A 57,671-nucleotide genomic window follows, 5' to 3' on the forward strand; every position below is an offset into this window, starting at 1 on the left:
TAGTACTTGCACTCGTCTGCCTTGTACCACTTTTAATATTGATTGACTATATCAAGGCAGGTATAAGAATAGATATCAAGGATGATAATCGAAAAATCCTCCGCCAAATCGTCATGCAAAAATCATATATTTACAGACGTAGCCCCTGTTAACTTAAGACTAAATGCAACTCAAAGCGATCTACTATTATCAGCGATAACATAGCCAAACTTAATACTTATTATAAATAATCACGTAAAGGAATAACTACTATAATGTCAAAACTAATTTATACAAAAACGGATGAAGCCCCAGCACTGGCCACCCTCTCCTTTTTACCTATTGTCAAAGCTTTTGCTAGTACCGCAGGCATCGACGTAGAAACTGCTGACATCTCGTTGGCCGGACGCATCATCGCCTTGTTTCCCGACTTTTTGACCGCAGAGCAGCGCATTCCTAGCGCCTTTCAAGAGCTGCGTGAACTGGTCAAAACGCCCGGCGCTAACGTCATCAAGCTGCCTAATATCAGCGCTTCTATCCCGCAGCTCAAGGCTGCGATCCAAGAGCTACAAGACAAAGGTTATGCCTTGCCTGATTATCCCGATCATCCAGAAACGGACGAAGAAAAAGACGTGCGTATTCGTTATGACAAGGTAAAAGGCAGTGCAGTCAACCCGATTTTGCGCGAAGGTAACTCCGATCGCCGCGCGCCAAAAGCCGTCAAGGCCTATGCTCGACGTCATCCGCACTCTATGGGCGCATGGAGCCCAGACTCTAAGTCGCACGTGGCTACTATGGATCATGGCGACTTTGCTGATACCGAGACCTCGGTAACGGTCGAGCAAGCCACAGACTATCGCATTGAATTCACAAGCAACAAGGGAGAGGTCACTGAGCTAAAAGCGCCAGCGCCGCTACTCGCAGGCGAGGTGATTGATGCAGCAGTGTTAAGACATGACGCTTTAGTGGCGTTTTTGGACGAGCAAGTTAAGGACGCAAAAGCCAAAGAGGTACTGTTCTCTTTGCATCTAAAAGCCACCATGATGAAAGTCTCCGACCCTATTATCTTCGGTGAAGCAGTAAGAGTTTACTTTAAAGATCTATTCAAAAAGTATGGCGATACGTTCAAAGCGCTAGACGTCAATGTCAATAATGGCTTTAGTAACCTGCTTACCAAAATACAAGAGCTACCGGATGATAAGCGTCAAGCTATCGAAGCGGATATTGCCAATATTTATAAGCGCAACCCTGATCTGGCGATGGTGAATTCAGAAAAAGGTATCACCAACTTACATGTGCCTAGCGATGTCATTGTCGATGCCTCCATGGCGGCGATGATTCGCAATTCAGGCAAAATGTGGGGCGCTGATCATGAGCTGCACGATACCAAAGCCGTCATTCCTGATAGTAGCTACGCTTGTGTCTATGATGAGACCATCAAGTTCTGCAAAGAGCACGGCGCTTTTGATCCAGCAACGATGGGCTCCGTGCCGAATGTCGGGTTAATGGCGCAAAAGGCGGAGGAATATGGCTCACATGACAAGACCTTTTTGATTCCATCTGCAGGTAATGTGCAAGTATTAGATGCTGCTGGCAACGTACTCACTGAGCATCAAGTCGAAACAGACGATATCTGGCGGATGAATCAGGTTAAAGACGCACCGATTCAGGACTGGGTGAAGCTCGCCGTCACGCGCGCCCGTGCTAGCAACGTTCCTACGATATTCTGGTTAGATAAAAAACGCCCGCATCATGCTGCCCTTATCAAAAAAGTAGAGCGCTATCTAAAAGACCATGACATTGAGGGCTTAGACATTCGTATCATGCCGGTACGCGAAGCCACGCGCTTTACCTTAGAGCGCCTAAAAGCAGGTAAAGATACCATCTCAGTCACCGGTAACGTGCTGCGCGATTATCTTACCGATCTATTCCCAATTTTGGAGCTAGGCACCAGTGCAAAAATGCTCTCTATCGTACCGCTGATGAATGGCGGCGGTCTGTTTGAGACCGGAGCTGGCGGTTCAGCGCCTAAGCATGTGCAGCAGTTGGTTGAAGAGAACCATCTGCGCTGGGATTCATTAGGCGAGTTTTTAGCGTTGGCGGAATCATTAGAGCACTTAGCGATTCATGAGGACAATGATAAAGCGCAGGTGTTATCCGATACCCTAGATGGCGCAACAGAGAAGCTACTGATGAATAATAAGTCGCCCTCACGCAAAGTCGGTGAGCTTGACAACCGTGGTAGCCACTTTTACTTGGCTCTGTACTGGGCGCAAGAGCTCGCCGCGCAAGATGACAATAGCGAGTTAAAACAGACCTTTACGCCACTTGCCAAAGCTCTTGCTGAGAATGAAGACGCCATCGTCAAAGAGCTCAATGAGGTGCAAGGACACGCTGTTGATATCGGTGGTTATTATCTACTAGACAAAGAACAGGCTAAAAATGTCATGCGCCCAAGCAAACTGCTAAACGACACTATCGCTTCGATACAATAAGGCTAAAATAGGGTTAAGCTTATAACGATGAGCTTAGCCCTAGTCCTTGATGCTCATACTTTCAGCTATTTACGCAAATATTTGCTGATATGGGCTTAAGACGTTTTATTTTAGTCGCATTATGGTAATAAACAGTCGTGTCGCTGTTGTTCTTTGCAGGCTAATGTTAAAATTAGCCTTAAGCTATTCAAAACGAGACTATGTTTAAACTTTGTTTAAACTTCAAACGTTTATCTTGGAACGTTTAAAAGGGACGAACAACTACCGTAGACGACTATTAACTATCTCGTGGCTATCATTTACAAGATTTAAGTACTCCCTTCGATGGTTAGCTTACCCATATTATCACTAGTATCACTTTGATAAATGAACCACTTACCGCGCTACCCGTTTGCAGCTGTCTTTATTTCAATTTGCAAACACCTTTTATTTTTATAAGAATCAAACGCTTAATGACAACCAAAAGGAATAAGAGATTACAATGTCAAAAATTATATATACAAAAACCGATGAAGCCCCAGCGCTAGCCACCCTATCATTTTTGCCTATCGTTGAAGCCTTTACCAAAACCGCAGGCGTCGAAGTAGAGACGAGTGACATCTCCGTTGCTGCGCGTATCTTAGCTGAGTTTCCTGACTATCTTGAAGAGGAGCAGCGTGTTCCTGATAATCTTGCGGAGCTAGGCCGTCTCACGCAAGATCCAAATGCTAATATCATTAAGCTACCAAATATCAGTGCTTCTGTTGGTCAGCTAAAAGGCGCTATCAAAGAGCTACAAGGTAAAGGCTACGCGTTACCTGATTTTCCAGATGAGGCAGAGACAGAGGAGGAAGAAGAGATTCGCCGCCGCTATGGCAAAGCTTTAGGTAGCTCAGTCAACCCTGTACTGCGTGAAGGTAACTCCGATCGCCGCGCGCCAAAAGCGGTCAAAAACTACGCGCGTAAACACCCGCACTCGATGGGCGAATGGAAGCAGTGGTCACAGACGCACGTCTCACACATGCATGGTGGTGATTTCTACGCCGGTGAGCAATCGATGACTTTAGACAAAGCGCGCACTGTACGTATGGAGCGTGTTACTGATGATGGTACGGTTCATGTCTTCAAAAAAGGTCTCGCTTTGCAAGATAAAGAAGTCATTGACCTTATGTTTATGAGTAAAAAGTCTTTGCTTGAGTTTTATGAGCGTGAAATGGAAGACTGCCGCGAAGCTGGTATCTTATTTTCGTTACACGTCAAAGCGACAATGATGAAAGTCTCACATCCAATCGTCTTCGGTCATGCGGTCAGAACGTATTATAAAGACGCTTTTCAAAAACACGGCGCGCTTTTCGATGAGTTAGGCATCAATGTCAATAACGGTATGGCATCACTTTACGAAAAAATCAAAGAGCTGCCAACCTCTCTACAAGAAGAGATTGAGCGTGATTTACATGCCTGCCAAGTGCATCGTCCTCGTCTGGCGATGGTCGACTCTAATAAAGGTATCACTAACTTTCACTCACCTAGCGATGTGATTGTTGACGCGTCTATGCCAGCGATGATCCGCTCAGGCGGTAAGATGTGGGGCGCGGATGGCAAAATGTATGATTGTAAAGCCGTGATGCCTGAATCTACTTTTGCGCGTATCTACCAAGAAATGATCAACTTCTGCAAATGGCATGGCAACTTTGATCCGACCACGATGGGCACCGTTCCTAACGTCGGTCTTATGGCGCAAAAAGCAGAAGAGTACGGCTCGCACGACAAAACCTTTGAAGCCGCCGATTCAGGTACCGCTCGTATTGTTGACGAAGAAACTGATGAGGTGCTCATGGAGCAGTATGTTGAGAAGGGTGATATTTGGCGTATGTGTCAGACCAAAGATGAGCCAATCCAAGACTGGGTTAAGCTTGCCGTGCGCCGCGCACGTGAGTCAAATACACCGGTTGTCTTCTGGTTAGACCCATACCGCCCGCACGAAAACGAGCTGATCAAAAAGGTCAATATGTACCTAAAAGACCATGACACCGATGGTCTACATATCGAGATTATGTCGCAGGTCCGCGCCATGCGTTATACCTTAGAGCGCGTCGCTCGCGGCCTTGATACCATCTCAGCCACTGGTAATATCCTACGCGATTATCTAACTGACTTGTTCCCTATTCTTGAGCTTGGAACGAGTGCTAAGATGCTCTCAGTTGTACCACTCATGAAAGGCGGCGGCTTGTTTGAGACCGGCGCAGGGGGTTCTGCTCCTAAGCACGTGCAGCAGCTGGTTGAAGAAAACCATCTACGCTGGGACTCTTTAGGCGAGTTCTTGGCCTTGACCGAATCCTTGGAGCATTTAGCCAAGAGCGATGATAATGCTAAGGCTCAAGTCCTTGCAGACTCACTAGATAGGGCCACTGAGAAGCTACTAATCAACGACAAATCGCCATCACGCAAAACTGGTGAGCTTGATAACCGTGGTAGCCACTTCTACTTAGCTAAGTACTGGGCTGAGGAGCTTGCAGCGCAAGATCAAGATGCCGACCTCAAAGCTCAGTTTGCACCTCTAGCTGAGCAGCTTGAAAATAATGAGCAAGCGATTGTTGAAGAGATGAATGAAGCGCAAGGCAAACCTGTAGATATCAAAGGCTATTACTTAGCTGATGAAAAACTAGCTGAAGCAGCCATGCGTCCGAGTAAAATCTTTAACGAAGCTATCGCTTCATTATAAATAGTGATTAACAAGTCGCTATAACGCTAGTTGAGCAATATAGAACGCTCAAATGATAGCCGCACCTCAATGGTATAATACTGTTGAGGTGTTTTTTATGGCAAAGATTGATAGTATGACTATCTCTGATCTTTAATTAGGAACGCTCTTCTCATGGCCACCTCAAGCTTAGTGCTCTTTAATAAACCTTATGGCGTTCAAAGTCAGTTTCGTGATGACAGTAATAATAAACATATCAATCTATCGCAGTATTTCACCGATAAGTCATTACGCGTCGCCGGCCGCTTAGATGCCACTTCAGAGGGCTTACTTATTTTGACTCGTGACGGCCGTGTTAATAAAGCCATTACCCAGCCGCCTAGTCAAAAAACTTTTCATCAGAATAAATACAAGCAAGGTAAAACCTATCTGGTGCAAGTTGAAGGGGCTGCAAGCCAAGAGCAGCTTGATGAGTTATCGAACGGCGTCTTGCTAAAAGACGGCATGACGTTGCCTGCAACAGCAAAAATAGTCGCAGAAGACGAGCTGCCTATTGAGCTTTGGCAACGCGATCCGCCGATACGCGAGCGTAAAAAAGTGCCGACTTCTTGGCTGATGCTGACAATTTATGAAGGCAAAAATCGACAAGTCAGGCGAATGACCGCGCACGTGGGCTTACCTTGCTTACGCCTGATCCGCTGGTCGGTTGCCGGTTTTGACTTAGGGACGCTTGCGAGCGGAGAGTTTGTACGGATTCATCTCAATGCTGAGCGCTGTCAGCATTTAGGGATTACTGACTAGCAGACCGTGATCTGGTTGAGTACATTGCCATTGTCACCTAAGCTACTAGCCATTATCGCTCAAGCTACGATAAGCGCTTTAATAATATTAAATAGCCCTCTCAAACGCTCTAGATTTATCTGCTAAATCTGCTAGTATTTAACTACCATTTTTGTGGTTACGTTTGTTCCCGCCGGCTTATGTTAAGGACTACTATGATACTGTCATCGCGTTTTACCGCTTCTCTCATTAGCGTTGTGGTAGGGCTTGCCCTAAGCGCTTGTCAGCCGGCCTCTGACCCTAGCGATATGCCAACAGAGACCACAGATACTCCTGACACCTCTGTCGTCACGCAAGACACAGCAGCGCAAGCAGAGACGGATGAAGCAGTAGTCGCGGATGAAACAGATGAGAGTGTAATCGATAGTGCGCCGATGATGGAGGACTATACCAAAGCGCTGACTAGAATGAATAATGAGGTCAACATTGGTATGGTTTATAACGATCCAGATACCGCGTTTGCCAAAAGCATACTCGCTTTGCATCGCGGCGCTGTCAATATGGCGCAGCTACAGCTCAAATATGGAACAGACAACGCGCTTTTGCTACTGGCTCAAGAGATTATCGACTCTCAGCAGCAAAGGATCGACATCAGTAATAAGTGGCTAGCCAGCCATCCTGATATTCCTAATCCTAAGCCTAATACTGAAGCTATGCAGCTCGACTATGCAGATATCGTGGCTTCTATGAACTACAACATCAGAATGGGTACCGAGTCTGTTGTCGCCGATTTAGCTTTTGCCCGCGGGATGCTGGCTCATCAGCGAGCCGTATTGCAGCTCGCCAAAGTAGAGCTGAGATATGGTACTGATGTAGAGATGCGCCGACTGGCGGTACAGATCACTAGAGATCAGCCGCGTATTATACAAGTATTAGAAGACTGGCTTGCCAACAATGCTCCAGCACCATCTCCAGAAGCAGAAGCAGAAGCAGAAGCAGAAGCAGAAGCAGAAGCAGAAGCAGAAGAGAGTATAGAGCTAGAAGAAGATGGCGATACTATTAAACGCGACGAGCCAGCATAACAAGTAAAGATAACAAGAGCACTGGTAAGCAGGCAGCGGTTAGCTACTCATGTATAATGCTATGAGTTACTAGCGTAGCGACACTAAAACCGTAACGCTAAAAACCTCCAGATCGACGATAAGACTTTTACTCATGGTAAAAGTCTTATTCATTATTAAGGCTTAAAAACGATTAGTCCGATAAAACATCCAGCCAAGCCGAAGCTGTCTTGTCAACTTCTTGTTCAGCACTATCGGCACTGACTAGCGTTAAACTTATCTTATGCGGAAACACTTGTTGACCTTGTGTTTGTTGACTCGAAGTAGCAGTAGTGGCAGTATCGGCGCTTTGTTTTGGCAGTACCGTCATTGTCATAAGCTCGTCACGGCGGAACAAATGACAGCTTACCGGTTGGTTAAGAGGACTAAATACTGCTAATTGCTTACGGGTAGCCTTAATACCGTCAATAGCGACGATGATATCATTGGCTGAGATACCAGCCGTTGCCGCTATGCTACCGCGCTGCACGCGATTCACTTTTAGCCCCGTAGCCGTCTCGCTACAGCGCATACCCCAAGGGATGTTTTTATCCGCCGTTTCTACCTCGTTTTCATGCCAGCCGATACCATTAGCACGCAGCAGCGACTCAATAGGCAGCTCTTCCACTCCATTGATATAGCGCTGCTCAAAATCCTGCCACTGCGCCTTTGGCATAAACTCGCTAATCACTGCTCCCATATCGGCGCTACTGATACCGATACGCTGCTTGTCGTTTTGCTTAGCCCGCGCATAAAAGGCTTTAACCACATCGAATAAGCGATAACGGCCATTGGTGCTTTGTAGCAGCGTTAGATCCAAACACAGCGCCACTAAAGCGCCTTTATTATAGTAGCTGATACCTGCATTACCGGTATTTTCATCGCTACGATAGAGCTTAATCCAAGCATCGAAGCTCGATTCGGCGACGCTTTGATTGGCGCGGCCGTCGGTTTGATAGTAGCGGTTGATCTGCTCCGCCAATAGTTTTAAATAACTGGGCTTATCGATGACGCCTGAAGCTTGTAGCATAAAATCGTCAATATAAGAGGTAAAACCCTCAAACACCCAAAGCAGGGGGGTGAAAGCTTCACGGCGTAAATCCACCTCCATCATCACATCAGGGCGCACGGTCTTCACCCACCACGCATGAAAATACTCGTGGCTACATAGTCCCAAAAAGCGCTGATAATCAGGGCTTGGCAATACTGGCTCATCACCACTTGGCAGATCGTTACGCGGCGTAATTAAGCTCGTGGAATTAATATGCTCAAGGCCGCCATAATCTTGACCGCTAGCATATGTCATAAAGGTATAATCACTAAAGGGCGCGTCCCCTAACCAGTCCAGATAAGTCTGACAAATCTGGGTGACATCATGTTGCAAACGCCCCATATTGGCATTATGTCTGCCTGAGAGATAAAAGCTATGCGGCAAGGTTTGATGCTCATTGTCTTGAATAATAAAATCAAAGGACTGCTGCAGCGCAATCTCAAACGGATGATCAATCAGCTGATAATAGTCATCTGCCTGCAGACCGTAGCCATGATGATGATCTAGCTGCAAATGGCTCGCTTTGAGGCCACAAGCTAATTTGACATCATCCTCACTTTTATCTGCTAAAAAAGTAGCGGGTACTAATAGATTCACTTGTACAGGATAGTGCTCTTGCCCTGTCACAGCTAGCGATAGCGAGGTAAAATTACCATAGAGGCGCTGCTGATCGACATAAGCGGTACGTACGGACAAGTCATAGCAGTAGACTTCATATTGTACTTTTATCGCCTGCCCTGTCATTGCCTTCGGTAGCTGCCAGCTGTGCTTATCTGTTTTTTGCGCGCGGTAAGCGCTAGCTGGTTCAGCTGCTACTATCTCATAATGGACCGCAGTAATATTACGCGCAAACTCGCGCATCAAATAACTACCCGGAATCCATGCTGGCAGCCACAGCTCAGGGCAATCCGTAGTCGCTGTAAAGTTAAGAGTCACATCGACTAAGTGCTCATTAAAACGGGAAAAATCTAGACTGTAGCTAATGGTAGCGGTATGATCACTTGCAGTCGTGTTGTTATTGTCCAAGCTTTTGAAGGGATTAAAAGTAGTCACGGTCATTATCTCTGCTTATTATCTTGATAGTATTTATCATTATGGTAGAAGTCCTTGCACAAAAACGCAACGGCTAAAGCGTATGCTGGCGCTAGCAATAGTATAAATTGAGAGTAGTACAGACTATAAATCCCATGAATATACGATAAATCCGCTTTTTTTGTGTTTTATACCTTGAAAGTTATCAAAACCATCTCAATTAAAGAGGCTAACTGCTACAGTTACTCTAATTAATAGTGAAATTAACAGTTTCTATTTAACAGTTACCTTAATAAACTGATGATAATTGATTATTGATATGGCTCTTTAGCTGATCGACCTTTTTAGGTTTATTACCTCCAAATTTAATTTTATAACGATATTCAATTTAGGATAATTTATGACTACTATCGCAAAAGATACTGCCGTCAAATTCAACTATACGCTAAAAGACGATGAAGGTAACATCCTTGATCAGTCGCCAGAAGGTCAGCCTCTTGCTTATCTTCATGGTCATAGCAACATCATTCCAGGCCTTGAGCAGCAACTAGAAGGCAAATCTGCTGGCGAAAAAGTCAATGCAGTGGTTGAGCCTGCTGATGGCTACGGCGAATACCAAGAGCAAGCAGTACAAAAGGTACCTCGTGATAACTTCCAAGGCGTTGATGATATCCAGCCTGGTATGCAGTTTCAGTCAGAAGCTGGCGGCCAAGTCATGCTAGTGACAGTAACTGATGTCAACGATCAAGAAGTGACTGTTGATGCTAACCACCCTCTAGCGGGTAAGCGTTTGACTTTTGATGTTGAGATTCAAGAAGTACGCGCAGCGACCGAAGACGAGCTAAACCACGGCCATGTCCACGGTGCAGGCGGCGTTGAGCACTAATCTGCTATCAGATTTTTATCGCTGAGTTGTTTTATCACTCAGTCATAAAGCGTAAGAGCCAGTAGCTAATAGCTACTGGCTCTTTTTCGTTGTAGAGCTTATTCAAGGTTTTTTTATTTAAACGTAAAAAGACCGCATAGTGACAAGCACTATGCGGTCTTTATTACTTAACATCCTTGTTAATATAGCGAGCGTCATATCTAATCCCGAGATATGTCGCTACTTAGGCTTAAAGCCCTATCTTCCTTGATCAGCAGTCCATCCCTGACGCAATTCATAAACCATCTATCTTATAACACCAATCCCTAGTGTAAATAAACAGTATCAATAAACTGTGCAGTGACACTATAATCGCAAATTAGACGATGATAAGTAAGACGTCTAAGCGTCAACGTATGTAAGCATATGCTTACAGACTATAGATGAGCTTATAATTCCTCCGCAGGACTCGCAATCATAGTAGGCTCAGCGTCTAGCATGAGACGCGCTGCTTCAAAGATATACACTTCGTCTTCTGGCAGCTCTGGACGCTCGCTCTCCTTCATTTTACTACGCTCTTCAAACTTAGCATCCATCGCAGCTTGATAGGTGTTCCAGTTGGCATAAGGGCTAGAGCCTGTAGCGATTCGTCTTCTATTCTCAGCCTCTAAAGAGCGCTGCTCGATCAGCTTCATTTTGGCGCGGCGCTTATTGATATCTAAGGCGATAGGTTTTTTCTCGTCATCCATATCTCGAATGTCATTGAGCGTAGATAAGTAGACAAACTGCGGATTTTGTTCTTGACGAATTTTAGACTGCTGATTTAAGGTCTTGAGCATATCAGTGCTAAACTTGCCTTCAGGTTTATAAGCAGCAGTCTTGATAGTATCCCATGGCAGCGCATTCTTTTGCGCGCGCTCACCAAAGGTGGCATCATCGTAGATATTAACAAGCTCTACATCTGGTACTACGCCTTTATTCTGCGTACTACCGCCGGTAATGCGATAAAACTTACGCTGAGTCAAAGTTGCTGACCCCAACGCTAGACTGTCTAATTGAATCTGCGCTGAGCCCTTACCAGTCGTTGTGCTACCCACGACCAAACCGCGACCGTAATCTTGAATCGCTGCGGCAAAGATTTCACTAGCTGAGGCGGAAGCTAAGTTGGTAATCACGACTAGCTTGCCATCATAGAGCTGCTTGCCACCATCATCGTCGCGATAGACTTGAATATTACCACGGTTATCCCTGATCTGGACTAAAGGACCACTCTTGATAAATAAGCCAAGCATTTTAGCTACTTCGTCTAAAGAGCCGCCTGGATCATTACGTAAGTCAATCACTAAGCCGTCGATGTTTTGCTTATTAAGCTCCTTGATAGCATTTTCAGTATCTAAGCTGACGCTGCGGTAGTCCTCGCCATTGCGGCGCGCTCTATAGTTTAAATAAAAGCTCGGTATCTCTAGCACACCAATACGTTTTAAGGTGCTATCGCCATCCTCTGCGTCACTTGCGTGCGGTACCTCAACGATGCGATGGTTCACGCCCGACTCTTCTTGTTCGATGATATCGCGTACTACCGTAACCGTGCGAGCGCTGGCATCAGGGGCGTTTGGCTGACGCAGCTTTATGGTAACTGGTGTACCGCGCTTGCCGCGAATGAGGCTAACAATCTCACGAGTGGACCAACCGACCACATCAGTCATGGTCTTGCCGTCTTTAGCGATAGCGATAATCAAGTCGTTTGGCTTGATTTGTCCTGTCTTGGCAGCAGGACCGCCATCGACTAGTGTGACAATACGAGTATAGTTTGGGTTTTTGCGATCAGGGCGAATAGAGACACCGATACCTTCTAGTTGCAGGCTCGATTGAATTTGCATCTCATTGGCTTGAATTGGCGCATAGTAGTTGCTATGCGGATCATAAGTGAGCATCGCGGTATTTAAGATCGTCTCCATAATCTCATCATCTTTGAGACGCTCCATCTGCCCTTGCTGTCTGGATAAACGATTGAGTAAGATCTCATTTGGCGTGCGCTGATCATTACGAACCAGATCTTGACCCAAAGTGATATCAGGATCATCCAAAAAGACTTTTTCTTTGGCCTTTTCGCTCTCTTGACCCAAAGTAATACTCATCAGCTGAAATTTTAGCTGACGCGCCCAGTAATCGCGCTGCGCTTTTTTACTTGTGAAATGAGGCAGCTCTTCACGGTCGAGAATAATCGTCTCATCACTGGTCAAATCGATATCTGTTTTGAGCATTTTTTTTGCCATCTCAAAATACTCATTGGAGCGTTTGCGGTAGCGCTCAAAGACATCGACACCAGCAGATAGATCTCCGCGCTTGAGCCTGTTACCGAAGTCATCGGCATATTTTTTCTTAAACTCATCCACATCCGCTTGCAAAAATAGCGTATGGTTTGGGTCTAAGCTGTCGATATACATATCTAAGATATCGCTACCCATCTGAGTATCGAGCGGCTGATTCAGATAGTGACTACGATCTAATAAGGCGGCTACTTGCCTAGTGGTAATTTTTTGCTCAGGGGTTTGTACAAAGCTTCCTGTATCCGTGTTTGCCACTGCGGTGCCGTAGCTTTGCGTCATGATAGCGCCGACCACGCCAATTGAAGCAATACTTAATAACCATTGTGCGGGTTGTTTTTTCATTATATCTACCTAGTTGTCTTAGAGAGTATCTGAAGAGCTGTATAGTGAAAGTATAAAGAGCTGTCCATTTTGTATCGATGCTTTATGATAATGGTGTTTTATGGCTATTTTGCATAGCACTTTTTCGATAGCCATCTATGAACAGCAATGCTAGCGAGTCGCCTATTGCAATGACTAGCAGCTGACAGCCCAGCGACCACCACCATCAGTTTATTATTAAAAATCAATCAATATTATCACGATTTATTGACCTGCGCTGTCTCAATCTGTATGAGCAAACTTTCTGTTATATTTATGCGCTCATTCATAAGCATTGTAGTGACAATAACTGAGTGGTTAAATTATAACTGCAGAGTAATTACTGGCATAATGGTCTCACAGTTAACTTTTACACTTATCTATAGAGCTTCATATATCAAGTAGCCTATATCACTTCAACCTAAAAGCGTAGTCATTACATTCAGCATAAGCTTGAAAGGACTGAGCTTAGAGTAATTGAGGATGATCGATATAGCGATGAACACTATTTTGTAGAGCAAATTTGGAGAGCAAACCATGTATGGCGTAATAATGACGGATGTTGGCGGTAGTACCTTAACGGCTGATGATGTCAGCTTGATTGAACAAGCTCAGGTAGGCGGGATTATTTTGTTTGCTCGTAACGTCGTCGATGCGGCGCAAGTACGGCAGCTATGTGATGATATTCGCTATTATAATCCTGATATCTTAATCGGTGTTGATCAAGAAGGTGGCCGAGTCGCACGGCTGCGTGATGGCTTTACACCGCTGCCCGCAATGGGAAGGCTGGGCGAATTATTTGATCAAAACCCTAGTGAGGCGCTCAGCTGCGCCTATGATTGTGGCTACTTGATGGCTGCTGAAGTGCTAGCCGTCGGTATCGATTTGAGCTTTGCCCCGGTGTTAGATACCAATAGCGTGAGTGAGGTTATTGGAGATCGCAGCTTTCATAGAGACCCACAAGTGATCACGGCTTTAGCGACTCAGTTTATGCGCGGAATGCGCGCAGCCGGTATGGCAACGACTGGTAAGCACTTCCCAGGTCACGGCGGCGTTGCCCCAGACTCACACGTTGCTGAAGCTATCGATACGCGCGCGCTTGATGAGATTATGGGTCATGATATGCAGCCTTTTGCCCAGACGCTACCTTGGCTCGATGCGTTGATGCCAGCACATGTGATCTTCTCGCAGGTGGATAATAAACCTGCAGGGTTTTCTAAGGTTTGGTTAAAAGACATCATTCGCGATCAGCTGCAGTTCGATGGCGTGTTATTCTCCGATGACTTATCGATGGCAGGCGCGCAGGCTGCAGGTGATGTCAGCGACCGAGTACACGCCGCGATCCATGCTGGCTGCGATATTGCCTTGGTCTGTAATGACCGAGTAGCCGCGCACGAAGCGGCAGAAGCGGCACAAGACTTGCCCTACCCTGACCAGCAGCGCATTAAAACAATGCGCGGTCAAATTCCGGAATGGCGCGGCGACCTCACTTCTACTTGTCAGCAGTTTGAGCATTGGCAACAAGCGCGGCACCGTGTTATACAGACCTTTTTTAATATGCAGACAGCAAACTCAGATGGTAATCAGGTGCAAAATAGCCATACTTTAGACCACTCCGATGACCTAAGCGATCTAAAAGATCCTACTGATTATAAATAACCTTGTGGCTGAGTGCCTAATAGACCGTCCGTTCTAAATAAAAAAAACCGCTCCTAATTAAAGGGGCGGTTCTTTTATTATTATCAAAATAAGACGTATCTATTAATTCGTTGGATCTAAATCAGTTCCCTGACTTGGATCATCACTATCAGGTAAGATATCATCATTATTATTATCTAATGGATTTAGATCTGGATCCGCCAGTGTACCATCAGCATCTAACATACGATCATCACCATCTGGTAATACATCATCATTGTTATTATCAAGTGGGTTTAGATCTGGATCTGGCATATTCATATCGGCATCTATATCATTATTCATGTCGATATCACCTTCATTACCGGCGGTCAAAGAGATACCATTATTATCCTCTGTTGCCATGCTTTCGTCATATACCGTAAATTCGATACGACGGTTACGGAAACGACCTTGTTCAGTAGCATTAGTTGCTACCGGATCCGTCTCACCCATACCTTTGGTTGAAAGCTTACTTGCATCGACGCCTTTAGAAACTAAGTACTCTTTTACAGCATTGGCGCGCTCTTGCGATAGCTCCATATTGTAAGCGTTAGAAGCGAGTTTATCTGTATGTCCAATGATCATCAGCTCCACATCTGGGGTGTTTGTAATCAATTGAGCAGCGCGGTCAAGATACGGCTTATTGGCATCAGGGATGATCGCTTTATCAAGCTCAAAGTTAATAACTTGCAGGCTTAAAGCGCGAGCGACATCTCTTGGATCTGGGTTTTCACCTAGATTATTCATCGCAGTATCAGTAGCGACTAAGCTATCATCAATCTCGCCTTGCAGATCTAGCGGACCTTCGGCGCTCACTGTCATACCAGGCGCAGCAGCTTGCAAATCATTCACTAATTGATCAAGTACCCCTTCATCTGCGGCGTTCACGATAATCTCGTCACCTTTGATGACCATATTGGCATCTGGTACGCTTTGGAAAATAGGCAATATCGAAGACAATTGCGCAGCGGCTGGCATATCAGCGGCAAAGCTATCATCAACATCAGCGCGGCACTTGTCAGCCTCAGCGCCAAAGGTATTAGATAGCGCATTCATAACATTCGTCTGTAGCGCTTCGTCACCTACATTCATGCGGCAAGCATATAAAGTGTTTGCTTCACCAGTAGATAACGTTAGTGAAGCTGGCTCAATATCAGCGGCTACAACGGTTTGCTCATCAGTTGCCACCTCTTCAGTCGCCACTGGCGTCGCTACTGGAGCTGGGTCTTCTTGACACCCTCTGAGTAGCGCCCAAGCTAGAGCACCTAGAATAATCAAACCTATGATAGGCAGTAGCGCTTTCATAAAGCTACCGCTCTTTTCTTCTTCACGAACCAATGGCGCAGTACTTGTGGTATTAGAGATACGCTCACCGGCCGGCGCACTAGCGACCATACCTGCCGGAACGACACCTGCCGCCCACGCTGGAATATGATGCTGATAATTTGACAAATTATCATTCAAAAACTGTGGTACAGGCGTATTACCAGCTAAGCTTTTGATTTCATGAAAGGCGAGCGGTGCCGCCATAGCGACTAGGCCACGAGACGCTGTTGCGTCAACGTTATGCTGACTTGCAAGCTCACGAGAGATTTGGTCACGGTGACTACCATCCGTCCATACTCTATCGTAAAAGCCTTGATCGTCTTGAGCGATGTTTTCATTAGCAAAACGCCCATAAGTGTCTTTATCCGCTAGACGCGCGGCAAAGATGGCGTAAAACTGCTCTAATAAGTTTCTCTTCGCAGGGTTGTTGTCATCCCCAAGTACTGCAGGAGTGACCGTGCGGGTTAAATGACTGATAATATCCATAAGAAGCTCTCTCCAATTATTATGATCTCATTTATAAAAATTATATGATTTGACTTATCTTTAATGAACTAATCTCTATTAAGCCAACTGTCCTTAAAATTTATCGTATTACTGTTTCGCACATCGTTGATGTTTTAATCTTAGACATTCTTAATCTTAGTAGTTCGATTAACGATATAGAACATGACGATATGGCTATTGAGTTTTACTAAAGACAGTATAGGAGTAGGCGCCTAAATATCACAATAAATGCGCTGTTGTACAAATGATACATTAAGTAATGTTTCAAGTATGACGCGTAACTTTGGTGACTATTTAGCTGGATTATTTTACATTGTAACGATTAAAATAAGCCTCAATATCAGTTAGAACCAATATCTGTCTCAACTCGAGACTCATTATCTAAGCGCTCAGCGACGATAATGCTGTTAGCCAGGTCGTCCACTTCTGCTGCAGACATGCCACCTATCGCTTGAGTATTGACTACAGGTCTGGGTGGTAAGTTATTATTTTGATTAGAATTAATACCCGTATAAGTACTATTGCTTGCGTTCTTGTTGCTGCTGACAGTGCTATTGATATTGTTCGCGTCATCAGGGATAAGGTTAGTATTATCATTATTTGAGCTATTACTGTCATTGACTACAGATGGAGTATTGTAGCTATCATTGTCCTGCGCTTCGTTTTGCCACTCAGCATTGTTCGCGAATAATGTCCCTTCCTCGCCTGCTGTTACTGGGTTCTCTACCGCGTTAAAGTCGGCATTAGTCGTGATGTTAGCCTTCGGTGCTAAAGCGCGCATATCGGTGAGCAGACGCTGTGATAAGCGATTATCAGGCGACTCTATGGTGATGATGTCGTTTTGTAGCTGTAATCGCGCAAATGGCGCCGACTTCAGCAAGGTAAAAAGACTCGGTAGCAGCTCTATATCAACGGCAGTCAGGCTATCTGCAACACTTGGTTGTCGCTGTAATTCACAAATACTCGCTTGCTCGCCAAAGCTTCTCACTAGCGCTTGACTCAGCGCTTCTTGTAGCGCCGCACTGCCAGCGACACCCTTACAAGTATACAGCTGACCACTATTATCAACAGCAATCAGTAGCTCGGCTGGCGTCAATGGCGCAGCGACGGTTTCAGTGACTGTCTCATTAACTGTATCAGTAACTGCCGCCTCCGGCTCTACGCTTATTGACTCATCTGTACTGGCTGAGCTGATATAATTTGGCTGAATTACCAACACCCACATGAGTGCCAAAGCTGCTATCGCAGCGACTAATAACAGCAAACGCCATAATAAATCACGTCTGTTATTACGCTTATGAGTCTGCGTAAATTGACTGATGTTATGACTATGAGCGCTGTTATCGATCGCTATAGACGGTGGTACGCTGCTTGCCTCACTAGGGTCTCCTGTAGCCGTTGCAGCTATTGTAGATGCAGGCTTGCTAGATTCTATCGTTGTAGTAGCGACTTTATCAGAGTTTGACTCACTACTAACGCTGTTAGAGTCCGAGCTCCAACCTAAATTAGAATCCAAAATCGAATCAGAGTCACTATCTGCCCTCTCCTCTAGCAATACTGACTCTGCCCAAACTGGCAAATAATGACGAATCTCTACCTGCCGCTGCTGCAGAAACGCCGGTAAATACTGACCATCAGCTAATATTTTGAGCTCATGGTAAGACAAAACGCTCGCACTTGTGATCAGTGCTATCGTGGCACTCTCATCAAGATGATGGGTCGCAGCTAATTGGTCGATAATAAGCTTGCGCTGGTCTGGGTCTTGCCATAGCTCATGGAATAAAGAGCTCGCTGCTGTATCGGCTGTCGATAACTCAGTGGTTGTCAAGGCTACTGGAGTTGGCAGCTCAGTCGCTTGTAGCAGCTGGGTATAAACCTGCGGTTGAGCCAGACGCGCAATCAGTAGTGCATAAAACTGCTCTAATAAGCTGATATGAGCAATGTTTTGCTCTGCTCCTAATAAGGGCAAACTGACACTTTGCTCAAGCTGTTCGATAATAGTCATAAGTCATCTTTACTAAGGTTAAAAAAGAGTGATAGAAGTTTAATTTAGGAACCACTAGGTATCGTTACTAGGTAACATTACTAGGTCATCACAATACTATTATTATGTGCCGCGCTTATAAAACATAATTTGTATAGCTATGTAAATTCATCTGACAGGTAATTGTGATTTATCGTCAAAGACCTTAAGATGAGGTATATATAAGCGATAGCTAGTACGAACATAAAAAATTAAAAACTTTAAGAAAACGTTACTGCGCTTTTATAGTCAATGAAGAGTTTTTTATATGGTGACGACTATATACTTTGTGATATAACTTATGCTGCCCAGCCTGAACAAGCAGATGCCTGTCATTACTATTCAATCATTATTAAAGCATAATTTTTGGCCTCTATTCGTTTTTTGCTGAGCCATTTTGGTATTGATTTTAGTGTCATCTATTTGCCACTTATTTATATTTTTATCCATCAGGCGTTGCCTAAGGATTGTCTTTTGCTAAATCATACCACTCTTATTATCATCGTTACGGTCATTGTCAGCTTGTTAGCTTGGCAAAATAAAGCCCTATTTAATCGGCTTATTTTTTATCCGCCAGCGATCACTGATGGTCAATGGGACCGTTTTGTCACTCATGGTTTCATTCATGCAGATAGCATGCATTTGCTGTTTAACATGTTTACCTTGTACTTTTTTGGGCGTGCCATTGAGGGCTTATATCAACCTTTTTTAGGCGGCTTTGGGTTTATCGCTTTTTATATCTTGGCTATCATAGTGGCGATGGTACCAAGCTACCTGAAGAATAAAAATAGTGCCAGTTATTTGAGCTTAGGAGCTTCGGGCGGGGTGTCAGCGGTGCTGTTTGCCTATATTTTATTAGCGCCATGGGATATGATTTATTTGTTTGCCATCGTCCCTATCCCTGCTATTTTGTTTGCTGTGGCTTATGTGGCGTATAGCATTTATGCCAACAAGCGCGGCGGCTCTAATATTAATCACATGGCACACATGTGGGGCGGCGCTTTTGGGGTGGTTGCGACTATTATCTTAGAGCCGCGGATACTACCTCACTTTATAAACGCTCTTCTCTCGCCTGGGTTTTAGAGTGGATCACTTTTACACACTTTATAGTAGTAGACGTTTTTAGTTGAGTCTTATACAGATTAGATAAGTTAGGGCGTGTTGAACATTCACAAATAGGCACTGCTGATCGCTAAAATTGTTCCAGACAAGGCGCAAAGCGACGATAATGCATATGCCTTAGCTAGATTTGCAACGCAGTATGGCGCAATTTTAGCATCAGCCGTAGGGACAGGACTCTTTTTTGCCGCTTCATTGGTAAAAATAGACGCTTAGAACGACTAAACTTACTATTTTTACCTTCGAATCGTCTAAAAAATAGTCTCTGTCAGTGCCATGGCTGAATGTTCAACACGCCCTATATGAGATAAATTAGATTAGCCATTATGATTATAGATATTATTGGTGATATTCATGGTTATGCAGATAAACTTGCTGGGTTATTGACTCAGTTGGGTTATGTGCATAATGGTGAGTATTACGTACCACCTGCCAACCACCGCGCCTTATTTATTGGTGATTTGATTGACCGTGGCTCGCAGCAACTACGGACGCTCGAGATCGTCTTTGCGATGCTCGATGCTGATGTTGCTGACGCTGTCATGGGTAATCATGAATACAATGCACTGGCTTATGCAACGCTTGATCCTAATAACGAGGCTCAGTATTTGCGCTCGCATACTGAGCTGCATACTCGCCAGCATGAAGCATTTTTGGCAGAAGCGCCGTTTAACTCTGCCAGCCACCACTATTGGCTTGAGCGCCTCTATGAGATTCCGCTTTGGCTTGAGACTGACTACGCCTGTTTTGTCCATGCTTGCTGGGATGTTGATAGTATGGCGATACTCAAACCCTTGCTGACCGCTGATAATTGCCTAACAAAAAATGCGTTGGTCATGACCTCGCAGCAGCCTAGTGTACATTTTGACGCCTTAGAGCGGGTGTTAAAAGGGGTAGAGACGCCGCTGCCTGAGGGTTTAGTCATGGTTGATAAAGAAGGCACTGAGCGCTCACGAGTCCGCGTACGTTGGTGGCTTGATGAGCTGAATAAAAAAACCCTTCATGAAGTAGCACGGGCGCCCCAATCAGGCTTGGCGCAAATCCCAAAAGATGCGCTAGCTGAAAATATCGACTTCGCCCTCAAGACCGATAAGCCTGTATTTGTGGGTCACTACTGGCTAACCGGTGAGCCGCAGCTGCTGAGCCCGCAGGTAGTCTGTATCGATTATTCAGCGGCGGTCGATAGTGGCTACTTGACGTGTTATCAGCTCGATACTGAGCAGCCATTGCCGCTAGATAATGCTAATTTTGTGCAATACCGTCATGAGTAGATGATTTATAGTTCATTACTAAGTCTACTAGCGTTAATAAAGCCGAAAACCTTATCATTTACATCTATCAGCTTATTATAAAAACTTGTCTTTACGGCAGTAGGGAAACTTTTGTATGATGGGCTTTTTGAGGATATTGCATCATGAGCACACCACCTGTCGAACAACCAAGCCCTATTGCCTCCCCAGCCGGTCAGCCAAAAGTCGGTATCATTATGGGCTCGCAGTCTGATTGGGCCACTATGAGCGCGGCCGCGCAGCTATTAGCGGATTTCGATATTGCCTTTGCTTGTGAAGTAGTCTCCGCTCATCGTACGCCAGATAGGTTATTTGACTACGCTAAAAGTGCCAAAGACCAAGGCTTACAGGTGATCATTGCAGGCGCAGGCGGCGCAGCGCATCTGCCTGGTATGTGCGCTAGTCAAACCTCCCTACCCGTATTGGGCGTACCGGTGAAGTCCTCTATGCTCAGCGGCTGGGATAGTCTGCTCTCTATCGTACAAATGCCAAAGGGCGTCGCTGTCGGCACTTTAGCCATTGGTACCGCGGGCGCTTATAACGCTGCGTTATTAGCTATTCAAATACTAGCGCTACATGATGAAGCAATCGCTAATAAATTACATGAGCTTAGAGAGCAGCAAACACAGACTATCTTAGCTAGCCCAACGCCTGGTATCATTAATAGCTGATAGTTAGTGTACAAAGCAGCTAAATGATTAGAAAATCGCTTTTTCAGTCGTTTCACTTGATATTTATTATCAGATGCGTTTAACTAAACCTAAGGTGCCTATAACGATAGCGCACCTTTTCTTATTTTTACTCTGTTCCAAATCGCTTATTTTAAATCCCTAGAAAACCCAACTCACTGTACCCATTGCTAAATAAAAGAGCCTGTTATGACCACCGCCAATGCCTATCCTACTTCTCAAACTATTCGTACCATCGGTATCTTAGGTGGTGGCCAGCTCGGCATGATGCTCGCTGAAGCTGCTCTGCCGCTTGGCTATCAGTGTGTGTTTTTGGAGGACAATGCCGCTTGTCCAGCCAGCCTTTACGGTACGGTTTATCATAGCGAACAGCTAGAGGACTTTATCGCCGCCGCTGACGTTTTTACTCTCGAGTTTGAGAACACACCGGCACAAACCGTACAGAAGCTCGCCAATCTAGCAAAATCAGGTAAAAATAAAGGCATGTTCCCGCCTCCTATCGCTCTAGATGTCGCGCAAGATCGCCTAAAAGAAAAGCAGATGTTCAATGAGCTAGATATCGCCACAGTGCCGTTTAGGGCCGTGCATTCATTGGCCGAGCTGCAGCAAGCTTGCCAAGACTTAGGGCTGCCTATCGTTTTGAAGACCAGCCGCGGCGGCTATGATGGCAAAGGTCAATATGTCATCAAAGAAGACAGCGACATTAAAGCAGCTTGGCAAGCGCTCAAAGACGCGGTATCGGGTAAAGGTAGTCTCACCCCTACTCCTGCACCGTTGATCGCTGAAGGCTTTATCAACTTTAGCCGCGAGGTGTCCATCATTGCAGCGCGTGGACAAGCAGGAGAGGTGCGCTGTTATGAGCTGGTAGAAAACCATCATCATCACGGTATACTCGCCAAGACTCGAGCGCCAGCTGTCGGCACAAGCCACTTATTTCCTAAGGCAAAAGCGGCGATGACTACGCTGATGAATCATCTCGACTATGTCGGCGTCATGGCGCTTGAGCTTTTCGTCAGTAAAGACGCGCAAGGTCACGACTATCTGCTAGCCAATGAGATCGCGCCGCGCGTGCACAATTCTGGACACTGGAGCATTGAGGGGGCGATTACTAGTCAATTTGAGAATCATATCCGTGCGGTCGTAGGTTTGCCATTGGGCGATACTGACAATATTCATCCAGCGATTATGGTCAATGTTTTAGGACAATACCCTGATATCAAGGACGCGCTCGCTATCGATGGCGCGCACTATCACAGCTATCATAAAGAAGAGCGTGAAGATCGTAAAATCGCTCATATTACCTTGATGCCAAACGACGTGGCTGATTTAGACCCTGCTTTAGCTAAGCTTGTCACAGTATTGCCAAACAAAGTCGGATTAGATAAAACCACCGAACTAGCCGCTAACACTGAATACGCAAATTCTGAGGCTAGCGCTATAAGTGAGGATAAGACGCAAACCACTTCAGCAGCTAGCGAAACCGCTGCTACTAATAGCAGTCCTACAGTTAAAGAAACCAATCACAAGGCCAAAAAATAATGCAGATCTGGGTGGACGCTGATGCGGTGCCAATCGTTGCCAAAGACTTGATTATCAAGACCGCTGAGCGCACGCAAACCATGGCGATATTTGTCGCCAACCAACCTATTAAGCTGCGTAAATCACCGCTGCTTTTAATGACGGTCGTGCCGCATGGTTTTGATAAAGCCGATGACTATATCGTTGAGCAGATTCAGGCAGGTGATTTGGCTATCACTAGCGACATTCCCTTAGCGAATGACATACTCGAGAAAGGCGGAATGGTTTTGACCCCGCGCGGGATGGTTTATAATAAAAACAACATCAAGCAAAAGCTCAATATGCGAGACTTTATGGATACTATGCGCGGTACGGGAATGTTAGAGCTACAAGAGATGAGTGGCCAAAAACCTTATGGCGAGCGCGACAAAAAAGCTTTTGCCGACGGTCTGAATCGTTTGGTACGCTAAAGCTCCAAGCAAGTTTTTACATGACTTGCTTGTTTTACAAAGCGTATACACTCTGCTACCAAACACTATGTAATAGGCACTTACGCTTACCCAAGATACTATCTATTTTTGTTATGCTATTTTTAATTTCTTAAAACATGTAAACAAAGTAAACACTTAAACAAAATTCAGAATTTTAAGAAAATTAATAAATAAAAATAGGATAGTATATGAAAATTTTAGTAATAGGCGCTAGTGGCCGTGTTGGTAGTGACTTAGTTAAACAACTGCTAGCCGAGAATCATCAAGTCATCGGTACCACTCGTCAAGAAGAGCAGCTGTTCTCTGACGATAATTATACTCAGCTAGATTTAGATATTATGGCTGACAAAGACAACATCCAGCAGCAGCTAGAGGATGATATAGAAGCGGTATACTTTGTGGCAGGTTCCGGCGGCAAAGAGATATTAGAAGTGGATCTGCATGGTGCGGTAAAGACAATGCAAGCGGTGCAAGACAAAGGTATTAAGCGCTATATCATGCTCAGCACTGTGTTTTCTTTAGACACCAGCAAGTGGGATAACGAAGGCATTAAAGATCTAAAAGGCTATTATATCGGTAAGCACTACGCCGATCAGTGGTTGGTCAATGATAGCAGCCTTGATTATACTATCGTGCAGGCAGGTGCGCTAAAAGAGCGAGCTGGCACAGGCAAAATCGCTATCGACAAAGATGAAGCCGGTGAAAATGCTATCGAAGATGTCGCAGCGACTTTGGTTGCGGTATTAAATGCCGATAATACTAGCAAAAAGGTCTTTAACATCCAAAATGGCGAGACCGCTATCAAAGAAGCGATTGCCAGTGTATAAACGCTAGCGTTTGTCTAAAACAAGAGCAATTCGATAAAGAAGGATAAGTTATTGAACTTATCCTTTTCTTATTTACGCCAAACCACTTGGCAACGCGATCACCTCTGAGAGCTTGTCAGCGCCAGTGAGCACCATAAGCAGTCTATCTACTCCTAACGCTATGCCGCTACACGGCGGCAAATCATCGCAAGCTGCTAGTAAGTACTCATCTATCGGCATCTGCGCCAAACCATGCGCTACGCGCTGCCTATTATCCGCCTCAAAACGCTCCCTCAAAGCTTGCCCATCTGCTAGCTCATCATAAGCATTCGCAATCTCAATACCGTCTATATAAAGCTCAAAGCGTTTGGCAATCAGGTTACCTTCTTTATCGAGACAGGTTTTGGCTAGCGCCGCTGTAGCGGGCGGATAATCGATAATCAGTGTGGGCAAATCATGACCGAGCTTAGGCTCCACAAGATGACTAAACAACAGATCAAGCCAGCCTTGCCGCATCTCTTCGCTATCTACCGCAAGTGGCTCTGGCGGCGCGATATCTATATTCGCCAGCCCCTTATCTTCTGCTACCGCTTTTAGCGCCTCAAGGCTAGCGCTTAGCGGATGAATACCGACATGATCCATAAACGCATCAATGTAACGGTAATGATTCATAATAACCGGATAGCCATACAGCGCTTCTAGCAGCTTGCCCAACTCTCCAGCCAAATCGTTCAAGCTATAGTGCGGCTGATACCACTCTAGCATCGTAAACTCGATATTGTGCCGCGAGCCGATTTCGTTGTCCCGAAATACCGAGCAAATCTGATAAATCGCCACTTGCCAGCTGGCAAGTAAACGCTTCATCGCAAATTCAGGAGAAGTATGCAAATAAAAGGGTCGCGGTTTATCTTGATAAGTGACCCGAGCAGCAACTGACTGCAAAAAAGTATCGGTATTCGCGGCTTGTGAGAGGAGCGGTGTCTGTACTTCTAACACTTGGCGCTGAGCAAAAAACTGACGAATCGCCACTAGCATCTGCCCACGCCTACGCGCCATCTCTAAGGTCATGGTTGGGGCGTAAGCGGGCTTATCAGTGCGCCTATCATCTGACATAGTGATACTCATTATTGTTTACTACTAATCGGCTATTTTCAATGCTCATTGAATGTTAACTGGTTACTATTTTATGGCGAATTTACTGGTGTTATGACTGCCATTCACGGCGCAGATGATAGTCGCGCCTGAGCTGGTCAAAGTCATGACCATTTACTTGCCCATCCTTAACTGTCGCGCGCAGCTGCTCATCGTCTTGTTTAATATCGTAGAATCTATTTAGTTTATCAGAATTGGCTTTTAGCTCTGACCACAGATATAGGTTATCTGGCAGCAAATTGTGCATAGACTGAGAAAGTGTAATTTTGAGCTCATCGCATAGCGCATCGTAGATCATTTGCGTACCGCGTAGCTTACCTTCTAGGCTATAGCCAGCGATGTGCGGTGTGGCGATAGCAAGCTTGCCGAGTAATGACTCAGCCACTTGCGGCTCATGCTCGAATACATCGAGCACCACTTGCCGATGGCTACGCTCGATATCCGCTGCTAGCGCTGACGCTTCAACTACCGGTCCACGGGCACTATTGATAAGTAACGTATCGGTAGGCATCTTCTGCAAAGCTGCCATATCGATCATATGGTAGGTAGGATAGTCGCTAGTCTTTTTATCCGTTAAAGGCACATGTAAGCTGACGACATTGCTTTGTAGCACCTGCTCAAAGCTTGCATTATTGAACTTCGACGGCGGCAATAAAGGGTCATAGCCGAGCACTTGCCAGCCTAAGTCAGTGGCGTATTGCGCCAATGTGTTGCCGATATTACCTAAACCGATAATCCCTAAGGTTATGCTCTTAGACCAGTACTCTGGCCGCAAAGTCAAAATCGCAGTGAGCACATATTGGGCCACTGAATGCTTGCTAGAGCCTGCTGCATTCGCAAAATGAATATTACGCGCGCTCAGATAGGCCTGATCAACATGATCAGTGCCGATAGTAGCCGAACCGATAAATGTCACGCTACGATTATCCGCTAATAGCGACTCATTGATAGGCGTGACAGAGCGGATTAACAGCACGTCGGGCTGATGAGCAGCGAGCAATTGCGCGTCAATCTCACGCCCTGCTACGCGAATGATGTTGACCGTTTGCTGAGTGTTTTTGCCAAGCGTCTGCGCATTAAAAAACTCATCAAGGCTTGCGATGTTGCTATCGGCAATGATAGTCAAAGTAGCCGTTTTATCAGCTTTAGCATTAGACATAGTTAGGCTTCTTTTAAGATAGGGAGTATAAGTTTACCGCGCGTTTTAGCTTTTGCTATCCGGCTTATCTATTAGCGCGACAATGCCATCACCTGACAGTACCACATCTTGCGAGGCAAAGATCTCATTTTTATGATTAGAAATCCACTCTCGCCACACAGCCAAACCGATAGCTAGCACGACTGGGCCAATAAACAGACCAACAAAACCAAAAGCAGTCAAGCCGCCTAATACGCCAATAAAAATAATAATAAAAGGAATCTTAGTCGCGCCGCTAATAACAATCGGCCGAATCAAATTATCGACCCAGCTGATGACCAGTATGCCCCACAGCGCTAGCCCAATACCCTCTGTCGTGTGACCTTGGCTTAACAGCCAAATCGACACCGCTCCCCACGCAAATGGTGTACCAAAAGGAATCAAAGCTACGATAAAGGTGATAATCGTTAATAAGATAGGGCTCGGAGAATTAGAGAAGTAATAACCAATACCGGCGAGCAAAGCCTGCGCCAATGCCGTCAAGCCAATGCCATAGACTACTGCCTGTGTCGTGGTACCGACAGAGTCGATATAGCCATCGATACGGTTACCGATGATATTACGCAGCGCCTGTCTGATTTGGCGCATCAAGCTATTACCATCGCGGTAGAAGAAAAACAGCGTCATCAGTGCCATACCAAGCTTCGCCAAACTACTGAACACAACATCAAATGCCACTTTACCATAGTACAAATGCGACTGTATCCAAGTTCGAAACGCTTCAAGCGCGCCTTCAGGGTTTTTATTGATACTCCAAAGAATGTCTTTAATCTGCTGACCAATCACCGGTAAGTCTTTGATCGCGTCTGGCACATCTAGATAGCCCGCCTTGACGCGGTAGATGATATTACTATACAAGCTCAGCGCTTCTTGCTGCAAGATAAACACCCCAACCAGCAAAGGCACGCCTATGATTAAGCTGATGCTAACCGTCATAATGCCGGCGCTAACGCCTGAGCTAAACTTCGCCTTTTCATTAAAAAACTTATAAATAGGAAAAGTGACGTAAGCTAAAATGGCCGCCCATAGCGCAGGTATGATAAAAAACTGTATCACCTGAAAGCACAGAATGAACAATACCACTAACAGCGTTATCGCCAGCAAGCGCTGAATAATAAACTCTTTTGTCCAGTTTTCAATCATAGCTATCAACCAAGAAGGCACCATAAAAACCGCGAGATTTTTATCGTAAAATGTATAAATATAACGATATGACGCTGCTAAAAAGTATAGCGTTCATAAAGACAGACTTAATAAGGTATGTTTGCTGTTTCGCGCGCCAGTACTGCCAGTACTTATTTATAAACCCGCTAGCGCTATCTTAGCCAAAGTGCTACCTGACGATACTACAAATAGGATAACTATTAAGAAGTAGCCAATAGCTTTTTAATGAAGGATTTTTACTTATTAAAAGCTTAAGCCTTTTATTCATAATGTGTAAGAGCACAAGCCTAATCGTCGATAGCTATTATGCAATAAGCCTCTACAGAACAGTAATAGTATGTTGTAATTTTTACTTACAATTTTATGCCTAAGGTTGCTCAAAACTAAAGAGGAGCTGTATTTTTGATAAAGGACAATACCTCTAAAACAAGCGCAACTAGCCGATAAATCTAACCCAACCTGTAATTCTTATCATGAAAACTAGTCAGTCATCTACTAGGCTAAATGACCGCAGCATTCTCTTAGGTTTGGTAATTGATGTTATACTAAAGGCATTGTGCTCGTTTTTTAACTGCTCTCAGACGATCCCTCGATAAGATGGCTTTTAAAGAGTAGCGCTAGGGTTATTCTGCTTTTGCATCTAGTATTTTAGATGTCAAAAGCTTAATTATAATGATTTTAGCTTAGCAGTTTTGCTGGCAAATAACAGCCCTAACCCTGAGCACAACCCAAAAAAATAACAATGCATTTTTTATTTTGCTCGACTTATAACCATTCACTACTCAGATAATATATCTATAGGAAAATAACAATGTCAAAAGACAACAACTCAAATTCTGCTGACAAAGGCGGAGTTAATCATGCCCAAGCGAATGCTGACACGGGTGCTAATAATGCTGCCGGCAATGTCACTTTTGCGTTGGCGCAATCGCATTTTTTAGTCGGCGATATCAATACCAATACCGATAAAATGCGCAAACTGGCCATCGAAGCTCGAGAACAAGGCGCTGATGTCATTATCTTTCCGGAGCTGGCCTTGCTTGGCTATCCGCCGCAAGACCTATTACTGCGCCCTAGCCTTTCAGGGCGAGTCAAAAGCGCGCTATCGGCGCTCAGTGACATCGAAAACATCGTGATGATTGTCGGCTATCCTCATGTCGATCATCATGGTACTTTTAACTCAGCAGCTATCTTACATAATGGTCATCAAAAGGGCTTTTATCACAAGCAAATCCTGCCAAACTACGGCGTTTTTGATGAGCGCCGTTACTTTGATAAAGGCCGTAATCAGGTTTTATTCGACTACAAAGGTCTCACTATTGGTCTGCTCATCTGTGAAGACTTATGGGAAAAAGCGCCTATCAGCGATCTCAAAAAACAAGGCGCTGATTTGGTCATTAGCCTTAACGCCTCGCCTTTTGAGCTTGATAAACAAGACAACCGTAAGGCCATGCTAGCCAAACGCAGCAGCGAGCAGCAGTTGCCCATTTTATATCTCAATGCTGTCGGTGGCCAAGACGACTTAGTCTTTGATGGCGGCTCGATGGCGGTGCAAGCAGACGGCACTATCGCTCACGAAGCGCCAAGATTTATGGAGCAGCTATTATTGGCCAGCTTAGATGTCAGCACTGCCAAATTCGACACTCAGCAAAAAGCGCCCTTGAGTCTGAGCCGTGAGTCTGAGATGTATCAAGCCTTAGTCGTTGGTCTACGCGACTATGTCAATCACTCAGGATTTACTGGGGTAATTATTGGCTTATCAGGCGGTATCGACTCAGCACTGACCTTATGCATCGCCGTTGATGCGCTAGGTGCGGACAAAGTCTATGCGGTGATGATGCCTTATGAGTACACCTCAAAGATCAGCTTGGAGGACGCGCAAGCACAAGCGCGCCGCTTAAACGTCTCTTATACCGTCTGCCCGATCTTCGATGCTGTTGAAGGCATTCGCCATACGCTAGCGCCTTTATTTAACAAATCACCGGCCGATACGACCGAAGAGAATATCCAAGCGCGCGCTCGCGGCGTTATCTTGATGGCGCTGTCCAATAAGTTTGGGCATTTGGTCATTACTACCGGTAATAAGTCGGAGCTGGCGGTCGGCTACTCAACTTTATACGGTGATATGGCAGGCGGCTTTGATGTGCTAAAAGACGTGTACAAATCACAAGTTTATGATTTAGCCAGTTACCGCAATCGCTTGGAGGACACGCCTGTTATTCCTGAGCGCGTCATTACGCGTCCGCCATCGGCTGAGCTGCGCCCTGATCAAAAAGACCAAGACAGCTTGCCTGACTACGATACCTTAGATGCTATCTTGACCCTTTATGTTGATGAAGACATGGGCTATCAAGAAATCATCGATAAAGGCTTTGAGGCACAGCTTGTCGCCAAGACGATCAAGATGGTAGATAATAGCGAGTACAAGCGTCTACAAGCGCCAATCGGTACTAAGGTCAGTCACAAAGCCTTTGGCCGTGAACGCCGTTATCCACTGGTTAATAAATGGTCTATTAAAGGCTAAGCCCGCTTGTTACAGTCGTCTCACTTTTATCATTAGCTGGGTTCTTGCCCAGCTTTTTTAGTTTTTATAAATAAGTTTTTTTGGTTTATTCCCTACTTATCTATCATTTTATATCCGAGTACGTCATGAGCTTGCTAACTGCTAGTGTGTTTATCTTTATCCTAATTGCGCTGAGCGCTATTGTTTCAAGCTCGGAGCTAGCGCTGGCCTCCGCTAAAAATCAATCAGTTGCTGGTTACTAAGTTGGAGAACGATACTCAGTAACAGTACTAAAATAACGCTAAAAACAATGCGAAAACAACGCTAAAACAATGCTTAATAACGGTACTTCACCATAGAGACCCTAATCACGCGCGCCAAAAATAGCGCTGCCAACGCGTACCATCGTTGATCCCTCTGCTATCGCCTCGGTCATATCAGCGCTCATACCCATGCTAAGGGTGTCCCATGAGCTCAGCTCTGGATGAGCCTGTCGCACCTCATCAAACAGCTGCTTGGTGCGAGCAAAAGCGTCGGTGTCCGCTTTGGCAGGGATAATCATCAGGCCGCGCAATTGTAAGCGCTCATACCCCTTAACAGTCGCTATCAGCTCTGGTAGCTGCTCAGGCGTACATCCAGACTTACTCTCCTCGTCATCGATATTGAGTTGAATTAAGACGTTAAGGGCTGTCATATTATCAGGGCGCTGATCATTTAAGCGCTTGGCAATAATGTCACGCTCAAGCGTTTGTACCCAATCAAAATGCTCAGCGATATCACGGGTCTTATTACGCTGAATACTGCCGATGTAATGCCAAACGATATCTTCTGCCTCCGCCTCTGCTCGCAGTTGAGTGATTTTCTCCAGCGCTTCTTGTAGATAGTTCTCACCAAAGTCGCGCTGCCCTCTCTGCGCTAGAGCTTTTATCCTCTCTACAGGTTTGGTCTTTGAAACAGCTAGCAGCTTGACATCATCTATATGGCGATGGCTTTGCTTGCACGCCTCTGCCACCTCTGCGTTGACTTGTTGCCAGTTATTTATCAATTCATCAGTTGCCCGATTATCAGTATTCATAAGTCACTCAGGTGTTGTAAACATTTTAAAGGTGTCTTTCGCCTCTTATAGTAAACTCAATTTAAAAGTGTTATAGCGCTACTGGAGTGAATTTTTCGCAGCCTCTGTGATAGCAGCACGCAAGAAAAATTTATACCAGTAGCGCATTTGAATTGATGACAGTTTTATTTTTAATAGACTATAGACCAAGATAAGCTAAATATATCAAATTAGGGCGTGTTGAACATTCAAATATTAGGACTGCTGATAGATAAAATCGCACCAAACTAGGCGTAAACCGACGATAATGTCGAGGCCTTAGCTAGGTTTACAACACCGTTTGGGGTGATTTTAGCATCAGCCCTTTGGGGCGGGGCTCTTTTTTGCCAATACATGGCGAAATTGTCTATCCTAGAATGACTAGGCTTCGAAAATTTCACTGCGTATTGCCTGAAAAATAGCCGCCGCCAGTGCCACATTTGAATGTTCAACACGCCCTAATCTATTTTTGCATTTTATTTATATAGCAGATGGTTATATAAGCCTAGTCTTGTTATGATATTGTTACACGAATTAACGTAAGCGTATGAGTCGCTTATCTTAATTGTACTGGTTATACAAAACTGATTGCCAAGAACTGATCAATAGGAAAGCCCTATCATGACTGAAAAAAGCGCTATAAGTATCGAAGACTTATTGCAGTTCACCGTCAAGCACAAAGCCTCTGATCTACATATCTCAGCAGGAATGCCAGCGATGATTCGAGTCGATGGCGAGATGACACGCATCAACATGCCGGCGATGAGTCATCAAGTCGTGCATCAGCTCATTTATGACATCATGAATGATAAGCAGCGCGCTGATTTTGAAGAGTTTTTTGAGACGGATTTTTCTTTTGCTATACCCAATTTAGCACGCTTTCGGGTTAACGCTTTTAATCAAGACCGCGGCGCAGGAGCCGTATTTCGGACGATTCCCTCGACTGTTTTGACTCTAGAAGATTTAGGCATGGGGGATATATTCAAAAAAGTCTCAGACTTTAAGCGCGGTATTGTCTTGGTCACCGGTCCGACAGGCTCTGGTAAATCAACGACCTTAGCTGCGATGATCGATTATATCAACGAGACTCGTAAAGAGCATATCTTGACTATCGAAGACCCTATCGAATTTGTGCATCAGTCTAAAAAAAGCTTAATCAATCAGCGCGAAGTGCACCGCGATACCTTAGGTTTTGAGCCAGCACTACGCTCAGCTTTACGTGAAGATCCCGACGTGATATTGGTCGGTGAGCTACGTGACCTTGAGACTATTCGGCTGGCACTTACCGCGGCTGAAACCGGTCATTTAGTGTTTGGCACTTTGCATACCAGCTCAGCGGCGAAGACTATTGACCGGGTCATTGACGTTTTCCCAGCTGCTGAAAAAGACATGATTCGCGCTATGCTATCAGAGTCTCTACAAGCAGTCATCTCACAAACCTTGCTACGTCGTCAGACTGGCGGCCGTATTGCGGCCCACGAGATTATGCTTGGGACCCCTGCTATTCGTAACCTGATTCGCGAAAATAAAATCGCCCAGATGTACTCGTCAATTCAGACCAGTGCTGGCGACGGTATGATTACTCTTGATCAAACTCTAAAGAATTTAGTTAGCCGAGGTACGATATCGCGGGAAGTGGCGCGTCCTTATGCCAAGCAGCCTGAGACTTTTTTATAGCGCATATAGCCGTCACAGTATCTTGCGAGACTAGGCAGTAACTGGCTAATGAGTAACACAGTTTGTGAAAGGATTTATATAGCTTTTTAACTTAGAGATTTTTAATTTTATTATTATAGTTTGGGAAAACCATGGACTTCGAAAAACTGCTGCAACTCATGATTGCAAAAAACGGTTCCGATCTGTTTATTACCGCTGATGTCGCCCCTTCTATGAAGGTCAATGGCCAGATTTTTCCGATTGGTAAAACACCGCTCAATGGCGAGCAAACCATGAAGCTGGTCAAAAGCGTCATGACGGGCAGTCAGCAACAAGAGTTTGAAAGCACCAACGAGTGTCAATTTGCCATTACCGATGAAGCACAGCAAGCGCGCTTTCGGGTCAGTGCTTTTGTGCAGCGCGATATGGCGGGCATGGTTCTGCGTAAGATTGAAAGCAAGATTCCAACCGTTGAAGAGCTGGGTCTCCCCGCTTCTTTAAAAGAATTGGCAATGGAAAAACGCGGTATTATCTTATTAGTAGGCGCTACCGGTACTGGTAAATCTACCACTTTAGCGGCGATGATAGGCCACCGTAATAAAAACTCGCACGGCCATATTATCACCGTTGAAGACCCTATTGAGTTTGTGCATGAGCATCAAGGGTGTATCATCACTCAGCGTGAAGTGGGTATCGATACGCACTCGTTTGAAGCAGGGCTAAAAAACACTCTGCGCCAAGCGCCAGATGTTATTTTGATCGGTGAGATTCGTAACCCAACAGTGATGAGCTACGCCATTCAATATGCCGAGACAGGACATTTGGTGTTTGCCACTTTACATGCCAATAACGCCAACCAAGCCATCGATCGTATCATTCACTTTTTTGAAAGCGAGCGCCATACGCAGACCTTTATGGATCTATCGCTTAACCTAAAAGGTATTGTCGCGCAGCAGCTCATTCCTACTGTCGATGGTGAAGGTCGTCGCGCAGCGATTGAAATACTGCTAAACTCGCAATTAGTCAGTGATTATATTCGTAAGGGTGAGATTCATGAGATAAAGAATGTCATGACTCGCTCACGTGATAGCGGGATGCAAACCTTTGATCAGGCACTATTCGACTTATACGAAAATGGAGAGATAGAGTACCAAGAAGCGATTAAACACGCCGACTCCCCGAATGATTTGCGCCTACAGATTAAGCTCAATAGTAAAAAGAATAAACGCAGCTTCACCGACAACAGTGAGAGCTTGTCTTTACATAACAGCTAGTTTTATTTAAAGCATACAAAAAAGCAGCTTACCTTTTTAAGATAAGCCACTAAAAGGAGATGCTGCTTTTTTGCTGCAAGGATATCAGCTATCTAGCATTATCTTGGCATGCTTGATTATTACAAATGCCGTACAGCACCAAGGAGTGGCCTGATAGCTTAAAGCCATGCTCTTTCGCTACTTTGAGCTGCTCTTCTTCGATGACCTCATTATGAAACTCAATGATTTTGCCACAGATATCACACACCAGATGATCATGATGCTCCTCTTGAGTGATCTCAAACACCGATAAGTTATTTTCAAAATTATGGCGCTCAACAATACCAGCTTGCTCAAACTGAGTCAGCACTCGGTACACGGTCGCTAGACCAACGTCCTCTCCTTGCTCAATCAGCGCTTTATAGACCTCTTCTGCGCTCATATGATGACGTTCTGCCTGCTCAAGCAGCTCTAATATTTTCACACGCGGTAAGGTTACCTTTAGCCCCGCTTTACGTAGTTCCTGATTGGTAATCGTCATAATATCCCTTCTGACTGTTAAGTCTTAACAAATAAGAATAAAGAAATCATTATTAAAAGTAGTTAGCCTTATACTGACAATTTAAAGCTAAAATAATGCAGTTATTAGTCGCTAGTACCACCCTTTAACCCTAACACAAGTCTATGAATCTAAAACGTAAATCATTAAGATCCGCCTCACACACTGCGTAAATAATGTCGTAAGTGGTAGGCAATTGCAAGTAAATGACGTATCATTTGTTCAAGATTGCCGGCTAGAGTCGCCATAGTGGCGATGCGCCGTGCCCCACCCATTTTTTATGAGTCATCTTACCATGATAAAGTCGCAAGTTCTCCGTACTCCAAATCTTTTATCTTCTAGCAAAATCTCTTTACCAAAAGCCTTTTTGCGTAAAGGGCTACTGGCATTGACCTTGGGCGCTAGCGTTGCCCTATCTGGTTGTTCGCTGTTTAGCGTCTATACGATTGATTTGCCGCAAGGGACACCTATTACCCAAACGCAAGCGCAGAAACTGCAAGTAGGTATGAATCAAAACCAAGTACTCTACATCCTAGGCAGTCCTGCTATTCGAGATACTCTTGCACCTAATCGCTGGGATTATATTTATGACTATCAGGCCGGCACTGAAGGCAAGCGTAAAGGCATTGCTGATGTCAAAAATGCCAGTCAGCATCTGATCGTGTATTTTGATGAGCAAGGTATCGTTACGCGTATCGAAGGGGTTGACTCACTACCCGTCTCTTAGTTAGATGACTTCGCGACGCTTTTGCTTTTACGCTGAGACATAGGATCAGCGTTTAGGCTGCGGTAGACCTCGATGCGATCGTAAGCTTGCAACTGATAGCTTAGAGGCTGCTTTTGCGCGTACACACCAACGTGCCAAAGCTTAGCTTTTGGCACTTCTACCTCTACCATCTGCTCACACCACACCGCCAGCTCCGCAAACTGCGATAGCCATCCTGCTTGTGCTAACGCCTCATATAGCGTCGTACCCGCTTTTACAGTGAGCGGTTTATAGTGTTGACGCTGCGCGGTTTCAGCATACGCCAAGTATACGGTAATCATAGAGGATGTCGTAACGGCAGCACTGCTCTTATCCGTTAGCTCGACCACGATAGCACCCAACCGACAAAGGCCAATATCATTGCTAGTGGCACCACTAGACGTATCGCTACACGCCAAAGGTTGTATAGCGCCTCGCTACTAAAATTCAAAGCCTTACGTAAATGGCTAATCTTCATCTGCCAGCCCGCAAAGATCGATAGCAACAGTACTGCGATACTGCTGACGATGACTAATAAACCCACGAGCCATATCGTCGGAACTGCAACCGCTAAGATCGCGACTAATACTAGCGTGAGCACGAGGCTGACGAGCAAGCCAAACTTATGCGCCAATTGCTGAGTACTATAATGCAGCAAATAACTGGCGACAAATAACACCCCAAACCAATAAGACAACTGCCCTATAGGCGGTAACGATAAGGCACTCATTAATAAAGCGACGACCCCGACCACTAACTGCAATATCCAAATCGGTAATACTCGCTTCGTTGCTGGCAGCTTAGTTTGCGCGCTGCCAGTCGAGAGGCTAGACGCTGAAGTATTAGTAAATGAGCCGCTCTGCTGATCGCTAGATACTGCAGTTTTAGACGCTTTACTGACTAAATGCTGCCCAAACCAATACAGCCCTGTACCTGCGCCAACACTAACCAACGCCAAAGCGACAGCGCGCGCCCATTCGCTGAGCGTAATGTTAGTCATAGTAAAGTCAATACTTGGCAAGCCATTAGCAAACCCTAGCAATAACCCTATGATAATGAGTCCTAGCCCAATCGGTAAGGTAGTGGCACCAAGCAAACTCAATAACACGACTATGACCACTAAGCCGCCTGCCACCGCAAAATGCGGTAGATTAGGCGCACTATTTAGCTCCATCAATGCGGCTAACATACCACTGCTCGCACCTGATATGACCAGCGCAGCGATGACGATAGTCACTACTGCTGCCAGCCAGCCAAAGCCGCGCCAGATAGGGCTAGCGTCTGCTTCCCGAGTCAGCTTTTGCATTCCGGCCAATGGCGCCTCGACACTGCGGTAAGCTAAGGCAATCTCAGCATACACTACGGGTAGCGACACCAGTACCATCGCCAATAACCACAGTAGCCAAAAATCAATCTGCCCTACTAAGTCCGGTGCAAACCAACGAAAAAGTAATAGCGGCAGTAATGCTGCTATAAAATAAGAAGCATAGCGGCTCATCATAATCTCAATCCAAACTAATCTAAGGTTAGTAATAGTACAAAAAATCCGCTCATCTTTAAACGGTATTATTGAATCGATAGTAGATAGTAAAGGTTCAACAGCTATAAAAAAACCCCGAAAACGGGGTTTAATTATCAAACAATGACGATATCAAGTAAGCGATTCACTCAGTTTACCTACTTAACGCTCTTAGTTAACTCTTTTAGTGCAGCGCGCTAATGTAGTCTGACAAAATGCGAATATCACGATCTGATAGTCTTGACGATACCATCTGCATCATGCCTTTCTCGCCTTCTTTATCCGCATCGTTGTAGCGCTTTTGCTCATCACCGGTGACATCGTCTTCACGGCCAGCAGCGCGGAACAGTTTAAGCTGATTGGAGATATACTCAGCATGTTGTCCGCCTAGACGCGGAAACGCAGCCCAAGAGTTACCCGCACCATCAGGACCATGACAACCGGCACAGCCAATAACGCCGCGCGACTTATCACCACCTAAGTAGAGCTTCGTTGCTTCTTCATTGGTCGCCGGATTAGCGAACCCTACGCTCCACACTGGTTGTTCAGAATAGTAGCCCGCCACGTTAGCAAGATCTTGCTGTGACAAGTTTGCCACTTGTGACTGCATGATACCATTGACTCGGTAGCCTGATTTGAAGTTGACCAATTGTTTATAGAGATACTTAACGTTCTGGCCACCTAAGTTAGCTTGTGCAGGTACGACACTTACTCCATCGACCCCGTGACAGGCAGCGCACACTGTTTCAGCGATTTGTTTACCGGCATTAGCGTCATATTCAGGAACGATAATAGCAGCTTGAACGCTGTAACTTGCAAAACATAAGCTGGCGGCAGCGATTAACTTTTTCATTGATACGAATCCTACTAACTCGGCGTAAGCATTACTTGGAGTATTTGTAATATAAAGGAGCCAGATATCTACGTACAGACATCCGATACATAATAGTCACTGTACTGTATTGTCCGCACAGTGAGTCACCTCTTAGGTCTCAATTACAAGCCGCCCAGAAGTACTTACTAACATCAGGGTTTATTTGCGATTATTATAGCAAGACTTTGATGGATTTGCCTACTTAATCATTATACCTCAGGGTTTTTATCACCAGATTAATCGCCTAAAAAGCCAATAACAGGCCATGATTTGGATCTTATTGACTCATATAATCGATTAATTGACGATAATCATCATCACTACACTCATCACATAGGCCGCCCGCTGGCATCTGAATCATGCCGTTTTTTACTGAGCTGACTAAGGCGGGCATTCCTTTTTGCTGTTTTAGCTTAGCCCAACCTGCACTATCACCTTTTTTTATTGCACCCAGCGCACCGCTATCATGGCAAGCGGCGCATGAATTTTCATAGGTCGTGGCAATATCAGCCATAGCGGGGCTACTCATTAACATACCACTTAACATCACCGCAGCGACACTACCGCCCAAAGTACGACTGGTCTTTGCAACCGTTTTGAGTAATGAACGCATCAGACACCTCCTTTGGTGCATGGGTTGTTTTACGACTGTATTTGCTAGTATTGTAACAATATATGTCATATTAATATAGTGTACTCCTGTTTACTTATGGTACATCTGACAGAAGCAAAAGCAGTAAGCTATCGTTGAGCTCAACATTTAGTATCATTAGCGCCATCAACTCATTTACCCACTTTGAGTCATCTTAAATACCTATTTGCTTTAATGTTGGGCGGTTATTGATATAATGCTTCTATTAATTATTTCAATAATGAGTCCGTTATGAGCACCCCTTACAGCGACGTTGCTAGTGAGCACGCCGTATTTAATACCAAATCGCGTCAACGTATCCAGCAGACTGAATTTATGACCTCAGCGCCTACTTTTCGCCTCTGCCCTCCTGATGCTGGGTTGGAAATTGCGTTTGCAGGTCGCTCAAACGCTGGTAAATCATCCGCTATCAACGCGTTGACCAATCAGCGCCAGCTTGCTCGCTCCTCCAAGACGCCGGGGCGCACGCAAATGATTAACTTTTTCAAAATTGGCGATACCGATAGACGCTTGGTAGACTTGCCTGGGTATGGCTATGCCGCTGTACCGCTAGAGATGAAAAAAGAGTGGCAAGTGGAGCTTGAGGAATATCTAGTCTCGCGTGAGAGCCTGGCAGGCTTAGTGCTACTGACAGATATTCGTCATCCCCTGAAGTACTTTGATGAGCAAATGCTGCACTGGGCAAAAGAAGGTGAGCTGCCCGTTCATATCTTGCTAACGAAAGCTGATAAACTCAAATATGGCGCGTCCAAAAACGCTTTGCTCAATATGCGTAAGCACCTCAAAAAAATCGGCTTAGATTGCAGTATTCAGCTGTTCTCTGCGCTGAGAAAAGAAGGTTTAGAGGAGCTGGCCGGAGTGATGGGACATTGGTACGACTACAAGCTTGGGGCAGATGGTACTATCGAGCAAGAAGCTAGCGAAACGGTTACAACACAAACTAATGAAATTGAAGTGGGCGGCTCTAGCAGTAATAATAGTGAGCACTAAAATGAGTAACCGTTGAATCTGCTTGTTTAAATACTAATTATTGAGCAAAAAAACAGGCTATCTTTTAATAAGGTAGCCTGTTTTTTTAGGGTTTGTTCGCCGTGCTTGAGTTAACTGGACAATAACTCCGCTAACGCCTCAGGCGTCTGAACTTGATAAGTGGGCTGCTGCGCGGCAAGCTCTGCATGAGTTGCAGTGCCATAATCGACCGCGATGCTCGTCATACCTAGACGATTTGCCATTTGGATATCATAGATACTATCGCCAATATAAACCGCACGGCTGACCGGCTGTTTGCTAAAGCCTAAAATATCATGGAGCATCTGCGGATCAGGTTTGGAGCCTGCTTCATCAGCGCAGCGGGTCATTATAAAATAATGCTCGCTAGCAGAGGCTGATATCACGCGGTCAAGACCGCGACGGTTTTTGCCTGTCGCTACCGCCAGCTGTTTCCCTTGAGCTTTTAGATTTTTTAACATAGCTTCTATCGGCGCAAAAAAAGGCGTGCGCGGGCTATTAGCAATATAGTAATCGGCGTAGCTTTGCTGGATAGCTAACTGCTGCTCGGCGCTTGCCTGCGGATAGAGTATCTCAATGCCGCTCAGTAAACTTAAGCCAATGATATCTTTGATGGCTTTATCATCGGTGAAAAACCCATGCGCTTCACCGGCGATGTGCATGGTTTCAACGATTAGCCCGATTGAATCCATCAACGTCCCATCCCAATCAAAGATAATAAGCGCTTTATGGGCTAAATGATGCTCAGGGGATAAGTCGGTGGTGGGGATACTGCGCTCAATAGTGGCTTCGGTCATAAATTGGCCTTTAATCTATCTTGTCTATTCATTTGCTTCTCAAAATTATAGCCGGATAGCTCAATAGCTCAATTTATTTTGGTAACTGAGTTTGCTTAGGGAGCCAGTCCGCCATCTCATCTGGCAGCGGCGCAGTAATCATCTCATAACCTGGGATATCTAAACGCCAAGCATGCAAGCAGAGACGATGGACGCCTGACTTGTCATGGACGTTGTATTTATCATCGCCTAAGATGGCGTGGCCAATATGCGCTAAATGCACACGTATCTGATGAGTACGACCGGTGAGCGGCTTGGCTTCTATTAAGCTGACCGGCTGCTCATTAACAGTGAAACGGCTATGAACGATAATATCAGTCTGACTGTCTTTGGCTTGCTCGTCCTGCGCGTCAACTTTGACGCGGCGCTCACCATTAGCTACCGTATAGCGCAGCAGTGGCGCATCAATACGCTGCTCGTCCATCACCGGCTGACCTTTGGCAATACACAGATAGTGCTTTTGAATGGTTTTATCAACCAAGTGCTGCTGCAAAGCCTTAAGCGTAGAGCGTTTTTTGGAGATCATGAGCAGCCCTGACGTATCTTTATCGATACGGTGAATCAGCTCTAGATACTTTTTGCCAGTGACCTCGCGCATGGCTTCGATGACGCCAAAATCAAGACCGCTACCGCCGTGCACCGCAATGCCCGAGGGCTTGTTGAGCACTATCAATCCGTCATCTTCATAGACCACACGTGCCAGCAGGCTCTCGGCAAATTCTGTACTGATGATAGGTTTTTCGCGAGTCGCTAATTGTACCGGCGCAATACGCACCACGTCTTCACGCTGCACCCTATCATGAGCTTTGCAGCGTTTATTATTAACGCGCACCTCATCTGAGCGAATCATCTTATAGATATGCGCTTTTGGTAGACCTTTTAGGCGGTTCAGCAAAAAGTTATCTAAACGCTGATCATGCTGATGGCGGGTGACTTCTAAGTAATTCACCTTAGCAAAATTACCAATTTCGTCGTCAGCGCTTTGCGGACGGGTTTTACTATTGAATATTACAGGAGCGTCATGGCTAGGTTTATCGTCGGTCATTGTCGAATTCGTCATTTTTAGTTAGGTATTTACACAAAGATTTGTTATAGTTTAGCATGTTGAGCACGAGTGGCGGTAATGCTACGCGTCTCATCCGATTTTAAAGCAAGATATTTGCTAATAAACCAAATACCATTTACTTAATACGCGCATAATGACAGCTTAAATAATAACTTATGTTTAGATGAGGACTTACAACCCTCTGCTTATTCATCAGTCAAGGTCGCGCTATTGAGCAAGTAAGAGTAGTTTGAACGGATAATTAATAGCTGACTTACTCAATTAGTTGAAAAACTATTGGCGGTCAAACAGATTGAACCGGTAGCGACGACATCCTACCTACAGCTTAGTAGCTATACTAGTCCCTATTTGCATCACCGTATAAGCATGAGTATTAATAATACAAATTAGTATACATGCCTAAAATGTACCGAAAAAGGTGCTGAACTACGCTGCAAAATAGGGTGACTAACACTTGAATATTTATTTTGTTTGCCAAGTACGCCCCGCTAACCTGAAGTCCCGCTATACCTTATCGAAAAAACGCTCATTATAATGAATGCTTTACTTATAAAATAATAGATAGCCTTTTTTGCAGCTCTAAACTGACAACGCGTGACTTACAACCACTATTGTCAACTGAACGCTTTCAAGCACTGTATCAAGGACACTGATTGCTCAAAACGAAAAAACTTATCGTTTTGCTGGTTTGCTTATAATGGCAACTATGTCAGGACAACCAAGGTTAGAACAATCGATTTTAGAAGCCTATTTAAATCACAGTTTTGTGACTGCCGCTAAAAAGTAGAATCTATAGCTTTACACCCTCTAGATTTTATCAGGAGCTTGATAAAGCCTTTTAGTCCTTAAGAAGCGTATGTAAACGGCTTGTTTATCCTAACGACTGGCTGTACAAGAGTTGCAAAGTAAATACGCTAGGCTAAACGTTATATTATTTTATAAACATTTTTATAAGTGTTGAGATCACCATCAGCTCTACTTGCCCATCAGCCTAACACCTAGCTTGTCATGCTTGCGCGTCCTCATAGGATATAAATATGAAGCGCATTTTGATCAACGCTACCCAAAACGAAGAGATTCGTGTTGCCCTGTGTAAAGGCAATCACCTATACGATTTCGATTTAGAAAATCGTACCCGCGAACAAAAAAAATCCAATATCTATAAAGGCCACGTCACTCGTGTTGAGCCATCGCTTGAAGCGGTATTTGTCGAGTATGGCTCACAGCGCCAAGGGTTCTTGCCTATTCGTGAGATCTCCACCGAATACTTAAGCGGCAATCCGCGTGATGAAAATATCAAAAAACTCATCAAAGAAGGCGATGAGCTCATCGTACAAGTCGAAAAAGAAGAGCGCGGTAATAAAGGCGCAGCGCTTTCGACTTACGTGTCATTGGCTGGGCGTTACTTAGTACTAATGCCTAATAACCCACGTGGTGGCGGTATCTCTCGTCAGATATCAGGTAAGCTGCGCGAAGATATGAAGCGTATGCTCGGCAATCTTGACCTACCAAAAGGCATGAGCGTCATCATCCGTACCGCCGGTATCGGTAAAACGCAAGAAGACTTGCAGCACGACCTCAATCATCTGCTCAATATTTGGCAAGCGATTCAAGAGCAAAATAAAAAGTACCCTTCACCGCGCCTGGTGCATCAAGAAGCTGGCGTCGTAACCCGCGCGGTACGCGACTATCTACGTGATGATATCTCCGAGATTTGGATCGATAACGAAAACGCCTACGTGGAAGCGGCTGGTTTTATCGATGCGGTGATGCCAAAACAAGCCGAAAAACTGCGCAAATATACCGATTATGAGCCGATGTTCTCGCGCTTCAATATCGAAAAGCAGATCGAAACCGCTTATCAGCGTGAAGTGCGCCTGCCCTCAGGCGGCTCTATCGTTATCGATCAAACCGAAGCGCTGGTCTCTATCGATATCAACTCAGCCAAATCGACTAAAGGCTCGGACGTTGCTGAGACCGCTTATCATACCAATTTAGAAGCCGCTGATGAAATCGCTCGTCAACTGCGCCTGCGTGATATGGGCGGACTGATTGTCATCGATTTTATCGATATGAATGATAACAAGCATCAAAAAGAAGTCGAAAAACGGCTGATTGATGCCACCAAATACGACCGCGCGCGCGTGCAATTCGGTGATATCTCTAAGTTTGGCTTGATGGAGATGAGTCGTCAGCGTCTGCGCCCGTCACTTGAGGAGTCGACCGGTTACATCTGTCCGCGCTGTCATGGTAACGGCATGATTCGTGATTTGCGCTCATTATCGCTATCGATTATGCGTCAAATCGAGCAGATCGCGCTAAAAGAGCGTCAAGGTGAAGTACAAGCCGAAGTGCCAACCGATATCGCTGCCTTTTTATTAAATGAAAAGCGCGACAGCTTAGTCTATCTTGAGCAAGACAGCGGTACGCGTATTACTATTTTGCCGCATGCGCATTTAGAATCGCCGAACTTCAAATTGCACTTCAATCGCGATGGCTTTGCGCCATCAAGCTACGAGCGTATCACTGATACTCAGCAGCAAGAGCATAGCGATTTGGGCTACGATGTCGATTGGCAAACGGCCGAAAATGAGCGCCCAGAACAGCAGCCAACGCGTCAGCCTCGTCAAAACTCAAAGCCCAATAGCCCCAGTAAAAGCAGCCAAAACGGGCATAACAGCCAGAGCAGCCAAAATAAGGCTCAAAGCGATAGTGCAAACTCGCGTCAGGCGCATACCTCGCAAAGTAGCCGCCGACATAATAATGAAAGCCGGACTCAAAGCGCGCAACAGTCCGCTGATCGTACGGCGACCCATAGCAATAACAACCACAGCGATCACAGTAACGAACATCGTAATCAAAGCGGCCGGAACGCCTCAAGCGCTGCTAGCCAAGCCGCAGCGACTAGCACAGCCGCGCAGCCGCAAGCTGTCGCTTGGTTATCCAACCTATTTGCGCAGGCACCGCAAGCTAAAGTCGCTAATGTCAGTAGTCGCGATGCCGCAGAAGCCATAGAAGCCTTAGTCAACACTGGCGCGCAGAGCTTAGGCTCACTGGGTCAAACCGATAGCAGTGCTTTAAGCCAAAACGAAGCGGCAAGCGTGCAAACTCAAGAGCAAAGCAATGAGAATTCAGGTTCTGATCGTCAGCAAACGCGTCAACACAAAAGCGACGATAAAGACCGCAGAGGCGATGATAGACGTCGCCGTAAGACTCGTAAGCCTAAGTCTTCGCAGTCGTCAAAGGCGCAGCAAAGAAAAGAGCAACGCGATGGCGCAAGTAGCAACCGCAGTCAAGACGATAATGACAGTACTGCTAATAACGCTACTAACGGCAGTCGCCAAGATAGCAGAGCCGACAATAAAAACAGCGCTGATAAGCGTCATAGTGAGCGTAACACCGGCAATGATCACCATAGCAGTAATGAGCGTCAAAGCAATCAGCGCGATACCGACTCTGATGAGCAGACCCTTGCTAAGCGCAAACCGCATAGCAAACGCAGCTCGCGTGGTACGTTTGCGCGCGGCGAGACGCTAGACGCTACAGCAAAATCTAGCTCTGCTGAGCAAGCTAAAGTACAGGACGCCAAGCAAAATAGTGCTAAGCAAAGCGGCCAGTCGCGTCATCATGACAATAGCGCTCAAGCTAATGCTCGCCGTAAGCAAGACCCCAACGAAGTCACCTTACAGGTCAATGAAGCGCCCGTGCAGCTCAAGACGCCAGAAGTCGTGCATCTATCGTTAGATGATAGCAAAGCGCCTGCTGCTCGCTCGTCGAAAGTGGATAAGCAAGCAGATAAGCAAACGGCCAGCCCTAAGTCTGACACTCAAAAAGCAAGTCAGACGACGGCTAAAGAGAATGCAGATAATCGCGAAAAAACGCCAAACTTAGCAGCTGATAAAAACACTGCTAGCGGAAAAGCGGAAAACGTGAAGCCGGCGGATAGTAATCAGAACGCTGATAACGCCGACAATGCTGTTACGAGCGAGCGTAAAGAAGCGACTACTGATGCAAGCGGCGCTTTTGCGCTTGACCATGATAGTTTATTTGCAGCGCGTTACGTCACGGCCAATAAATACGGGCAAGCCAGCAATGATCCACGCGTCGTGCGTCGTCAGCAGCTAGCAAATGCGCAGCCACAGGCGGACGACTCAGCGGCTGCTACCATCAGCTCTACGCCTAGCATTCGCGGCTCGGTTGGCGCTTTTATTCGCGCGACTCTTGCTTCAGCTGAGAAGCGCTTAGCCGATGAAGGCGTAATTGCTTGCTTTATTGCTGCGATAGCTGAGCACTCACAGCAAGCGGAGGGTGCCAAAGACAGTACTACTGAGCAAAACATTAGCTCTGCTACTGTCGATATCAGCACCTTTAGCTTTAGCAACTATGGCTATGACTCGCTAAGTGCCGATTATTTGCAGCGTTTTGCCGCTATGACTAGCGCTACTAGCCAAGTGGCAGTAGAGCAAGGCAAAACCTCAGAAGCACCGCGCCCTATCACTCAGCGCGCAAGTAACGATCCTCGTGGTCAGCATCCTGACTATCAAGGAGCGACTAAGCAAGCGACTTTGACTGTGCCTGAAGTTACAGGCGATACAAGTGAAGTGGACGCTGATGACGTAGAAGCGGCAGCGCTATCAAGAGAGGCGCAAGCTGAAAACATCAGCGCCGAGAGCGAGCAGCTACTGCAAGAGGAGCAGGCGCTTGCTAGTAAGGACGCTCAAAAGCAGAGTACAGCTGCTGAAGTTGCTACTGCTGATAGTGAGACGGCAGCGGCAGACAATGCGGGAGCGGAGAAGTCAAAAACGACTATCGCCAGTTATAAAAACATGATCGAAAATGTGGCTGAGCAGTTATTGCCACAAACCGGCATGTTTAATCTGACCACGCCAAAAGTGCCCAAAGCACGCACGCGCAAGCCAAAGACTGAGCACAAAAAGCCCACGCAAGCAGAAAAGGCGGAAGCTGAGCATGACAACAAACCAGCAGATAGCTAATATCAGCTGCTCGTGCAAGCAATAACAGTAAGAAAGCCCCGATAGTGAACTATCGGGGCTTTTGCTTATCAAGACTCTTTATTTGCTGAATGCTTTTGATGACAAATCAATGTGCAGCTGACTTTGCATCATCATCACCGCCGCGTATTTTACCAACGATAGTAAAAATACCAACAATAATAGCGCCAATAATAAAGCCAATAACTCCGTTTAAGATAGCGGTAGTTACGCTTTCAAAAACACCTGTCAAATGGGCAATATCCTCTACCCCATGATGCAAAAAGCCAATACCATGCACCAGAATACCACCACCAACTAAAAACATCGCTAGCGTACCGGCGATAGAGAGGAACTTCATCAGTTTAGGCGCTGCAGCAAATAAAATCTTACCTACTTTCTGGGTGAACGCTCCCTCTTTTTCCATCATATGTAGGCCTAGATCATCTATCTTGACGATGCCAGCCACCAATCCATAAATCCCCACCGTAATTGCGATAGCTAATATCGATAATACTAAGCTGCGCTCAAGGAGCGTAGCGCTAGCGGTTGAGCCTAAAGCGATAACAATAATCTCCGCTGATAAAATAAAGTCAGTACGAATAGCGCCTTTTATTTTGCGTTTTTCAAAAGCGACTAAATCGACACTTTCATCAGCATTGGCTTGCATGCGCGCGTTTTGTTCCTCATCGTGAGGCAGAACATGAGGCCAAAATCTATGAATGACTTTTTCAGCGCCTTCATAAACCAAAAATAGACCACCACACATTAGCAAAAAAGTAACTAGCGGCGGGTAGATAGCACTAATAATCAGCGCTGCTGGTACTAATATGAGCTTATTAATGAAAGAGCCTTTGGCCACTGCCCAGACAACTGGCAGCTCACGATTGGCTTTGACTCCTGTGACCTGCTCTGCGTTCAGCGCTAGATCATCACCTAATACTCCGGCTGTCTTTTTTGCCGCAACTTTGGTCATGACCGATACGTCATCCAATATCACACTGATATCATCAAGTAGCGTTAGTAAACTGGCACCTGCCATAAAGGTTCCTCAAAATTTATTATTTATAGTTATAAGCCCTTAACAAAGGCGTCAATTAACTCGTTATAGATTACCTAGACAAATTATGACATAACATAGTAAGAATGTATTTTATTTTTGATTTCCTTATAAAGGCTGTATAAAATTCGACACTGATGACATGAATACTTATATTAATGCTGTCTATTATCGATGCCCTCTGTTTTTTAGGTGATGCTAAGATAAGCGTATCTAGCTTCGCGCCTATTTAATAAAATATGTTAAGATACAATGTTTTATTTAGATTTTACTCAGATTTTATTTAAGCTTTATTCGTGCTTTATCTGCCTCTACTACCAAACCATAGATAAGCGCTAGCGCTTATAGGAAACGTTATATGTCTGTACTGCCTTTTCCAAAAGCTCGCGCGGCTAGCTATAAACCTGCTCATAACTCTGTACGCAGCAAACTAACGCGAGCGATGATGAGCTCCTTACTGGTAGTGGTAGCGGCGGGATGTTCGAACAATGCCGCTGACGCGACCAACCCTGAGATTACTACTAACACCCAAGCAGCTGCGCCTGATAACGATGCGGCAGTAGTGAGCGCTTTGCAAGCCAACTTAGACGCCTCTGGCATTGAAGAGACTGTGACTTCAGCTGTGCCTACCGCTATGGATGATATCTACTGGGTCAGCGCTGAGGGTCTACCCTCTTTCTTCACTGACAAAGCTGGCAAGCATATCATTCAAGGACAAATCATCAGCATAGGTAACGGCGCGCCTGTCGATATCAGCGCCGCACTTATGGCTTCTAATGCCCAACAAGCATTAGAAGCGGTTGACAAAGATGAGCTGATTATCTATCCGGCTACTGGAGCAACCAAAGCGGTTGTCTACGTATTCACCGATGCTGATTGTCCTTATTGCACTAAGCTGCATTCTGAGATGGATGACATCAATGCCCGCGGTATCGAAGTTCGCTATCTGGCATGGCCACGCAGTGAAGCCAGTATTCCGCTTATGGAAGCCATTTGGTGTAGCGACGATCGCGTACAGGCAATGGACCAAGCAAAAAATGAAGGTGTGAATATCTCAGCACCTGCCTGCCAGAGTCCTGTGGCTAAGCACATGCAGTTAGGCGCAAGCTTAGGCGTGCGCGGTACGCCGGCCATCTTTACAGAATCGGGGCAACAGATTGGCGGCTACTTGCCAGCGGCGCAATTGGCTGAAGCTGCGCTTAACAACTAAGCACATGCTATTGCCCTACCATTATAGTAATGCTCAATCATAGCGCTTGATTAAAAAAAGCAAATTGTAATAGTAAATGTCAAGTGACATTGATACGGGGCGTTAGGTAGACGCCACCTTTGCTTATCGGTATGATACGTTTATCACCATAATACGGCTATGCAACCTAGAGTCGATTAAGCTTTTCTTTTTAGTTTGAATTTTTATCCATCTATTTCATCGAGGATACTGTGAGTAAATCCATAAAACTAGCGATACTTGGACTCGGTACTGTCGGTACTGGCGTCGTCCATTTGATAAATGACAATTTAGACGAACTCAAACGCCGGAGTGGGCGCGATATTACCATCACTGAAGTCGGCACCCGTCGTCAGCGTGATGATATCGACCCTGCTATTACTCAAAATAGTGACCTGATGGCAGTTGCTGCCAGCAATAATGTTGATATTGTCATTGAGCTCATCGGCGGTACGACGCTTGCCAAAGACGTCATTCTACAAGCCATCAATAACGGTAAGCATGTGGTCACTGCCAACAAAGCGCTACTTGCTGAGCACGGTAATGAGATCTTCGCGGCAGCAGAAGCCAATAACGTTCATGTCGCTTATGAAGCGGCGGTCGCTGGTGGTATTCCGATTATTAAAGTGATGCGAGAGGCTTTAGCAGCTAATAAAATCGACTGGTTAGCAGGTATCATCAATGGTACAGGCAACTTCATCATGACCGAGATGCGCGATAAGGGTCGTCCTTTCGCTGATGTGCTCAGCGAAGCACAAGAGCTTGGCTACGCAGAAGCTGATCCGACTTTTGATGTTGAAGGGATTGATGCGGCGCACAAGCTTGCCCTGCTCGCCTCTATTGCTTTTGGTATTCCGCTACAGTTTGATAAAGTCTATTGCGAAGGTATTACCGATATCACCTTACAGGATGTCAGCTATGCCGAAGAGCTTGGCTACCGTATCAAGCACGTCGGTTTTGCGGTACGCCGTGATGGAGACGGTGATAATGATAAGGCAGGTATTGAACTGCGCGTTCATCCGACGCTGATTCCACAAGATGCTTTATTAGCGAACGTCAATGGCGTCAAAAACGCAGTATTGGTCAACTCACATCCACTCGGTCAGACGCTATATTATGGTGATGGCGCTGGTGCAGGCGCGACCGCTTCTGCGGTAATGGCCGATGTCATGGATTTGGTACGCGTGCTTGGTAGTGACGTGGCTGCAAAACATGTGCCGCACTTATCGTTTCAGCCGGAGCAGCTATCTGATACGCCCATCTTACGAGCAGAGCAGATGACTAGCGGGTATTATCTACGTGTGCATGCTTTTGATAATCCAGGGGTGCTGGCAGATATTACGCGTATACTCAGCGATGCCGGTATCAATATCGATGCTATTTTGCAAAAGCCTGCGCATAAAGCCGGCCAAGTGCCAGTCATTATCTTAACTTTGCCAGTGGTCGAGAGTCAGATGAACCTAGCGATTGAAAAGATAGAAAACTTAGAGGCTATCACGGATAAAGTGGTGCGTATTCGCTTGGACGAGTTGGCTTAACCGCGGCTTAATCGATTAGTGGCTAGCTTTTTTTTGCAGAATGCCTAGTACGTGGTTTAGCATTTTAAAGCAAGCCTTTAGCCCTTATAATAAAAGCACGGCTATTGCTAGCTATTAATAACGAATATCAAAAAAGGGAAAAGCTATGTCAAATGATGCAATCGTAATCGTCAATGGCGCACGGACGCCGATGGGCGGCTTTCAAGGCGCTCTAAAAGACGTCAGCGCACCTGACTTAGGCGCCGCTGCTATCAAAGCCGCTGTTGAGCGCGCGGGGGTCAGCGCAGATAGTGTGGATGAAGTGATTATGGGCTGTATTTTGACCGCAGGTTTGGGTCAAGGTCCTGCTCGTCAAGCCATGCGCAAAGCCGGTTTGCCAGATAGTACTGGCGCGGTTACTATCAATAAGCTTTGCGGCTCTGGCCTTAAAGCGGTGATGGAGGCTTATAACGGTATCAAAGCCGGTAGCTTTGATGTCGCTGTCGCTGGCGGTATGGAGTCGATGACTAATGCGCCTTATATCATGTCAGGCGCGCGCGCAGGCTACCGTATGGGCCATAAAGAAGTCAAAGATCATATGTTCTTGGATGGTCTAGAAGATGCCGAAACCGGCAAGCTTATGGGTCAGTTTGCGCAAGAGATGGCAGATAAAAAAGGCTATAGCCGCGAGCAAATGGACGAGTTTGCTATTGAATCGCTAAATCGCGCGTTAACTGCGATCAAAGATGGTCATTTCGAGAACGAAATTACGCCAGTCACTTTCGAGACTCGTAAAGGCGAGCAAACTGTCGATACCGACGAAGAGCCAGGGCTTGCTAATGCCGAGCGCATTCCTAAGCTACGTCCTGCGTTTGCCAAAGAAGGCACTATCACCGCCGCCAATGCCAGCTCCATCTCAGATGGCGGCGCGGCAGTAGTGGTGATGAAAGAGTCGCAGGCGAAAAACGAGGGCTTAGATTTTCAAGCGCGTATTATCGCTACTGCCTCAAACTCTCGTCATCCTAGCGAGTTCACTATCGCGCCTATAGGAGCGATCGAAAAGGTCTTAGATAAAGCAGGTTGGTCTGTTGCTGATGTCGATCTTTGGGAGATTAATGAAGCCTTTGCTATGGTGACTATGGCGGCTATGGACGAGCTCAATATCGAACATAGTAAAGTCAACGTTGAAGGCGGTGCTTGTGCGTTGGGTCATCCTGTTGGCTGCTCTGGAGCACGTATCTTGATCACCTTAATCAACTCGCTACAACGTACTGGCGGCAAAAAAGGCATCGCGACCCTATGTATCGGTGGCGGCGAAGCGGTAGCAGTGGCTATCGAACTACCATAGAGCAAAATGCTCAGTTTTTAGTCTAACCATTTATTCATTATGACCGCATCAGCTCAAGCTATGCGGTTTTTTATTTTAGTCAAAATCCCAAAAATAGCACAAAAAAGTCTTTACTGTAAACAAGCGTTAACTTATACCTTCGCCATGTTATAGCACTTACAGCCTTTTACACGCTTTTACGTCTATCGCACATTTTGCTACCTCGCTTATATACCCCCTGCCCCGTGCTCTTGTTATTCTAATAACCAGTTGAGGTGAGGTAATTGACAATAACTAATTCACTTACTGAACTGAAATTTTACAGATTTTACAGAATTAGCGGCCATCAGATCAGCTGTTAAGATTTTGATTGCTATATTCTAAGTATTAGTATTTATCATTCAAATTTTCATTTTCAATAAAAATTAACTCATATAAAAGGAAGATAATAATGAGCCAACTTATCCGTTTACAAGATATTCAAGCGACTCACCGTGACCTAATTGGTGATGACTATTATGACCCAACTGGTAAAACTGCTTATGGTGTCAACGAAGAAAAAATCGGTAAAATCGATGGCGCTCTAGTTGAAGATACCACTGGTCGTATTCGCTACTTAATCGTCGACGCAGGCGGTTGGTTCAGCTCAAAAGAAGTATTGGTACCTGCAGGCCTCGCTCGTATTGTTGGTGATGATGTATTCTTTGATAGCTTGACCAAATCACAAGTAGAAGCGATGGAAGTTTATGATCACGATTATCAGTACAGCTATAAAGAGCAGTACGAAAAAGACCGTCAAGCTTTTGTAGCCGATACTGTGCCTGCTGAAGAGCGTGTAGAAATTGACGACACCCATTATGATGCGCCAAACACTCTAGAGCTACTAGAAGAACGCCTAACGGTAAATAAAGATCGTATCGTTGCAGGTCTAGTCAAAGTGGGTAAGCATGTCGTAACTGAAGAGCGTAACGTCAATGTTGAGTTAGAAGAAGAACATGCAAATATTCAGCGTACTAACGTAGACCGTGTTACTGACCGTAAAATCGGTGATGCCGGTGCAAGCGAAACTGTCGAAGTAGAGCTAGAAGCAGAACGTGCTCGCGTTGGTAAAGAGACTTACGTCACTGAAGAAGTTAGCGTTGGTAAAACGACTGAGCGTCATACTGAAACTATCGTTGAAACCATTCAGCGCGAAGAGCTTGATGTTAATGACGAAGGTAATGTTGTTGACCGTGAAGGTAACTTATATGGCCGTGACGATATCACTGCCGAAGATGTCCGCCGCGCTCGTGGTATGTAATAAGCTAAACTACTCATAAAATACTTTATGATAGTTAGAAGCAGCTGAGTCATCTCAGTAGATTAAGGCCAGAGCTAGTCTCTGGTCTTTTTTTATGTTCAGAGTGAGCTTACTACTATCAGCTATTATATGAGCTATAGCACACAACCGAGAATAACAAGGAAGACGACTATGAATAATGAATCTAATAAACCATTAAATCCAGCAACCGACATTAATAATCCTAATCTTGATAACACGCATCTTGATAACACGCATCTTGACAATACTACGGATAAGAAAATAGAAGATCATGCCAGCGAGCATAAACTTCCAGCTCCCGATGATGTGACAAGTCAAGGTAGTAACACTGCAACTGGCGTCAACCATTTAGCAGGAGCAAACGTCAATAAAGGCAGCGGCTATCTTGAGCTATTAGAAGAGCGTCCTGTAGTCAATAAAGAGCGTTTAGATGTCGGCAAGGTCACTGTCACTAAGCATGCGCGCACCAGAACAATAGATGTGCCTATCGAATTGGTCGAAGAATACATCACCGTAGCTACCGCCTATGAAGATAGTGAAAGCCAAAATATGCTATCAGGTAATTTTGATGACAAAGATATCTTGCGCCATGTTGAGCCAACTTTAGATAGTAAAGCGGTGGTCACTATTAATGGCAAGCAAGTCGAGATTGGTGATGCGCCGGTGGAGATTGTGCTATCCAGGCAAGTAGCGACCATTACCAAGGATACTTATGCTATCCAAGAAATCGATATTAGCAAAACTAAGCACACCCATACCGATACGATTCAAGTCGAACTGAAGCATGAAGAGCTCGATGTTAAAGAAGAAGGGCTATTAGAGCACGAAAATCAACATACGCTTAAAAAATAAGTCTGCATTTTTCGTCAAAACCGTATCGAATAAAAAAAGCAACGCTGCTTTATATCAGCGTTGCTTTTTTTATTTTTACAGTTTAGCAAAGTCTAATACTTCACTAAGTCTGACAATACTAGTCGATTTCATCACATTGATAGGTGTTGATATCAGACTCGCCTTCACTAGCGGTACGAATTATGCCAGTCTCGCGCGCTTGATGCGCCACTCGCCACTGGGTGAAGCCTGCACTACCATCAATTGCCGTGGTGCCTTCGTAGACTTCTGGGTTCGTACCTTCATTGGTTTTATTAACCGTAACCGTCCCTTTATCTGTACTTAGCACCGCTTCGTTGCTCTCGTCTTTATAAGTGACGTCGACTTTTAGCTCAGGCGCACATAAATAAGTGATTTGGGTGATTCCAGTGTTCACTTCAGCGACCGTATCGTCTTGTACTTCATTGAGCGTAGCATCAGGTGCGACGACGGTATCATTAGGCTCAGCAGGTTCTGCTGACATCGGCACGGCTTGCTCAGCGGCAATGTCTTCTTCTAAGCTGGGTTCAGTTTCAGGCTCTTGTTGGCAAGCGCTGAGGCTAATGACGCAAGCGAATACTCCGGTCATCATTGCAGACGCTCGTAACGATTTTGATAATCCTAGGCTCATGCCTATCTCCTAAATATATGTGCTATAAACTGACCATATTAACTTGTAAGGCTAATCAGTTATTATAACTTGACGTTCAATACCTTTGATGTTCAATACCTTTGACGTTCAATACTATAGCTTGTCACTGTCTCTGCGCCTATATCGGATTTGTAAACGAGCAGCATTGCGCTTCAAATACAAACCAAGCATAACTGTCACTAGCTCTTTGCTTTATATTAGCAAATAGTTCACTGGGTTTTAAAGTCGATTTAGCAACTTATTAGGTGAACTCACCGCTATAAAAAAACCCTCATCCAAGATAGATAAGGGTTTATAACAGCTATAAATAACCTTAAGCGCAGCTTTGCTTAGATCTTGCCATGACACTGCTTGTACTTAAGGCCAGAGCCACAAGGACAAGGCGCGTTACGGCTGATATTCATATTGGCGTAAGGGTTACCCTCTGCGCCATTAGCAGCGCCCGCCGCTGCAGCGCCGGCTAGATTGGCGCGTGCGGTTTGCGTTTGACCTTGGCTTTGGCGTTGATTTTGGCTTTGATTAGGGTTATGAGCAGCCGCTTGTTGCTCATTACCGGCAAGGCCGCTTGCGTCTTTGTGTTCAAACTGCATTTGCATACGCTCAGCATCCGCACGTTGCTGCGCTTCTAACGCTTCGATCTCTTCTTTAGTAGGAATGTGTACGCGAGATAAGTCTTGTACCGTTTCTGACTTAATCGCGCCAAGCATCATTTGGAACAGCTCAAAGGATTCGCGCTTATACTCTTGCTCGGGGTTTTTTTGCGCATAACCGCGCAGATGAATCCCTTTACGCAGCTGATCCATCTGAGTCAAGTGCTCTTTCCAGTGCTTATCTAGGCTTTGCAGCATAAAGTGACGCTCGAGCTGCGCGGCTTCTTTTTCGCCCATTTGCTCACGGCGACCTCGATAATGCTCTAACGCCGTCTGGATAATCTTGGCACGTAGACCCTCTTCATCGAGACGACGATCTTCATCTAGCCAATCGTTGATTGGCATGTAGAGCTTGAACTCGTCCTCTAGCTCATCTTCTAGCCCATCGATATTCCACTGATCATCGATAGAGCCTGGCGGTATAAATTGGTCAATCATTGCGTTATAGACATCGTAATGCATCGCCTCGATAGCTTCTAACAAGTCCATATCCGCAAGCAAATCATCGCGCTGACTGTAGATAACTTTACGCTGCTCATTGGCGACATCATCGTACTTAAGTAGGTTTTTACGAGCATCAAAATCGCGGCTCTCAACTTTACCCTGCGCGTTTTCAATAGACTTAGAAACCATCTTATGCTCGATAGCTTCATCTTCTTTGAGGCCCATTGCCTTCATCATGTTGACCACGCGGTCGCCTGCGAAGATACGCATCAGATCATCTTCTAAAGACAAGAAGAAACGTGACATACCAGGATCACCTTGACGACCGGCACGGCCACGCAGCTGATTATCGATACGGCGTGATTCGTGACGCTCTGAGCCGATAATATGTAGACCCCCTGCGGCGACGACCTGATCATGCTTTTCTTGCCATTGGGCTTTGAGCCGCTGCATCTCATCCGGACTTACTGCTTCTGGATCTGCGATAAACGACTCCCAGTTACCGCCTAGGATAATATCAGTACCACGGCCTGCCATATTGGTCGCGATAGTGACGGATTTTGGGCTACCTGCCTGCGCAATGATATCGGCTTCGCGCTCGTGCTGCTTGGCGTTTAGGACATTATGCTTGACGCCTTCTTGATCGAGTAAATACGATAACTCCTCGCTCGCTTCAATCGTTGCAGTACCGACGAGCACTGGCGCACCTTTGGCCTGAATCTCTTTAATCTCGCGGATGATGCCTTGATACTTGCCTAATTTGGTCAGATAGATCTGATCGTCCATATCGATACGGGCAATCGGCTTGTGCGTTGGGATGACAATAACGTCTAGATCATAAGTGGATTTAAATTCTGCCGCTTCAGTGTCGGCAGTACCAGTCATACCAGATAGCTTGTCATACAGACGGAAAAAGTTCTGGAAAGTAGTGGTCGCAAGCGTCTGGTTCTCCGCCTGAATCTCGACGCCTTCTTTGGCCTCGACGGCTTGGTGCAGACCCTCTGACCAGCGGCGGCCCGGCATTGTCCGGCCGGTGTTTTCATCGACGATGATGACTTCACCATCATTAACGATATAGTGGACGTTTTTGACAAAGACATGATGAGCACGAATGGCAGCTTGTACGTGTGCCAGCAGCGGTAGACGGCTTGGGCTATAAAGACTCTCGTTTTCACCAAGCTCGCCAACTTTGACTAAGAAGCGCTCAATCTTCTCGTAGCCTTTTTCGCTAATCTCAATCTGGCGATTCTTTTCATCGATCCAGAAGTCTTCGTCTTCGTTCTCTTTATTGGCTTCTTCATCTTTTGAGCGTTTAAGCAGCGGGATAATGGTGTTAATCAGCGCATACATGCGTGATGAATCTTCCGCTTGCCCTGAGATAATCAGCGGCGTACGTGCCTCATCGATCAAGATGGAGTCAATCTCATCAATAATACAAAAATTCAGCGGACGCTGTTTTTTCTCTGCAAGGCTAAAGACCATGTTATCGCGGAGATAATCAAAGCCGTATTCGTTGTTGGTACCATAGGTTATGTCCGCTTGATAAGCATCGACCTTATCTTGCGCGGGCTGCTGCGAGTAGATCACGCCTACTTTTAGACCCAAAAAGCTAAATAACGGCCGGTTTAAGTCGGCATCACGCGCGGCTAGATAGTCGTTGACGGTGACTAAGTGCACGCCTTTATCGCTGATGGCGTTTAGGTACATGGCGAGGGTTGCCATCAAAGTTTTACCTTCACCGGTCTTCATCTCAGCGATTTTACCTTCGTGCAAGGTAATACCACCGATCAGCTGCACGTCATAATGACGCATGCCGGTGACACGCAGTGAGGCTTCACGGCAGACAGCAAACGCTTCTGGCAATAGCGCATCTAGGCTCTCGCCGTTTTTATGCCTAGCCTTAAACTCCGCCGTTTTTTGCTGCAGTTGCTCATCAGACAGGGCTTGCACGCCAGCCTCTTGGGCGTTAATTTTAGCGACCACTTTGCGCATACGCTTGAGCTCACGGTCATTTTTGGTGCCAACCACACTGCCTACAATCTTTGATAACATAATTTATTAACCTATGGAAATATTCAATAATTAAAGCGCGTAAGCCCAGATGTAGCCCAACGCTTTATTATTACCCAACTTTTTATTACTTAATTTTTTATTACTTAACTTTTCATTACTCAACTCAGTCTGTCGCCATTATATATGGTTATGGTGCTGAT

The 57,671-nt window shown here is 45.5% G+C and carries 41 protein-coding genes; 23 read left to right on the forward strand and 18 right to left on the reverse strand.

Translation table 11 applies throughout. The features are described 5' to 3' along the window. Window positions 1-254 precede the first annotated feature (254 nt). The 4 genes from I3248_RS00710 to I3248_RS00725 all read left to right on the forward strand — a co-directional run bounded on the left by I3248_RS00710 (window position 255) and on the right by I3248_RS00725 (window position 7,016). The gene (locus tag I3248_RS00710; RefSeq protein ID WP_238062182.1) at window positions 255-2,474 is read left to right on the forward strand and encodes an NADP-dependent isocitrate dehydrogenase; all 2,220 of its coding nucleotides are present in this window, start codon (window positions 255-257) and stop codon (window positions 2,472-2,474) included. Window positions 2,475-2,955: 481 nt separating this feature from the next. Further along, a complete protein-coding gene (locus tag I3248_RS00715; RefSeq protein WP_238062183.1) occupies window positions 2,956-5,175 on the forward strand; it encodes an NADP-dependent isocitrate dehydrogenase in 2,220 nt (739 codons plus the stop codon). Window positions 5,176-5,328: 153 nt separating this feature from the next. Continuing rightward, window positions 5,329-5,955 (forward strand): pseudouridine synthase, encoded by a 627-nt coding sequence (locus I3248_RS00720; RefSeq protein ID WP_238062184.1) that lies wholly within the window; start codon window positions 5,329-5,331, stop codon window positions 5,953-5,955. Between the two features lie 194 nt (window positions 5,956-6,149). Further along, window positions 6,150-7,016 (forward strand): DUF305 domain-containing protein, encoded by an 867-nt coding sequence (locus I3248_RS00725; protein ID WP_238062185.1) that lies wholly within the window; start codon window positions 6,150-6,152, stop codon window positions 7,014-7,016. A 172-nt stretch (window positions 7,017-7,188) separates the two neighbouring features. On the opposite strand, the gene I3248_RS00730 is transcribed toward I3248_RS00725, so the two are convergent. After that, window positions 7,189-9,144, reverse strand: a complete 1,956-nt coding sequence (locus I3248_RS00730; protein ID WP_238062186.1) for a PDZ domain-containing protein — start codon at window positions 9,142-9,144, stop codon at window positions 7,189-7,191. Window positions 9,145-9,517: 373 nt separating this feature from the next. On the opposite strand from I3248_RS00730, the gene I3248_RS00735 reads away from it, so the two are divergent. Then, a complete protein-coding gene (locus I3248_RS00735; RefSeq protein WP_025646448.1) occupies window positions 9,518-10,003 on the forward strand; it encodes a peptidylprolyl isomerase in 486 nt (161 codons plus the stop codon). Window positions 10,004-10,431: 428 nt separating this feature from the next. On the opposite strand, the gene I3248_RS00740 is transcribed toward I3248_RS00735, so the two are convergent. Then, window positions 10,432-12,654, reverse strand: coding sequence for a carboxy terminal-processing peptidase (locus I3248_RS00740; RefSeq protein WP_238062187.1), 2,223 nt, complete (start codon window positions 12,652-12,654; stop codon window positions 10,432-10,434). Window positions 12,655-13,209: 555 nt separating this feature from the next. Here I3248_RS00740 and nagZ point away from each other — a divergent pair. Next, on the forward strand, window positions 13,210-14,331 hold the full coding sequence (gene nagZ / locus I3248_RS00745; RefSeq protein ID WP_238062188.1) for a beta-N-acetylhexosaminidase: 1,122 nt from the start codon (window positions 13,210-13,212) through the stop codon (window positions 14,329-14,331). Window positions 14,332-14,433: 102 nt separating this feature from the next. Here nagZ and I3248_RS00750 read toward each other — a convergent pair whose 3' ends face one another. Together I3248_RS00750 and I3248_RS00755 are read right to left on the reverse strand one after the other, a co-directional pair. Further along, window positions 14,434-16,164 carry an OmpA family protein gene (locus tag I3248_RS00750; protein ID WP_238062189.1) on the reverse strand — a complete coding sequence of 577 codons (1,731 nt, stop codon included), beginning with the start codon at window positions 16,162-16,164 and terminating at the stop codon, window positions 14,434-14,436. A gap of 361 nt (window positions 16,165-16,525) precedes the next feature. Further along, the gene (locus I3248_RS00755; RefSeq protein WP_238062190.1) at window positions 16,526-18,190 is read right to left on the reverse strand and encodes a hypothetical protein; all 1,665 of its coding nucleotides are present in this window, start codon (window positions 18,188-18,190) and stop codon (window positions 16,526-16,528) included. 492 nt (window positions 18,191-18,682) lie between these two features. On the opposite strand from I3248_RS00755, the gene I3248_RS00760 reads away from it, so the two are divergent. The 6 genes from I3248_RS00760 to I3248_RS00785 all read left to right on the forward strand — a co-directional run bounded on the left by I3248_RS00760 (window position 18,683) and on the right by I3248_RS00785 (window position 24,141). Then, a complete protein-coding gene (locus I3248_RS00760) occupies window positions 18,683-19,291 on the forward strand; it encodes a rhomboid family intramembrane serine protease (RefSeq protein WP_238062191.1) in 609 nt (202 codons plus the stop codon). A gap of 362 nt (window positions 19,292-19,653) precedes the next feature. Next, window positions 19,654-20,598 (forward strand): metallophosphoesterase, encoded by a 945-nt coding sequence (locus I3248_RS00765; protein WP_238062192.1) that lies wholly within the window; start codon window positions 19,654-19,656, stop codon window positions 20,596-20,598. Window positions 20,599-20,741: 143 nt separating this feature from the next. Beyond that, on the forward strand, window positions 20,742-21,287 hold the full coding sequence (gene purE / locus I3248_RS00770; protein WP_201600448.1) for a 5-(carboxyamino)imidazole ribonucleotide mutase: 546 nt from the start codon (window positions 20,742-20,744) through the stop codon (window positions 21,285-21,287). Between the two features lie 207 nt (window positions 21,288-21,494). Then, window positions 21,495-22,844 (forward strand): 5-(carboxyamino)imidazole ribonucleotide synthase, encoded by a 1,350-nt coding sequence (locus I3248_RS00775; protein WP_238062193.1) that lies wholly within the window; start codon window positions 21,495-21,497, stop codon window positions 22,842-22,844. After that, window positions 22,844-23,293, forward strand: a complete 450-nt coding sequence (locus I3248_RS00780; protein ID WP_238062194.1) for a YaiI/YqxD family protein — start codon at window positions 22,844-22,846, stop codon at window positions 23,291-23,293. Before I3248_RS00775 ends, I3248_RS00780 begins: the two co-directional genes overlap by 1 nt. 209 nt (window positions 23,294-23,502) lie before the next feature. Continuing rightward, window positions 23,503-24,141: an NAD(P)H-binding protein gene (locus I3248_RS00785; protein ID WP_238062195.1), complete on the forward strand. Its 639-nt coding sequence runs from the start codon at window positions 23,503-23,505 to the stop codon at window positions 24,139-24,141. Between the two features lie 72 nt (window positions 24,142-24,213). Here the strand turns inward: I3248_RS00785 and epmA are convergent, their stop codons facing one another. From epmA to I3248_RS00800, 3 genes are all read right to left on the reverse strand, one after another. Next, a complete protein-coding gene (gene epmA / locus I3248_RS00790; protein WP_238062196.1) occupies window positions 24,214-25,233 on the reverse strand; it encodes an EF-P lysine aminoacylase EpmA in 1,020 nt (339 codons plus the stop codon). Window positions 25,234-25,324: 91 nt separating this feature from the next. Next, complete coding sequence (locus tag I3248_RS00795; protein ID WP_238062197.1) at window positions 25,325-26,431, reverse strand: 4-phosphoerythronate dehydrogenase; 1,107 nt, start codon at window positions 26,429-26,431, stop codon at window positions 25,325-25,327. Window positions 26,432-26,476: 45 nt separating this feature from the next. Beyond that, window positions 26,477-27,613, reverse strand: coding sequence for an AI-2E family transporter (locus I3248_RS00800; protein ID WP_025646435.1), 1,137 nt, complete (start codon window positions 27,611-27,613; stop codon window positions 26,477-26,479). Window positions 27,614-28,445: 832 nt separating this feature from the next. On the opposite strand from I3248_RS00800, the gene I3248_RS00805 reads away from it, so the two are divergent. Further along, window positions 28,446-30,158: an NAD+ synthase gene (locus I3248_RS00805; RefSeq protein WP_238062198.1), complete on the forward strand. Its 1,713-nt coding sequence runs from the start codon at window positions 28,446-28,448 to the stop codon at window positions 30,156-30,158. Window positions 30,159-30,501: 343 nt separating this feature from the next. Here I3248_RS00805 and I3248_RS00810 read toward each other — a convergent pair whose 3' ends face one another. After that, window positions 30,502-31,212: a YggS family pyridoxal phosphate-dependent enzyme gene (locus I3248_RS00810; RefSeq protein ID WP_238062199.1), complete on the reverse strand. Its 711-nt coding sequence runs from the start codon at window positions 31,210-31,212 to the stop codon at window positions 30,502-30,504. A gap of 657 nt (window positions 31,213-31,869) precedes the next feature. On the opposite strand from I3248_RS00810, the gene I3248_RS00815 reads away from it, so the two are divergent. Together I3248_RS00815 and I3248_RS00820 are read left to right on the forward strand one after the other, a co-directional pair. Next, window positions 31,870-32,907: a type IV pilus twitching motility protein PilT gene (locus tag I3248_RS00815; RefSeq protein WP_025646432.1), complete on the forward strand. Its 1,038-nt coding sequence runs from the start codon at window positions 31,870-31,872 to the stop codon at window positions 32,905-32,907. Between the two features lie 131 nt (window positions 32,908-33,038). Next, window positions 33,039-34,160 carry a PilT/PilU family type 4a pilus ATPase gene (locus I3248_RS00820; protein WP_201610079.1) on the forward strand — a complete coding sequence of 374 codons (1,122 nt, stop codon included), beginning with the start codon at window positions 33,039-33,041 and terminating at the stop codon, window positions 34,158-34,160. An 88-nt stretch (window positions 34,161-34,248) separates the two neighbouring features. Here the strand turns inward: I3248_RS00820 and fur are convergent, their stop codons facing one another. Next, window positions 34,249-34,680 (reverse strand): ferric iron uptake transcriptional regulator, encoded by a 432-nt coding sequence (gene fur / locus I3248_RS00825; RefSeq protein WP_238062200.1) that lies wholly within the window; start codon window positions 34,678-34,680, stop codon window positions 34,249-34,251. A gap of 298 nt (window positions 34,681-34,978) precedes the next feature. Here fur and bamE point away from each other — a divergent pair, with 298 nt between their 5' ends. After that, the gene (gene bamE / locus I3248_RS00830) at window positions 34,979-35,425 is read left to right on the forward strand and encodes an outer membrane protein assembly factor BamE (protein ID WP_037059445.1); all 447 of its coding nucleotides are present in this window, start codon (window positions 34,979-34,981) and stop codon (window positions 35,423-35,425) included. Here bamE and I3248_RS00835 read toward each other — a convergent pair. From I3248_RS00835 to I3248_RS00850, 4 genes are all read right to left on the reverse strand, one after another. Further along, complete coding sequence (locus tag I3248_RS00835) at window positions 35,422-35,793, reverse strand: RnfH family protein (protein ID WP_238062201.1); 372 nt, start codon at window positions 35,791-35,793, stop codon at window positions 35,422-35,424. The genes bamE and I3248_RS00835 overlap by 4 nt on opposite strands. After that, window positions 35,781-36,944, reverse strand: a complete 1,164-nt coding sequence (locus I3248_RS00840; RefSeq protein WP_238062202.1) for a hypothetical protein — start codon at window positions 36,942-36,944, stop codon at window positions 35,781-35,783. The genes I3248_RS00835 and I3248_RS00840 overlap by 13 nt, the downstream gene beginning before the upstream one ends. 202 nt (window positions 36,945-37,146) lie before the next feature. Next, entirely contained in the window at window positions 37,147-37,815 is a 669-nt protein-coding gene (locus tag I3248_RS00845) for a c-type cytochrome (RefSeq protein WP_025646426.1), read from the reverse strand. A gap of 298 nt (window positions 37,816-38,113) precedes the next feature. After that, window positions 38,114-38,449 carry a c-type cytochrome gene (locus tag I3248_RS00850; protein ID WP_201558579.1) on the reverse strand — a complete coding sequence of 112 codons (336 nt, stop codon included), beginning with the start codon at window positions 38,447-38,449 and terminating at the stop codon, window positions 38,114-38,116. A gap of 270 nt (window positions 38,450-38,719) precedes the next feature. Here I3248_RS00850 and yihA point away from each other — a divergent pair, with 270 nt between their 5' ends. Beyond that, a complete protein-coding gene (gene yihA, locus I3248_RS00855; protein WP_238062203.1) occupies window positions 38,720-39,478 on the forward strand; it encodes a ribosome biogenesis GTP-binding protein YihA/YsxC in 759 nt (252 codons plus the stop codon). Between the two features lie 110 nt (window positions 39,479-39,588). Here the strand turns inward: yihA and I3248_RS00860 are convergent, their stop codons facing one another. Both I3248_RS00860 and I3248_RS00865 read right to left on the reverse strand, forming a co-directional pair. Next, window positions 39,589-40,293, reverse strand: coding sequence for an HAD-IA family hydrolase (locus I3248_RS00860; RefSeq protein WP_201600494.1), 705 nt, complete (start codon window positions 40,291-40,293; stop codon window positions 39,589-39,591). 73 nt (window positions 40,294-40,366) lie between these two features. After that, window positions 40,367-41,377, reverse strand: coding sequence for an RluA family pseudouridine synthase (locus tag I3248_RS00865; protein ID WP_238062204.1), 1,011 nt, complete (start codon window positions 41,375-41,377; stop codon window positions 40,367-40,369). Window positions 41,378-42,435: 1,058 nt separating this feature from the next. Here I3248_RS00865 and I3248_RS00870 point away from each other — a divergent pair. Then, window positions 42,436-46,392, forward strand: a complete 3,957-nt coding sequence (locus I3248_RS00870; protein ID WP_238062205.1) for an Rne/Rng family ribonuclease — start codon at window positions 42,436-42,438, stop codon at window positions 46,390-46,392. 106 nt (window positions 46,393-46,498) lie between these two features. On the opposite strand, the gene I3248_RS00875 is transcribed toward I3248_RS00870, so the two are convergent. Then, entirely contained in the window at window positions 46,499-47,431 is a 933-nt protein-coding gene (locus tag I3248_RS00875; RefSeq protein ID WP_238062206.1) for a DUF808 domain-containing protein, read from the reverse strand. A gap of 376 nt (window positions 47,432-47,807) precedes the next feature. On the opposite strand from I3248_RS00875, the gene I3248_RS00880 reads away from it, so the two are divergent. The 5 genes from I3248_RS00880 (at window position 47,808) to I3248_RS00900 (ending at window position 53,694) form a co-directional block, all read left to right on the forward strand. Then, complete coding sequence (locus tag I3248_RS00880) at window positions 47,808-48,659, forward strand: DsbC family protein (RefSeq protein ID WP_238062207.1); 852 nt, start codon at window positions 47,808-47,810, stop codon at window positions 48,657-48,659. 230 nt (window positions 48,660-48,889) lie between these two features. Further along, window positions 48,890-50,215 (forward strand): homoserine dehydrogenase, encoded by a 1,326-nt coding sequence (locus I3248_RS00885; RefSeq protein ID WP_238062208.1) that lies wholly within the window; start codon window positions 48,890-48,892, stop codon window positions 50,213-50,215. Window positions 50,216-50,360: 145 nt separating this feature from the next. Continuing rightward, window positions 50,361-51,542 (forward strand): thiolase family protein, encoded by a 1,182-nt coding sequence (locus I3248_RS00890; protein ID WP_201610096.1) that lies wholly within the window; start codon window positions 50,361-50,363, stop codon window positions 51,540-51,542. Between the two features lie 430 nt (window positions 51,543-51,972). Then, window positions 51,973-52,821 carry a PRC and DUF2382 domain-containing protein gene (locus I3248_RS00895; RefSeq protein ID WP_201558603.1) on the forward strand — a complete coding sequence of 283 codons (849 nt, stop codon included), beginning with the start codon at window positions 51,973-51,975 and terminating at the stop codon, window positions 52,819-52,821. Window positions 52,822-52,992: 171 nt separating this feature from the next. Beyond that, a complete protein-coding gene (locus I3248_RS00900) occupies window positions 52,993-53,694 on the forward strand; it encodes a YsnF/AvaK domain-containing protein (RefSeq protein WP_238062209.1) in 702 nt (233 codons plus the stop codon). Between the two features lie 118 nt (window positions 53,695-53,812). Here I3248_RS00900 and I3248_RS00905 read toward each other — a convergent pair whose 3' ends face one another. After that, window positions 53,813-54,343 carry a hypothetical protein gene (locus I3248_RS00905; protein ID WP_201600518.1) on the reverse strand — a complete coding sequence of 177 codons (531 nt, stop codon included), beginning with the start codon at window positions 54,341-54,343 and terminating at the stop codon, window positions 53,813-53,815. A 350-nt stretch (window positions 54,344-54,693) separates the two neighbouring features. Next, the gene (secA, locus tag I3248_RS00910) at window positions 54,694-57,510 is read right to left on the reverse strand and encodes a preprotein translocase subunit SecA (protein ID WP_238062210.1); all 2,817 of its coding nucleotides are present in this window, start codon (window positions 57,508-57,510) and stop codon (window positions 54,694-54,696) included. Between the last annotated feature and the right edge of the window lie 161 nt (window positions 57,511-57,671).

Source organism: Psychrobacter sp. Ps3 (genome assembly GCF_022129275.1).
In the GTDB taxonomy this organism is placed as follows: Bacteria; Pseudomonadota; Gammaproteobacteria; order Pseudomonadales; family Moraxellaceae; genus Psychrobacter; species Psychrobacter submarinus.

What these genes read in the sequence shown, in the direction of transcription:
- I3248_RS00840 (WP_238062202.1), bottom strand. Translation starts at nt 36,944, where the DNA reads ATGATGAGCCGCTATGCTTCTTATTTTATAGCAGCATTACTGCCGCTA.
- I3248_RS00810 (WP_238062199.1), bottom strand. Translation starts at nt 31,212, where the DNA reads ATGAATACTGATAATCGGGCAACTGATGAATTGATAAATAACTGGCAA.
- epmA (WP_238062196.1), bottom strand. Translation starts at nt 25,233, where the DNA reads ATGTCAGATGATAGGCGCACTGATAAGCCCGCTTACGCCCCAACCATG.
- I3248_RS00805 (WP_238062198.1), top strand. Translation starts at nt 28,446, where the DNA reads ATGTCAAAAGACAACAACTCAAATTCTGCTGACAAAGGCGGAGTTAAT.
- bamE (WP_037059445.1), top strand. Translation starts at nt 34,979, where the DNA reads ATGAGTCATCTTACCATGATAAAGTCGCAAGTTCTCCGTACTCCAAAT.
- I3248_RS00820 (WP_201610079.1), top strand. Translation starts at nt 33,039, where the DNA reads ATGGACTTCGAAAAACTGCTGCAACTCATGATTGCAAAAAACGGTTCC.
- I3248_RS00715 (WP_238062183.1), top strand. Translation starts at nt 2,956, where the DNA reads ATGTCAAAAATTATATATACAAAAACCGATGAAGCCCCAGCGCTAGCC.
- I3248_RS00740 (WP_238062187.1), bottom strand. Translation starts at nt 12,654, where the DNA reads ATGAAAAAACAACCCGCACAATGGTTATTAAGTATTGCTTCAATTGGC.
- I3248_RS00905 (WP_201600518.1), bottom strand. Translation starts at nt 54,343, where the DNA reads ATGAGCCTAGGATTATCAAAATCGTTACGAGCGTCTGCAATGATGACC.
- I3248_RS00870 (WP_238062205.1), top strand. Translation starts at nt 42,436, where the DNA reads ATGAAGCGCATTTTGATCAACGCTACCCAAAACGAAGAGATTCGTGTT.
- I3248_RS00710 (WP_238062182.1), top strand. Translation starts at nt 255, where the DNA reads ATGTCAAAACTAATTTATACAAAAACGGATGAAGCCCCAGCACTGGCC.
- secA (WP_238062210.1), bottom strand. Translation starts at nt 57,510, where the DNA reads ATGTTATCAAAGATTGTAGGCAGTGTGGTTGGCACCAAAAATGACCGT.
- yihA (WP_238062203.1), top strand. Translation starts at nt 38,720, where the DNA reads ATGAGCACCCCTTACAGCGACGTTGCTAGTGAGCACGCCGTATTTAAT.
- I3248_RS00880 (WP_238062207.1), top strand. Translation starts at nt 47,808, where the DNA reads ATGTCTGTACTGCCTTTTCCAAAAGCTCGCGCGGCTAGCTATAAACCT.
- I3248_RS00865 (WP_238062204.1), bottom strand. Translation starts at nt 41,377, where the DNA reads ATGACCGACGATAAACCTAGCCATGACGCTCCTGTAATATTCAATAGT.
- I3248_RS00720 (WP_238062184.1), top strand. Translation starts at nt 5,329, where the DNA reads ATGGCCACCTCAAGCTTAGTGCTCTTTAATAAACCTTATGGCGTTCAA.
- purE (WP_201600448.1), top strand. Translation starts at nt 20,742, where the DNA reads ATGAGCACACCACCTGTCGAACAACCAAGCCCTATTGCCTCCCCAGCC.
- fur (WP_238062200.1), bottom strand. Translation starts at nt 34,680, where the DNA reads ATGACGATTACCAATCAGGAACTACGTAAAGCGGGGCTAAAGGTAACC.
- I3248_RS00895 (WP_201558603.1), top strand. Translation starts at nt 51,973, where the DNA reads ATGAGCCAACTTATCCGTTTACAAGATATTCAAGCGACTCACCGTGAC.
- nagZ (WP_238062188.1), top strand. Translation starts at nt 13,210, where the DNA reads ATGTATGGCGTAATAATGACGGATGTTGGCGGTAGTACCTTAACGGCT.
- I3248_RS00785 (WP_238062195.1), top strand. Translation starts at nt 23,503, where the DNA reads ATGAAAATTTTAGTAATAGGCGCTAGTGGCCGTGTTGGTAGTGACTTA.
- I3248_RS00780 (WP_238062194.1), top strand. Translation starts at nt 22,844, where the DNA reads ATGCAGATCTGGGTGGACGCTGATGCGGTGCCAATCGTTGCCAAAGAC.
- I3248_RS00775 (WP_238062193.1), top strand. Translation starts at nt 21,495, where the DNA reads ATGACCACCGCCAATGCCTATCCTACTTCTCAAACTATTCGTACCATC.
- I3248_RS00800 (WP_025646435.1), bottom strand. Translation starts at nt 27,613, where the DNA reads ATGATTGAAAACTGGACAAAAGAGTTTATTATTCAGCGCTTGCTGGCG.
- I3248_RS00750 (WP_238062189.1), bottom strand. Translation starts at nt 16,164, where the DNA reads ATGGATATTATCAGTCATTTAACCCGCACGGTCACTCCTGCAGTACTT.
- I3248_RS00795 (WP_238062197.1), bottom strand. Translation starts at nt 26,431, where the DNA reads ATGTCTAATGCTAAAGCTGATAAAACGGCTACTTTGACTATCATTGCC.
- I3248_RS00765 (WP_238062192.1), top strand. Translation starts at nt 19,654, where the DNA reads ATGATTATAGATATTATTGGTGATATTCATGGTTATGCAGATAAACTT.
- I3248_RS00730 (WP_238062186.1), bottom strand. Translation starts at nt 9,144, where the DNA reads ATGACCGTGACTACTTTTAATCCCTTCAAAAGCTTGGACAATAACAAC.
- I3248_RS00755 (WP_238062190.1), bottom strand. Translation starts at nt 18,190, where the DNA reads ATGACTATTATCGAACAGCTTGAGCAAAGTGTCAGTTTGCCCTTATTA.
- I3248_RS00850 (WP_201558579.1), bottom strand. Translation starts at nt 38,449, where the DNA reads ATGCGTTCATTACTCAAAACGGTTGCAAAGACCAGTCGTACTTTGGGC.
- I3248_RS00890 (WP_201610096.1), top strand. Translation starts at nt 50,361, where the DNA reads ATGTCAAATGATGCAATCGTAATCGTCAATGGCGCACGGACGCCGATG.
- I3248_RS00900 (WP_238062209.1), top strand. Translation starts at nt 52,993, where the DNA reads ATGAATAATGAATCTAATAAACCATTAAATCCAGCAACCGACATTAAT.
- I3248_RS00845 (WP_025646426.1), bottom strand. Translation starts at nt 37,815, where the DNA reads ATGAAAAAGTTAATCGCTGCCGCCAGCTTATGTTTTGCAAGTTACAGC.
- I3248_RS00875 (WP_238062206.1), bottom strand. Translation starts at nt 47,431, where the DNA reads ATGGCAGGTGCCAGTTTACTAACGCTACTTGATGATATCAGTGTGATA.
- I3248_RS00725 (WP_238062185.1), top strand. Translation starts at nt 6,150, where the DNA reads ATGATACTGTCATCGCGTTTTACCGCTTCTCTCATTAGCGTTGTGGTA.
- I3248_RS00860 (WP_201600494.1), bottom strand. Translation starts at nt 40,293, where the DNA reads ATGACCGAAGCCACTATTGAGCGCAGTATCCCCACCACCGACTTATCC.
- I3248_RS00735 (WP_025646448.1), top strand. Translation starts at nt 9,518, where the DNA reads ATGACTACTATCGCAAAAGATACTGCCGTCAAATTCAACTATACGCTA.